The organism is Streptomyces pseudovenezuelae, assembly GCF_001513955.1.
GTDB classification, from domain to species: Bacteria; Actinomycetota; Actinomycetes; order Streptomycetales; family Streptomycetaceae; genus Streptomyces; species Streptomyces pseudovenezuelae.
In genome coordinates this window covers 288,358-343,744 of record NZ_KQ948150.1, presented here as the reverse complement: position 1 = coordinate 343,744, position 55,387 = coordinate 288,358, and the positions used below count along the sequence as shown (strand labels likewise).

At 71.0% G+C, this 55,387-nt stretch carries 56 protein-coding genes and 3 pseudogenes (2 of these 59 running past the window's edge); 31 read left to right on the top strand and 28 right to left on the bottom strand.

The features are described 5' to 3' along the window. Positions 1-695, top strand: the 3' portion of a protein-coding gene (locus AQI94_RS29610; RefSeq protein ID WP_158806321.1) for a hypothetical protein. It extends 13 nt beyond the left edge of the window; only the last 695 of its 708 coding nucleotides appear in the window; the start codon falls outside the window, past its left edge; its stop codon occupies positions 693-695. Here AQI94_RS29610 and AQI94_RS29605 read toward each other — a convergent pair. The 10 genes from AQI94_RS29605 to AQI94_RS29560 form a co-directional block, all read right to left on the bottom strand. Then, on the bottom strand, positions 688-1,503 hold the full coding sequence (locus AQI94_RS29605) for an aminotransferase class IV (protein WP_062230027.1): 816 nt from the start codon (positions 1,501-1,503) through the stop codon (positions 688-690). The genes AQI94_RS29610 and AQI94_RS29605 overlap by 8 nt on opposite strands. Next, positions 1,503-2,228, bottom strand: a complete 726-nt coding sequence (locus tag AQI94_RS29600; RefSeq protein ID WP_062230026.1) for a 2-hydroxychromene-2-carboxylate isomerase — start codon at positions 2,226-2,228, stop codon at positions 1,503-1,505. The genes AQI94_RS29605 and AQI94_RS29600 overlap by 1 nt, the downstream gene beginning before the upstream one ends. 17 nt (positions 2,229-2,245) lie before the next feature. After that, positions 2,246-2,992, bottom strand: coding sequence for a 3-oxoacyl-[acyl-carrier-protein] reductase (gene fabG, locus AQI94_RS29595; RefSeq protein ID WP_031051636.1), 747 nt, complete (start codon positions 2,990-2,992; stop codon positions 2,246-2,248). A gap of 41 nt (positions 2,993-3,033) precedes the next feature. Beyond that, positions 3,034-4,140 carry a beta-ketoacyl synthase N-terminal-like domain-containing protein gene (locus AQI94_RS29590; protein ID WP_031051634.1) on the bottom strand — a complete coding sequence of 369 codons (1,107 nt, stop codon included), beginning with the start codon at positions 4,138-4,140 and terminating at the stop codon, positions 3,034-3,036. 28 nt (positions 4,141-4,168) lie between these two features. Continuing rightward, positions 4,169-5,425, bottom strand: a complete 1,257-nt coding sequence (locus AQI94_RS29585; RefSeq protein WP_051832508.1) for a beta-ketoacyl-[acyl-carrier-protein] synthase family protein — start codon at positions 5,423-5,425, stop codon at positions 4,169-4,171. Between the two features lie 20 nt (positions 5,426-5,445). Continuing rightward, positions 5,446-5,709 carry an acyl carrier protein gene (locus tag AQI94_RS29580; RefSeq protein WP_031051630.1) on the bottom strand — a complete coding sequence of 88 codons (264 nt, stop codon included), beginning with the start codon at positions 5,707-5,709 and terminating at the stop codon, positions 5,446-5,448. 84 nt (positions 5,710-5,793) lie between these two features. Next, positions 5,794-6,225 (bottom strand): MaoC/PaaZ C-terminal domain-containing protein, encoded by a 432-nt coding sequence (locus AQI94_RS29575; protein ID WP_031051628.1) that lies wholly within the window; start codon positions 6,223-6,225, stop codon positions 5,794-5,796. A gap of 1 nt (position 6,226) precedes the next feature. Continuing rightward, positions 6,227-6,739 carry an FAS1-like dehydratase domain-containing protein gene (locus AQI94_RS29570; RefSeq protein ID WP_063760177.1) on the bottom strand — a complete coding sequence of 171 codons (513 nt, stop codon included), beginning with the start codon at positions 6,737-6,739 and terminating at the stop codon, positions 6,227-6,229. 31 nt (positions 6,740-6,770) lie between these two features. Continuing rightward, positions 6,771-8,198 (bottom strand): aldehyde dehydrogenase family protein, encoded by a 1,428-nt coding sequence (locus tag AQI94_RS29565; RefSeq protein ID WP_062230025.1) that lies wholly within the window; start codon positions 8,196-8,198, stop codon positions 6,771-6,773. Continuing rightward, entirely contained in the window at positions 8,198-9,301 is a 1,104-nt protein-coding gene (locus AQI94_RS29560) for an AMP-binding protein (protein WP_031041491.1), read from the bottom strand. The genes AQI94_RS29565 and AQI94_RS29560 overlap by 1 nt, the downstream gene beginning before the upstream one ends. A 175-nt stretch (positions 9,302-9,476) precedes the next feature. On the opposite strand from AQI94_RS29560, the gene AQI94_RS29555 reads away from it, so the two are divergent. From AQI94_RS29555 to AQI94_RS29515, 9 genes are all read left to right on the top strand, one after another. Continuing rightward, on the top strand, positions 9,477-11,033 hold the full coding sequence (locus AQI94_RS29555) for an acyl-CoA carboxylase subunit beta (protein ID WP_031041494.1): 1,557 nt from the start codon (positions 9,477-9,479) through the stop codon (positions 11,031-11,033). A gap of 165 nt (positions 11,034-11,198) precedes the next feature. Beyond that, a complete protein-coding gene (locus AQI94_RS29550; RefSeq protein ID WP_031041497.1) occupies positions 11,199-11,963 on the top strand; it encodes an MBL fold metallo-hydrolase in 765 nt (254 codons plus the stop codon). Between the two features lie 190 nt (positions 11,964-12,153). After that, a complete protein-coding gene (locus AQI94_RS29545) occupies positions 12,154-13,383 on the top strand; it encodes a GNAT family N-acetyltransferase (protein WP_031041500.1) in 1,230 nt (409 codons plus the stop codon). 64 nt (positions 13,384-13,447) lie between these two features. Beyond that, on the top strand, positions 13,448-14,359 hold the full coding sequence (locus tag AQI94_RS29540; RefSeq protein ID WP_031041503.1) for a LysR family transcriptional regulator: 912 nt from the start codon (positions 13,448-13,450) through the stop codon (positions 14,357-14,359). 151 nt (positions 14,360-14,510) lie between these two features. Beyond that, positions 14,511-15,680 carry a CaiB/BaiF CoA transferase family protein gene (locus AQI94_RS29535; protein ID WP_031041505.1) on the top strand — a complete coding sequence of 390 codons (1,170 nt, stop codon included), beginning with the start codon at positions 14,511-14,513 and terminating at the stop codon, positions 15,678-15,680. 22 nt (positions 15,681-15,702) lie between these two features. Further along, a complete protein-coding gene (locus AQI94_RS29530) occupies positions 15,703-16,479 on the top strand; it encodes a crotonase/enoyl-CoA hydratase family protein (protein ID WP_031041509.1) in 777 nt (258 codons plus the stop codon). 5 nt (positions 16,480-16,484) lie between these two features. Next, positions 16,485-17,234 (top strand): acetoacetate decarboxylase, encoded by a 750-nt coding sequence (locus AQI94_RS29525; RefSeq protein WP_031041512.1) that lies wholly within the window; start codon positions 16,485-16,487, stop codon positions 17,232-17,234. After that, positions 17,231-18,181, top strand: coding sequence for a 3-hydroxyacyl-CoA dehydrogenase NAD-binding domain-containing protein (locus tag AQI94_RS29520; RefSeq protein ID WP_031041515.1), 951 nt, complete (start codon positions 17,231-17,233; stop codon positions 18,179-18,181). Before AQI94_RS29525 ends, AQI94_RS29520 begins: the two co-directional genes overlap by 4 nt. A 1-nt stretch (position 18,182) precedes the next feature. Next, entirely contained in the window at positions 18,183-19,385 is a 1,203-nt protein-coding gene (locus AQI94_RS29515; protein WP_031041518.1) for an acyl-CoA dehydrogenase family protein, read from the top strand. A gap of 121 nt (positions 19,386-19,506) precedes the next feature. On the opposite strand, the gene AQI94_RS29510 is transcribed toward AQI94_RS29515, so the two are convergent. Continuing rightward, the gene (locus AQI94_RS29510; protein WP_031041521.1) at positions 19,507-20,409 is read right to left on the bottom strand and encodes an SDR family oxidoreductase; all 903 of its coding nucleotides are present in this window, start codon (positions 20,407-20,409) and stop codon (positions 19,507-19,509) included. Between the two features lie 78 nt (positions 20,410-20,487). On the opposite strand from AQI94_RS29510, the gene AQI94_RS29505 reads away from it, so the two are divergent. Further along, the gene (locus AQI94_RS29505; RefSeq protein WP_031041524.1) at positions 20,488-21,084 is read left to right on the top strand and encodes a TetR/AcrR family transcriptional regulator; all 597 of its coding nucleotides are present in this window, start codon (positions 20,488-20,490) and stop codon (positions 21,082-21,084) included. A gap of 44 nt (positions 21,085-21,128) precedes the next feature. On the opposite strand, the gene AQI94_RS29500 is transcribed toward AQI94_RS29505, so the two are convergent. The 4 genes and pseudogenes from AQI94_RS29500 to AQI94_RS29490 form a co-directional block, all read right to left on the bottom strand. Beyond that, positions 21,129-21,539, bottom strand: coding sequence for a hypothetical protein (locus AQI94_RS29500; protein WP_031041527.1), 411 nt, complete (start codon positions 21,537-21,539; stop codon positions 21,129-21,131). Between the two features lie 29 nt (positions 21,540-21,568). Beyond that, positions 21,569-21,934, bottom strand: a complete 366-nt coding sequence (locus AQI94_RS29495) for a hypothetical protein (protein WP_031041530.1) — start codon at positions 21,932-21,934, stop codon at positions 21,569-21,571. A gap of 77 nt (positions 21,935-22,011) precedes the next feature. After that, positions 22,012-22,116 (bottom strand): annotated as a pseudogene (locus AQI94_RS43225) (M15 family metallopeptidase); the annotation flags it as partial. A 1-nt stretch (position 22,117) separates the two neighbouring features. Further along, positions 22,118-22,462, bottom strand: a pseudogene (locus AQI94_RS29490) (peptidoglycan bridge formation glycyltransferase FemA/FemB family protein); the annotation flags it as partial. A gap of 292 nt (positions 22,463-22,754) precedes the next feature. Here AQI94_RS29490 and AQI94_RS29485 point away from each other — a divergent pair. Further along, positions 22,755-23,582: an SCO6745 family protein gene (locus AQI94_RS29485; RefSeq protein ID WP_031041536.1), complete on the top strand. Its 828-nt coding sequence runs from the start codon at positions 22,755-22,757 to the stop codon at positions 23,580-23,582. 63 nt (positions 23,583-23,645) lie between these two features. Here AQI94_RS29485 and AQI94_RS29480 read toward each other — a convergent pair whose 3' ends face one another. From AQI94_RS29480 to AQI94_RS29470, 3 genes are all read right to left on the bottom strand, one after another. Beyond that, complete coding sequence (locus AQI94_RS29480; RefSeq protein WP_031041538.1) at positions 23,646-24,575, bottom strand: anti-sigma factor RsbA family regulatory protein; 930 nt, start codon at positions 24,573-24,575, stop codon at positions 23,646-23,648. Beyond that, on the bottom strand, positions 24,572-24,868 hold the full coding sequence (locus AQI94_RS29475; RefSeq protein WP_078902670.1) for an STAS domain-containing protein: 297 nt from the start codon (positions 24,866-24,868) through the stop codon (positions 24,572-24,574). The genes AQI94_RS29480 and AQI94_RS29475 overlap by 4 nt, the downstream gene beginning before the upstream one ends. A gap of 217 nt (positions 24,869-25,085) precedes the next feature. After that, on the bottom strand, positions 25,086-25,544 hold the full coding sequence (locus tag AQI94_RS29470) for an Lrp/AsnC family transcriptional regulator (protein ID WP_031041544.1): 459 nt from the start codon (positions 25,542-25,544) through the stop codon (positions 25,086-25,088). Between the two features lie 77 nt (positions 25,545-25,621). Between AQI94_RS29470 and AQI94_RS29465 the strand changes: the two genes are divergently transcribed. From AQI94_RS29465 to AQI94_RS29455, 3 genes are all read left to right on the top strand, one after another. Next, positions 25,622-26,794, top strand: coding sequence for a Glu/Leu/Phe/Val dehydrogenase family protein (locus tag AQI94_RS29465; protein WP_031041547.1), 1,173 nt, complete (start codon positions 25,622-25,624; stop codon positions 26,792-26,794). A gap of 5 nt (positions 26,795-26,799) precedes the next feature. Continuing rightward, positions 26,800-27,153, top strand: coding sequence for a VOC family protein (locus AQI94_RS29460; protein WP_031041551.1), 354 nt, complete (start codon positions 26,800-26,802; stop codon positions 27,151-27,153). A gap of 420 nt (positions 27,154-27,573) precedes the next feature. Further along, positions 27,574-27,777: a cold-shock protein gene (locus AQI94_RS29455; RefSeq protein ID WP_020120296.1), complete on the top strand. Its 204-nt coding sequence runs from the start codon at positions 27,574-27,576 to the stop codon at positions 27,775-27,777. 261 nt (positions 27,778-28,038) lie between these two features. On the opposite strand, the gene AQI94_RS29450 is transcribed toward AQI94_RS29455, so the two are convergent. Both AQI94_RS29450 and AQI94_RS29445 read right to left on the bottom strand, forming a co-directional pair. Then, positions 28,039-28,830: a CPBP family intramembrane glutamic endopeptidase gene (locus tag AQI94_RS29450; RefSeq protein WP_031041555.1), complete on the bottom strand. Its 792-nt coding sequence runs from the start codon at positions 28,828-28,830 to the stop codon at positions 28,039-28,041. A 149-nt stretch (positions 28,831-28,979) separates the two neighbouring features. Next, positions 28,980-29,939, bottom strand: coding sequence for a LysR family transcriptional regulator (locus AQI94_RS29445; RefSeq protein ID WP_037941761.1), 960 nt, complete (start codon positions 29,937-29,939; stop codon positions 28,980-28,982). Between the two features lie 370 nt (positions 29,940-30,309). Here AQI94_RS29445 and AQI94_RS29440 point away from each other — a divergent pair, with 370 nt between their 5' ends. Continuing rightward, positions 30,310-31,320, top strand: a complete 1,011-nt coding sequence (locus AQI94_RS29440; protein WP_031041560.1) for an ArsR/SmtB family transcription factor — start codon at positions 30,310-30,312, stop codon at positions 31,318-31,320. Positions 31,321-31,965: 645 nt separating this feature from the next. Here the strand turns inward: AQI94_RS29440 and AQI94_RS45155 are convergent. Beyond that, a complete protein-coding gene (locus AQI94_RS45155; protein ID WP_020120291.1) occupies positions 31,966-32,121 on the bottom strand; it encodes a DUF6131 family protein in 156 nt (51 codons plus the stop codon). A gap of 474 nt (positions 32,122-32,595) precedes the next feature. On the opposite strand from AQI94_RS45155, the gene AQI94_RS29435 reads away from it, so the two are divergent. From AQI94_RS29435 to AQI94_RS29370, 14 genes are all read left to right on the top strand, one after another. Next, complete coding sequence (locus AQI94_RS29435; RefSeq protein WP_031041565.1) at positions 32,596-33,525, top strand: ABC transporter ATP-binding protein; 930 nt, start codon at positions 32,596-32,598, stop codon at positions 33,523-33,525. Next, positions 33,525-34,346 carry an ABC transporter permease gene (locus tag AQI94_RS29430; protein ID WP_031041569.1) on the top strand — a complete coding sequence of 274 codons (822 nt, stop codon included), beginning with the start codon at positions 33,525-33,527 and terminating at the stop codon, positions 34,344-34,346. The genes AQI94_RS29435 and AQI94_RS29430 overlap by 1 nt, the downstream gene beginning before the upstream one ends. Positions 34,347-34,372: 26 nt before the next feature. Next, positions 34,373-35,692: a sensor histidine kinase gene (locus AQI94_RS29425; RefSeq protein ID WP_051832019.1), complete on the top strand. Its 1,320-nt coding sequence runs from the start codon at positions 34,373-34,375 to the stop codon at positions 35,690-35,692. Continuing rightward, on the top strand, positions 35,689-36,357 hold the full coding sequence (locus AQI94_RS29420) for a response regulator (RefSeq protein WP_031051670.1): 669 nt from the start codon (positions 35,689-35,691) through the stop codon (positions 36,355-36,357). The genes AQI94_RS29425 and AQI94_RS29420 overlap by 4 nt, the downstream gene beginning before the upstream one ends. 314 nt (positions 36,358-36,671) lie before the next feature. Then, a complete protein-coding gene (locus AQI94_RS29415) occupies positions 36,672-37,943 on the top strand; it encodes an MFS transporter (RefSeq protein ID WP_031051672.1) in 1,272 nt (423 codons plus the stop codon). 363 nt (positions 37,944-38,306) lie between these two features. Continuing rightward, positions 38,307-39,293, top strand: coding sequence for a fumarylacetoacetate hydrolase family protein (locus tag AQI94_RS29410; RefSeq protein WP_031051674.1), 987 nt, complete (start codon positions 38,307-38,309; stop codon positions 39,291-39,293). Then, positions 39,290-40,249: a cyclase family protein gene (locus AQI94_RS29405; protein WP_031051676.1), complete on the top strand. Its 960-nt coding sequence runs from the start codon at positions 39,290-39,292 to the stop codon at positions 40,247-40,249. The genes AQI94_RS29410 and AQI94_RS29405 overlap by 4 nt, the downstream gene beginning before the upstream one ends. A 129-nt stretch (positions 40,250-40,378) precedes the next feature. Beyond that, entirely contained in the window at positions 40,379-41,542 is a 1,164-nt protein-coding gene (locus AQI94_RS29400) for an FAD-dependent oxidoreductase (RefSeq protein WP_031051677.1), read from the top strand. After that, on the top strand, positions 41,533-42,564 hold the full coding sequence (locus AQI94_RS29395; RefSeq protein WP_062230024.1) for an amidohydrolase family protein: 1,032 nt from the start codon (positions 41,533-41,535) through the stop codon (positions 42,562-42,564). Before AQI94_RS29400 ends, AQI94_RS29395 begins: the two co-directional genes overlap by 10 nt. Positions 42,565-42,577: 13 nt before the next feature. Further along, positions 42,578-43,513, top strand: a complete 936-nt coding sequence (locus AQI94_RS29390; protein ID WP_031037528.1) for a VOC family protein — start codon at positions 42,578-42,580, stop codon at positions 43,511-43,513. Between the two features lie 103 nt (positions 43,514-43,616). Continuing rightward, on the top strand, positions 43,617-44,588 hold the full coding sequence (locus AQI94_RS29385; RefSeq protein WP_031037525.1) for a fumarylacetoacetate hydrolase family protein: 972 nt from the start codon (positions 43,617-43,619) through the stop codon (positions 44,586-44,588). Continuing rightward, positions 44,585-45,334 (top strand): SDR family NAD(P)-dependent oxidoreductase, encoded by a 750-nt coding sequence (locus AQI94_RS29380; RefSeq protein ID WP_031037522.1) that lies wholly within the window; start codon positions 44,585-44,587, stop codon positions 45,332-45,334. The genes AQI94_RS29385 and AQI94_RS29380 overlap by 4 nt, the downstream gene beginning before the upstream one ends. 36 nt (positions 45,335-45,370) lie before the next feature. Next, positions 45,371-46,153, top strand: a complete 783-nt coding sequence (locus tag AQI94_RS29375) for a CoA transferase subunit A (RefSeq protein WP_031037520.1) — start codon at positions 45,371-45,373, stop codon at positions 46,151-46,153. Continuing rightward, on the top strand, positions 46,150-46,857 hold the full coding sequence (locus AQI94_RS29370; RefSeq protein ID WP_051831892.1) for a CoA transferase subunit B: 708 nt from the start codon (positions 46,150-46,152) through the stop codon (positions 46,855-46,857). Before AQI94_RS29375 ends, AQI94_RS29370 begins: the two co-directional genes overlap by 4 nt. On the opposite strand, the gene AQI94_RS29365 is transcribed toward AQI94_RS29370, so the two are convergent. The 6 genes and pseudogenes from AQI94_RS29365 to AQI94_RS29340 form a co-directional block, all read right to left on the bottom strand. Then, the gene (locus AQI94_RS29365; RefSeq protein WP_031037513.1) at positions 46,833-47,711 is read right to left on the bottom strand and encodes an amidohydrolase family protein; all 879 of its coding nucleotides are present in this window, start codon (positions 47,709-47,711) and stop codon (positions 46,833-46,835) included. The genes AQI94_RS29370 and AQI94_RS29365 overlap by 25 nt on opposite strands. 125 nt (positions 47,712-47,836) lie before the next feature. After that, a pseudogene (locus tag AQI94_RS29360) lies at positions 47,837-48,093 on the bottom strand (L-rhamnose mutarotase); the annotation flags it as partial. Then, the gene (locus AQI94_RS29355; protein WP_031037510.1) at positions 48,090-50,099 is read right to left on the bottom strand and encodes a hypothetical protein; all 2,010 of its coding nucleotides are present in this window, start codon (positions 50,097-50,099) and stop codon (positions 48,090-48,092) included. The pseudogene AQI94_RS29360 and the gene AQI94_RS29355, both read right to left, overlap by 4 nt. Positions 50,100-50,206: 107 nt before the next feature. After that, positions 50,207-51,109: a carbohydrate ABC transporter permease gene (locus tag AQI94_RS29350; protein WP_051831891.1), complete on the bottom strand. Its 903-nt coding sequence runs from the start codon at positions 51,107-51,109 to the stop codon at positions 50,207-50,209. Positions 51,110-51,164: 55 nt separating this feature from the next. After that, positions 51,165-52,079, bottom strand: coding sequence for a carbohydrate ABC transporter permease (locus AQI94_RS29345; RefSeq protein ID WP_031037505.1), 915 nt, complete (start codon positions 52,077-52,079; stop codon positions 51,165-51,167). Next, positions 52,076-53,440 (bottom strand): ABC transporter substrate-binding protein, encoded by a 1,365-nt coding sequence (locus AQI94_RS29340; protein WP_031037503.1) that lies wholly within the window; start codon positions 53,438-53,440, stop codon positions 52,076-52,078. The genes AQI94_RS29345 and AQI94_RS29340 overlap by 4 nt, the downstream gene beginning before the upstream one ends. Positions 53,441-53,816: 376 nt before the next feature. Between AQI94_RS29340 and AQI94_RS29335 the strand changes: the two genes are divergently transcribed. Next, the gene (locus tag AQI94_RS29335) at positions 53,817-54,614 is read left to right on the top strand and encodes a FadR/GntR family transcriptional regulator (RefSeq protein WP_031037500.1); all 798 of its coding nucleotides are present in this window, start codon (positions 53,817-53,819) and stop codon (positions 54,612-54,614) included. A gap of 474 nt (positions 54,615-55,088) precedes the next feature. On the opposite strand, the gene AQI94_RS29330 is transcribed toward AQI94_RS29335, so the two are convergent. Beyond that, positions 55,089-55,387, bottom strand: partial view of an NAD(P)-dependent oxidoreductase gene (locus AQI94_RS29330; RefSeq protein ID WP_031037497.1) — the end only. It continues 346 nt past the right edge of the window; only the last 299 of its 645 coding nucleotides appear in the window; its start codon lies beyond the right edge, outside the window; it ends in the stop codon at positions 55,089-55,091.

Here is a 55,387-nt window from a genome sequence, read left to right as displayed (position 1 = left end):
CCCAGATCACGTTGTTGGCCGCATCGGGATGGAACACCTGCGACTCCGTACGGGAGGGGGTGCGCCGGGCCGGGCTGCCGCTGCCCACGGCCACCTATCTGAAGCGGGCCTTCGACGCCGCGCACTGGCAGCGGGCGGAGCGTGCCGTGGCAGCGCTGCGGGAGCATTTCCGGGGTGCCCGCTTCGCCGACGAGGCCGTCTTCGGCCTGCTGCTGGTGCCCGACCCGGACAAGCTCGACACCCGCGGCGCGGTCGATCCGGCGATCCGCGCCGACCAGCTCGCCAAGGGCGCGGCCGACGTCGTCGACCGCGCCCTGCCGCCGGGCCGGCTGGTGGTGGATCCGGGGGCCGACTGGACTCTGGTGGCCACGGTGACCGGTCCGGTGGGACTGCACTTCGGCAGCTACGACGACATCCGGGCGGCCGACGCCTCGGCGTTCACGGTCGACGGCGTCGACACCCGAGATCTGATGACCCGCCAGATCTGGGGGGCGCGCGTGCTGCAGTCCGGGTCGGAACTGCCGGACTGCGAGGTCGGCGGCGGCTGGACGTTCACCCTGTTCCCCGGAGAGGAGCAGGTCGGCGGGAAGGCCGCCTCGGGCACGGTCCTGCACGACAAGGTGCGTTTCCGGCTGGGCCGCAGTGACCGCGGCATCGCGGTGGTCCGGGTGTGTCCCGCGCTGGTGGTCAGCTGATCAGCGGCCCGGCAAGGCGTTGCAGACGGGCGTGCCACCGCGCCGCCCGTGCCGCCGGGCCGGCCGTGACGCCGGTTCCGGTCCAGGCGGTGACGGGCCGGATGCCGTGCAGCGCGTTGACGGCCCACACCTCCAGCCCGTCGAGGTCATGGGGTGTGGGCGACTCGAACGCGACCTGGACTCCCGACTCCTCTGCCATGCACAGCAGTTGACCGCGCGTCACCCCGGGCAGCACGTCGGGGCCGTCGGGCGGGGCGTGCAGGGTGCCGTCGCGCCACCACAGGATGCTGGTGGTGCCGCCCTCGCGCACGCGCCCGTCGGCAGAGAGCAGCACGGCCTCGTCGGCTCCCGCGTCCGCGGCCGCCTGCCGCAGCCGGGCGAGGTAGGCGAGATCGGGGCCCTTGACCGCGGGCCGGGTGCGCCGGTCGGGTTCCGGCGGCACCCAGAGGCGAACGGTCTCACCGCGGGATGGCGCGGGCCTGACCCACAGCCGGAAGCAAGGGCCGCTCTTGCCGTCGACGAGTTCCAGGCGGGGGAACCAACGCCCCGTCAGCGGGAGTTGGGGCAGCGCCTGCCCCACGAACGCGGTGGTGTGCGAACCCGGCACGGACCGCACCGACGCGCAGGCCGCGCGGAACCTCTCGATGTGCGCCCCGAGGGCCCTGGTGCGTCCGTCCTCCACCAGCCAGGAATCCGCGACGAGGACCGGCGCCCGCTCCCCCGCTGCCGAATCCCCGGCAACCGGACCGAAACCCCGGCCCGGACCGGCCCACCGCAGATGCCGGGCGGCCGACGGGGCGGCGGGCATCAGCCGCAGCCGCCCGCGTGCCCGTGGTCGCTGGAGTGCGCGCCGAACGCCGCCGCGGCGACCGGCGGCGCGCTCTCGGCCGGCGCCCCCGGCCGCGGTTGCCCGGTCGGCTCCCCCAGTGCGGTGAGGAAGTCCGTGAGCCGGTCCACGCCCCAGAACTTCTGACGGCGGTGGATGAAGAAGGGCACCCCGAAGACGTCGTCGCGGTGGATGTCGAGCAGTGCCCGGGTCCCCTCCGCGCGGATCCCGTCGTCGTCCGCGGCGTGCTCGGCGGCATCGGCGGACACGCCGACGTCGGCGGCAAGGCGACCGATGGTCGCGCGGTCGGAGATGTCCAGGCCCTCCTGCCAGCGGGCGCGGTACACGCGCTCGGCGAACGCGAGTCCCCGTCCCTCGGCGGCGGCCACCAGATAGGCCAGGTGGGAGGCTTCCCACCAGGGGTCCACGTCCTGGGGCCAGGTGACCGTCAGTCCGCGCCGGGCGGCCAGCCGCCGCACGTCCCCGAGCATGTACAGGTGCTTCTCACGTGACATCGGGGTGTAGGGGAAGCGGCCGCCGGCCTCGGCGAGCAGGTGCTCGCTGGGCGCGTCGGGCTCCCAGAACGGCCGCCACTCCAGGCTCTCCACCACCTGCGGATGATGAGTGGTGAGGTCGTGGAAGGCCAGCCAGGAGTAGGGACTGCGGAAGGAGAAGTAGATACGGGGGCGGCGCGGTGTCGGCGCCATGACGCACTCCTCGTACGCTAGATGGTGATCCCGCCGTCGACCTGTACGACGGCTCCGGTGATGTAGGAGGCCCGGTCCGAGGCGAGGAACGCGACCAGTCCTGCGACCTCCTCCACCGTCCCGAACCGGCCCAACGGCACGCTGTCGACGGCCCGTTGGTGTTCGCGCTCGCGCAGCACGGCCGTCATGTCGGTGTCGATGTACCCGGGGGCCACGACGTTCGCCCGGATACCGAAGCCGCCCACCTCCTTGGCCAGGGCCCGGGTGAATCCGATGATTCCGGCCTTGGAGGCGGAGTAGTTGGTCTGGCGCGCGTTGCCGTACACGCCCGAGACGGAGGACAGGGTGAGGACGACGCCGCGCCGGCGCTTCATCATCCCCATGATCACCGCGTGACAGACGGTGAAGGTGCCGTCCAGGTTGATCCGCAGCACCTGCCTCCAGTCCTCCTCGCTCATGGTCACCAGGGGGTTGTCGCGGGTGACGCCGGCGGAGGTGACGAGCACGTCGACGGGCCCGAGCTGCTCCTCGACGTCGTGGACCAGGGCCCGTACGTCGTCCGCGTCCGTCACGTCCGTGGGGCGGGCCAGGACCCGGGCGCCGAGTTCCTCGGCCTCCTTCGCGGCCTCCTGGGCCGCGTCACCGCGGGCGCGATAGCAGAAGGCCACGTCGTGTCCGTCGCGGGCCAGTTCGCGGACTACGGCACGGCCGATGCCGCGGGAGCCGCCGGTCACCAGGGCGACGGGCCGCCGGTCGTGGTCCATGGAGGGTTCCTCTCGTGAGCGGTGTATCGGTCCGCGGTCGTTCAGGCCAGGCGCAGCACGGCGCAGCCGACCACGCCGTCGGGGTCGGCGGTGGTGACCAGTGCGGCGCGCCCGGCCGCCGCCGGGTCGCCCTCGGCGCTCGCCAGGAGGGTGGCGATCTGGAAGGCCGCGGACGCGGCGTTGGTGTCGCCGAGCAGGTCGGTGCAGGACAGCCGGATCGGGTCGTGGGCGCCAAGCACCTCGGCGAGCGCGGTGCTTTCCTGGGCGCCGTACGGTCCGGGGGTGCCGGCCGGGGCGAGGGCCCACACGTCCTCGGCGCTGAGTCCGGCCCGGTGCAGGGCGCGGCGCAGACAGTCGGCGAGTACCGGGCCGGTGTTCTTCTCGTCGGCGGGCAGGGCGATCTCCACGGCGGCCACCTCGGCGAGGACGGGCCGGCCGGCCGCCGGGTCGGTGCCCGTCTCCAGCAGGAGGACCGCGCACCCCTCGCCGGTCAGTGCCGCCCGGGAGGCGTCCCCGGGGTCCTGTTCGGGGCGGGCGTGCCACTCCAGCCAGGCGCGTTCCGCGGAGAACTCCTCGACCGCGCCGCACACGACGGAACGGGCGTGGCCGCAGCGCTGGAGCCGCTGGGCGTGGTTGAGGGCGAGCAGGGCGGAGGCGCGGCCTCCCGCGATGGTCACGTTGGGCCCGCGGAGGCCGTGCCGGATCGCCGATTGCCCGGCGGCGCAGTTCATGACGGTGTTGGGGAAGCGGGCGGGGTCGACCAGATAGGGGCGGTCCTGGGTCAGCGAGTCGCGGGTGAAGGCCATGATGCTGCTCACGCTGCCGTTCGAGGTGCCGAGCACGAGGCCGGTGTCCTCGTCGAGCCCGGGGATGCGTCCGCCTTCTCCGTCGTCGAGCAGCCGGCCCACCGCGGCGACGGCGAGGCCGGTGACCCGGTCCATCGACCGGGTGCCCTTGCGGCCGAGCAACTCGCGCGGGTCCGCGCCGGGCACCAGGCACGCCCGGTCGACGGGTGCGGGCCAGCGCTCGGGATCCAGGGCGGTGACGACGGGCTGCCGCGACCGGACGCCGGCGCTGAACGTCTCCCGTCCGATGCCGAACGCGGACACCGCCGACCAGGCCGTGATGACCGGTCCCGAGGTGTTCATCGCCCACCCCCGAGCGTCGTGACGGCGTTCATGCCGCTCCCCTCTCGGCCGCCTGCGCGCCGCCGACGCCGTCGGGCTCGTGACGGCCCAGGATCAGCACGGCGTTGTTGCCGCCGAAGGCCAGCGCGTTGTTCTGCACCACGCGCAGATCGGCGTCGACGGCCTGGTTGGGCACGCAGTCGATGTCGCACTCCGGGTCGGTCCGGACATGGTTGATGGTGGGCGGGATGAAGCCCTCGCGCAGGGCCAGCGTGCAGGCGATCGCGGCCAGGGCGCTGGCCGCGCCCATGGTGTGGCCGATCATCGACTTGATGGAGACCATGCGGGGCGGCCGGCCGCCGAAGACCTGACGGATCGCGCGGGCCTCGCTGACGTCGTTGGCCTTGGTGCCGGTGCCGTGCGCCGAGATCAGGTCGACGTCGTCGGCGCTGACGCCCGCGTTCTCGTGGGCCAGCCGTACACAGCGGGCGAAGCTGTCCTCGTTGGGTGCGACCGGGTGGTCGGCATCGCAGTTCAGTCCGTAGCCCAGCACCTCGGCGTGGATGCGGGCGCCGCGGGCGAGCGCCGACTCCAGGCTCTCCAGGAGCATCATTCCGGCGCCCTCGCCGGTGAGGATGCCCTTGCGGTCGAGGTCGAAAGGCTGGCAGCGCTCAGGGGCGATGGTGCCCAGCCGGTAGAAGCCGGCGAAGGTCTTCAGGCACACGGCGTCCGCGCCACCGGACAGCGCGAAGTCGAACTCCCCGCTGCGGACGGCGTCGTAGCCGTAGCCGATGGCGTAGTTCCCGGCCGCGCACGCGGTCGGCAGGGTCACGGCCTCGACGTTGACCAGCCCCAGTTCCCGGGCCGCCGCCACCGACAGCCGGCCGGCCGGGACCCGGCGGGCCACCACGGGGTCCATGCGTGCGGCCCCGAGTTCCACCTCCTGCTGCACCAGCCGGTCGAGGTCGCGGGACTCGCCGTCGGTGGTGCCGACGGAGACCAGGGAGCGGGCCGCGCGCAGGTCCTCGACGGGCAGGGCCGCGTCCTCCACCGCCATGCGCGCCGCCGCGGCGGCGAAGTGGCTGGCGCGGCCGTACTCGGCGGACGGCAGCCGGGTGACGAAGCGCTCCGCGTCGAAGTCGGTGATCTCGCACCCCTGGGAGTGCTCGAACCCGCTCGCGTCGAAGGAGGTGATGGGGGCGGCGCCGCTGCGCCCGGCGCGCAGCCCGGCGAGGAACTCTCCGGCGCCGATCCCGATGCTGGTCACCGCGCCGAGACCGGTGACGACGACCCTTCGCGGTGTCATGGACGACAGCACCGGGGCGCCTACTGCCGGACCGCTATGGCTTCGGCCACCACTTCGTACACGCTCTCCAGGTTCACCATGCGGGCGAGTTCCTGCTGGGCGATGGTGATCTTGTAGGTCTTCTCCAGGGAGGCGAGGATCTCGATGGCGAGCAGGGAGTCGGCCTCGTGGTCCTCCTTGAACCGGCTGGTGCGCGTCATGTCCTCGGGTTCGAGTTCGAGGATGTCGGCCACGAGCTCCTTGATCTCGTTCTCCCGCTCCGCGGTGATCTCCGTGCTGGTCATGTGCGTGTGCTCCTCCTGTCGGATCCGCCGCCGCGTCGGCGGCCGTGCGGGTGCGGCTGCCGGCCGGTGCCCGGCGGTCCGCGGTCAGGCAAGCCGTACGACGGCTCGCGCCCCGGACATCACCTCCAGTCCCTCGAAGCGTGCGCGCAGTCGGATCTGGGCCCGGTTCCCGTCCAGCAGCCGCTCGACGGCTCCGCTGATCCGGACGGTCGCCCCGATGTCGTCGTCGGGCACGACGACCGGCCGGGTGAAGCGGCGCACGCTGTACTCGACCAGGGCCGAGGGGTCGCCGACCCAGTCGGTGAGGACGCGTACGGCGGCGGCGATGGTGTAGGTGCCGTGCGCGATGACGTCGGGCAGGCCCACGGACTTGGCGACCCGCTCGTTCCAGTGCGTCATGGTGTAGTCCGAGCAGGCCCCGCAGTAGCGGAGCAGGTCGATCCGCTGCACGGTGATGTCGCGGGCGGGCATCTCGGTGCCGACCTCGACGTCGGCGTAGGCGATCCGGGCGGCCACGTCACACCTCCTGGGTCTGGAGCTCGGGAGCGGGTGCGGGCGCGGTGGGGGTCTGCCGGGGCAGGGCGGCCGTGCCGCGGGAGAGGATCGTGTTGACCACGGTGCACACGTGTTCGCCGTCCACGGTGCTGATCCGATGGGTCATCACCCACTGCTCGTGCTCGCCCATGACGCTCATGTCGTCGACGGTGGTGCTCTGGACGAGCCGGTCGCCCGGCCTGATCGGCCGCTGGTGCTCGACCCGTTGGGCCCGGTGCACGCACACCGGTTCCTTGCGCTTGCCGAACTCCGGGTCGTACAGCGGCCAGCCGCCGAAGCGGAAGAAGAGCATGACGGCGAAGGAGGGCGGCGCGATCACGTCCGGGTGACCGAGCGCCCGCGCGGCCTCGGGGTCGAGGTAGACGGGATGGGTGTCGCCGGTGGCGACCGCGTAGTCGCGGATCTTCTCCCGGCTGACTTCGTACACCTCGTCCGGCGCGTGCGTACGCCCGACGAAGTCGTGGTTCAGTGCCATGGTCGCCCCTTGCTGTGCGCTGTCGTCGGGGTCAGTCCCGCAGGACGGTCTTGGTCCGCATGAGGAATTCGGCGAGGTAGCGGTCGTGCGGCAGGCCGGGGCGCATCCAGTACGTCGGGTGGTCGCCGACGTACACGTTGCTGATGGTCGGCTCGTCGACGAGTCGCTCGACGAGCTGTTCGTCGTCGGTGATCGCGGTCAGCACGAGGCTCTCGCGCAGGGGTGCGATGCCGTCGGCCCGGGTCCAGGGCGCCACCCACACGCAGGGGAAGCCCAGTTCGACGCCGGTCTGCGGGGCGTCGGCGCGGTCCAGGCGGAAGACCGCCGGGCGCAGTACGGCGCTGCCGTCGCCCAGGTCGTCGACGATGCCGTCGCCGCCCAGGTGCGCGGTGGCGCCGCGGGCGCTGCGCAGCAGATACGCCTCGACGGCACGGGCCGCGGCCAGCGGCTGGACGGGCAGCACGGCGTCGGGGTCCTGCGGAGGCAGGCTGGGGATGGCCGCCAGCCTGCCGGCGAGGGCGTCGGCCACGGCGGCCGCCTCGGCGGCTCCGCCCTCCACGAGGACGGCGGTGGCGTTGATGCAGGCGGTGCCGCCCTCGTCGGCCACCGAGTCGACGATCACGTCCAGGTGGGTGCGCCAGTCCGCGCCGGTGAGCAGTATCTTCGCCCTGCCGGGCCCCTGCGGCAGCACGGTGTTGTGACCGCCGTACTTGCGCACGACGTCGTCACCGCCGTAGACGAGCGAGAGGTCCGCGCCGGCGATGACGGTGTCGGCCACGGTGTGGTCCGTGGCGGTCAGCGCCACGTGGTCGTCGGCGAAGCCCGCCTCGCGGAGCGCGGCGACCAGCCGGTGCGGAGTGAACGGCTCGCGCCGCGAGGGCCGTACGATCACGCGGTACCCGAGGGCGAGTGCCTCCAGCCACAGGGCGTGCACGCCGGGATGGTTGCCGGCCGCGTGCACGGCGAAGACGTTCCCGCGCCGGGTCCACACCGCGGCGCCGGCGCGGGTCGACGGGTCCCGCCACTGGCCGGCCGCGGCCTGTGGCCGGGCCTGGAGGACGGTGGCCGAGGCCTGTTGCGCCGCCTCCGCGACGATCCCGGTCGCGGCGCGGACCACGGAGATCGGCAGCCCGGAGCAGCGGCTGACCAGGTGCCGGTAGGAGTCGGGGTCCAGCCCGCCGACGGTGGCGGTGGCGAACAGCCGGCCGGCGCGTTCGAGTGCCTCGGCCCGCTGCTCGGGCGGCAGCGGGTCGGCCGACCGCAGCGCGGCGATGCCGCGCTGCACGAACAGGGGCGGCACGATGCTCAGTTCGGCGAGCGGTGCTCCCGTCACGTCGGGCACCGTCATGCGGTTGCGGGCGCGGTAGGGGCCGTTGGGACCGAACGCGTCGAGGTGGACGGGGGGCGCGGCGGCGACCTCGGACACCGGCTCCGTGACCACGCCGGCCGGTCGGGGCATCAGTAGACCCCTTCGATGACGGCCTGGTCGTCGAAGGTGGCCACCGGGCTGACGTCGGCGACCGAGTCGCCCATCTGCCCCTCGGGCGGCCGCATGCGCACGGCGGTGTCGCGTTCGAGGTTGTTGGGCAGCAGCATGGCCTTGCTGACGTGGTTCATCACGACCTGGCCGCGCTCGCCGTAGGGGACCGTCTCGCCGGTGGCGGGGTCGATGACGGAGAAGGAGATGTACGGCGCGAAGGGGTCGAAGACGCACACGTCCTCGGCGGGCGGATCGATGCGCTCCAGGGAGCCGCCGAGGATCATGGTGCTGCCGTAGGCGCCCTGCAGCTGGACGCCCGGGAAGACCTCGGTGCCGAACAGGTGCCGGGTGTCGGCGTCCATGTGCGCGCCGCCCCACTGGATGTAGCGCACCTTCTCGTTGATCAGCTCCACCATGCGGTCGTCCTGCGCGAGCCGCTGCAGCAGGGGCGGAGTCGTGATCATGACGCCGATGTCCTGGGTCTCCAGCAGGAAACCGGCCTGGGTGGCCAGATGGTCGGCGTAGCGGGCGGCGTCCTCACCGCGGCCCTCGGCGATGCACTTCTTCACCCAGCGCGGGTCCATGTCGACGGTGAAGAGGATGCCGCCGCTGCGCTTGGCGCCCTCCCGCAGGGCGGCTCCGAAGATGTGCGGGCCGTCGGGCATCAGGGCCAGCCAGTTGACGCCCCGGGGGCAGCCGCGGGCGTCCAGGTGGCGCTGGCTGAAGGCGAGCCAGCGGTCCATCCAGTCGGTCGTGCAGATGACCCGCTTGGGCGCACCGGTGGTGCCGCCGCTCTCGTAGACGCCGTAGAGGTCGTCCGGCGCGAGACCGCGCGGGATCAGTTCCTCGACGCGCACGTCCCGCAGCTCGTTGACGATGTTGGGAAAGAGCCTCAGGTCGTCGAAGCTCTTCACGTCCGTCAGCGGGTCGAAGTCGAGTGTCGCGGCGCGCTCCAGCCAGAACGGTGAGCCCGTCCGCGGGCTGAAGTGCCATCGCATCGCCGCGGTGATGAGTTCCTGACCGTCCGGCGTCTCCTCGGCCGGGCAGTCGAGAACCGGGTCCGTGCGGCCGTCGTCCGACATGTGCGTCCTTCCGCAATGGCATGGCGATCTGCTGTCCCCTCACGCTTGCACAGCGTTACATTCTCAGTCAAGCGATGTGCATACTTTGACGATGGGATAATCTCGGGGAGTGGATGGGCAGGGGCGGACCGGAACACATCCGGGCGCCCGGAGACATCGGCATACGGGGGAACACGTGCACGAGGACGCTCACGCCAGGACCGTGGAACTACGCACGCTGCGGGAGCAGGTGCGGCGCGGGCCGAGCGAGAAAGCGACCGCGGCCCAGCGGGCCAAGGGCAAGCTGACGGCGCGTGAGCGCATCGAACTCCTGCTGGACGACGGGACGTTCCACGAGACGCAGCCGCTACGGCGGCACCGGGCGTCCGGATTCGGCCTGGAGCACAAGCGCCCGCACACCGACGGCGTCCTCACCGGCTGGGGCACCGTGCACGGCCGGACCGTCTTCGTCTACGCGCACGACTTCCGCGTCTTCGGTGGCGCCCTGGGCGAGGCGCACGCGGGGAAGATCCACCAGATCATGGACATGGCCCTGGCCGCCGGAGCGCCGCTGGTGTCACTCAACGACGGCGCCGGCGCCCGCATCCAGGAAGGCGTCACCGCGCTCGCCGGCTACGGCGGCATCTTCCGCCGGAACACCCGGGCCTCTGGTGTCATCCCGCAGATCAGCGTGATGCTCGGCCCCTGCGCGGGCGGCGCGGCCTACTCCCCCGCCCTGACGGACTTCGTCTTCATGGTCCGCTCGACCTCGCAGGTCTTCGTCACGGGCCCGGACGTGGTCAAGGCGGTCACCGGCGAGGACGTCACCCACGAAGGGCTCGGCGGCGCGGACGTCCACGCCGAGACGAGCGGCGTGTGCCACTTCGCCTACGACGACGAGCGGACCTGTCTGGAGGAGGTGCGCTATCTGCTGTCCCTGCTCCCGGCCAACAACCGGGAGCAGCCGCCGGTGTTCCGGCCCACCGACCGCCCCGACCGGGACGGCACGGCCCTGCTGGACCTGGTCCCCGCCGACGGCAACCGCGCCTACGACATGCGAGCGGTGATCGGGGAACTCGTCGACGACGGCGAGTTCATGGAGGTGCACGAGCACTGGGCCACCAACGTCGTCGTGGGCCTGGCCCGTCTGGACGGCCACGCCGTCGGCGTCGTCGCCAACCAACCCGCGCGTCTGGCCGGGGCGTTGGACAGCCTCGCGAGCGAGAAGGCGGCCCGCTTCGTCCAGACCTGCGACGCGTTCAACATCCCGCTCGTGACCCTGGTGGACGTCCCCGGGTTCCTGCCGGGCGTCGCCCAGGAGCACGGCGGCATCGTCCGGCACGGCGCGAAACTGCTGTACGCCTACTGCAACGCCACCGTGCCGCGCGTCAGCGTCGTGCTGCGCAAGGCGTACGGCGGCGCCTACATCGTGATGGACTCCCGGTCCATCGGCTCCGACGTGACCTATGCCTGGCCGACCAACGAGATCGCCGTGATGGGCGCGGAGGCCGCGGCCGACGTCGTCTTCCGTCGGCAGATCGCCGAGGCCGACGATCCGGACGCCGTGCGGGCGGCGCTCGTCAAGGAGTACGCCGCCGAGCTGATGCATCCCTACCACGCCGCCGAGCGCGGCCTCGTCGACGACGTCATCGACCCCGCCGAGACCCGCGGCACTCTCATCCGCACCCTGGCGATGCTCCGTACGAAGCACGCCGACCTGCCCTATCGCAAGCACGGCAACCCGCCGCAGTGACGGCCGGTCGCGGCCAGGTCCTGCGCCTCGTCATCCGGTACAGGGGCCGGATTCCTGCTCGATCCCGACGGCGGCCCTCCCTTTCCCCCGGCTCACCGGTCCGCAAGCGATGAGTTCGGCCACCGATCGCGGTCTCAGTACTGTGACCGACCAACGGGAGTGGACATGAGCAAGCTGCGTCAGGTGGCCGACGGCGTCTGGGTCCGGCAGAGCGAGTGGGTCTGGAGCAATTCCGTCGTGGTGCGCGGGGACGAGGGACTGATCATCGTCGATCCCGGCATCAACGGCTCCGAGTTGGACCAACTCTCCGACGCGGTAGACCAGTTGGACATCCCGGTGGTCGCCGGGTTCTGCACCCATCCGCACTGGGACCACCTGCTCTGGCACAGCCGGTTCGGCGATGTGCCGCGCTACGCCACCCCGGCCGCGACCCGCGTCGCCACGGAAGCGCGGGAGCGGGCGCAGGCCATGGCGGCGCAGAGCGCGTCAGGTGTCCCGCTCGAACTGGTCGGGCTCCTCACCCCGCTGCCCGCGGACGGCGGACCCGTGCCGGGCGAGATCATCGAGCACCAGGCGCACGCCGTCGGCCATGCCTCGATCCTCCTCGCGGACCGTGGCGTCCTGCTCGTCGGCGACATGCTCTCCGACGTACTGATCCCGCTCCTCGACGTGCGCCAGGACGATCAGCCGGCCGCGTACGCGAAGGCGCTGGACCTGCTCGACGAGGCCGCCGCACGCGTCGACGTCGTGGTTCCCGGGCACGGCGCGGTCGCCGAGGGCCCCGAGGTGGCGGCTCGCCTCGCCGCCGACCGCGCCTACATCGACGCGCTCCGGCGAGGGGAGGAACCGGTCGACGCGCGTCTGGGGCCGCATGCGGACTGGCTCGACCGACCCCACCGATCGAACCAGGAGCAGGCGCGAGGGCGGTAGCTCCTCCCGGAGCCGTGCCCCGCTCGGACCACGTGCACCGAGGCGCGCTGCGGGCCGCTGCGGCAGTTTCCCTGCCCCAAATCCCACCACCGCCACCGTAATTCGTTTGACCGGGCCACCCACTCGACACTGCACTGTGGCCAGGCGCCGCTCGTCGTGGCGCCGTTCTTTCGAGGAGGCAGCGGCACCGATGGAGATACGTTCCACGACCGACGAGGATTTCGATGTCTTCGTCGACACCGTCCATGCCGCGTTCGGGCGTTTCCCGGAGACCCCGGTCGAGGGCGGCGGGCTGTGGTGGTCGGCGCTCGAGGCGGACCGCTGTCTGCTCGCCCTGACAGCGGACGGGCGGCCCGTCGGCACCGCCGCCACGCACGCCTTCGAGCTCACGCTGCCCGGAGAGACCCTGGTCCCGGCCCCCGGGGTGACCGCTGTCGGCGTCCTGCCCTCGCACCGGCGCCAGGGCGTGCTCAGCGCGATGATGCGGCACCAGCTCGCCGACCTGCGGGCACACGGCGAGGTCCTCTCCGTGCTGCTGGCCTCCGAGGCCACGATCTACGGCAGGTTCGGTTACGGACCGGCGACGTACACGCAGCGGCTGACGGTGCAGCGCCACCGGGCCGCCCTCCGCGGGGAAGGCGGAACAGCCGGCGCGCCCGCCACCGGCGCGGACCGCGGCTCGGTCGAGGTGCTGCGTCGTGCCGAGTGCGGCGAGATCCTGGAGGACGTGTACGACCGGTACCGCCGCGCCCAGCCGGGTGCGCTGTCCCGGCCGCACCGCTGGTGGTCCTCGCGCGCGGGACAGCCCCCGATCTCGCCGGCGCCGCGTTACGTCGCCGTCCACCGGGACGCCGACGGTGTCCCCGACGGGTACGCCAGCTACTCGCTCGGCGAACCCGACAACACCCTGACCGTCGACGAGACCATCACATGCGACGACGCCGTCTTCACAGCCCTCGCCCGGTTCGTGCTCGGCCACGACCTGACCTCTCGGGTCGTGTTCCGGCACATGCCGCCCCAGCACCCGTTGCGCTGGCAGCTCGCGGACTTCCGTGCCGGTGAGGCGGGCGACGACATGGACTGGCTCTGGGTGCGTCTGCTGGACGTCCCGCGCGCCCTGACCGCGCGCGGCTGGTTCACCGACGGCGAGCTCGTCCTGGACGTCGAGGACCCCTTCCTCGACGAGCACGACCGCTATCTGCTGACCGTCCGGGACGGCAAGGCCGACTGCGTCCCGACGGACCGGGAGCCCGACCTGTCCCTGGACGTGTGCGACCTGGGGTCGGTCTACCTCGGGGGCACCGCCCCGAGCACGCTCGTGCGGGCCGGACACATCAGGGCCCACCGCCCGGACGCGGCCGCCCTCGCCGACGCCCTCTTCCGCGGCGACCGTTCCCCGCACTGTCTGCACTGGTTCTGACCCTGCGTGCGGGTCCGCCTGGGCCTTGATCACGCCCGCCGGACGGCCCTTTACGGTGGGCACCGTGGAACTCCTGCATCTGCGTTACTTCGTCGCTGTCGCCCAGGAACTGAACTTCTCCATGGCGGCCCGCAAGCTGCACATGGCGGCCTCTCCACTGAGCAGACGGATCAAGGATCTCGAGAACGAGCTCGGACACCGGCTGTTCGACCGCGACACCCACCGCGTGACGCTCACCCAGGCGGGCAGTGCCCTGCTGCCCATCGCACGGGGCGTACTGGAGCAGGTCGACTCCATCCGGTGGCGCCTTGACGAGACGGCCCGGCCCCACCGGGCCACGCTGCTGCTGGGGGTGCCCAGTGGCGTCCATCCGGATCTGCGGGAGCGGATGGACGCCCTGGCCGAGCGGGTCAGCGACCGGTTCGAGATCAAGCGCTGGCCGGGCGGCACCGACCGTCTCGTCGACGCCGTCCGCGACGGCAGACTCGCGCTGACCCTGGCCCGCCTCCCGGCGGGTGGGGACCCCGCGCTGGAACTGCTGCCGGTGATGTCGGAACGGCTCGGCGCGGTCGTGCCCAGGGACCGGTTCGCCGGGCGCGAGTCCGTCGCCCTGACGGAACTGACCGAACTCGCCTATGTCGTCTCCCCGACGGCCGTGACCAACGCCTACTTCCGCGGACTCGACCAGCAGCTCTCCGAACTCGGCATCAGAAAACGCATCGAAATCAACAGTGCCGCTTTCGAGGGAATTTCCGAGATAGTGTCCAGCGGACTGGCCTTCTCCGTTTCCATGCTGGACCCCGGAAGCCCCGTCCACAATTACCGTCTGGACAATGTCATCGTTCTCCCCTTCTCCGATTTCCATCCCCGCCTCGAGACCGGCCTGATCTGGCGCAAGGATCGAGGACAGGGCGGCGACCTGGAGGAAGTCGTGGCAGCCGCCCGCGAGGTGTTCACCGAACCGCTCCACTCATAAGCACCGAAAAAGCTTCACCAAAGGCGGTACGACCACTGCGGTCATACCGCCTTTCTTCATTCGGTCATTCCCCGAGCTTTCCCTCCGACATCTCTCGCTGTAACTTAGTTTCCAGATACACGGAAAGCGCGAAAAGGAGTGAAGGAAAGCCATGACGGACCTCGCAGAAACCGTCACCGGCCCCCTGGAGGGCGTCCGCGTGATCGACCTGTCGACCGTGGTGATGGGCCCGTACGCCGCCCAGATCCTCGGGGACCTCGGCGCCGACGTCATCAAGATCGAGTCGCCCGCCGACACCGTCCGCGTCGGCCACTACCGCACCACCCCGGGCATGACCCCGCTGAACCTCAACGTCAACCGCAACAAGCGCAGCGTCTCCCTCAACCTCAAGGACGACACCGACCGCGAGCGGGCGCTGCAGCTGATCGGCACCGCGGACGTGCTCATCACCAACATGCGTCCGGGCGCTCTGCACCGGCTCGGCCTGTCCTACGACGACATCGCCGCCCGCAACCCCGGCCTCGTCTACGCACACGCCCAGGGCTTCCGCAGCGACTCCGACCGGGCCGGCAACGCCGCCTACGACGAGACCGTGCAAGCCGCCTCCGGTCTGGTCGACATCGCCGACCGCGCGCTGGGGGAGCCCGTCTACCTGCCGACCATCATCGGCGACAAGGTCTCCTCGCTGACCATCGCCTACAGCGTGCTCGCCGCCCTGCTGCACCGGGGCCGCACCGGCGAGGGCCAGCTAGTCGAGATCCCGATGACGGACACGCTGATCGCGTTCAACCTGGTCGAGCATCTCGCGGGCCACACCCACGTCCCCGAGACCGGCCCGACCGGCTTCGCCCTGTCGATGCTCAAGGGCCACAAGGCGGTGCGCACCAAGGACGGCCTGGCCTGCGTCATGCCGTACAACCCGCGGAACTACCGCGACTTCCTCACCGCCGCCGGACGCCCGGACCTCGCCGAGGACCCGCGCGTCAATGGGGACGCCGTCGACAGCGCCGACCACGAGGACCTGGCCGCGCTCCTGGAGCGCTGTGCCCCGGCGCTGACCACCGAGGAGTGGGCGGAGGTGTGCGCCAAGCACAGCATCCCGATGGCTCCGGTGCTTGAACTGGACCGCGCCCACGAGGACCCGTACGTCCGCGACGGCCATCTGCTGGACAGCGTCGAGCACCCGACCGAGGGCACGGTCCGCACCATCGGTATCCCGGTGCGGTTCTCCGCCACCCCCGGCTCGATCCGCCGCCTGGCGCCGGTCGCGGGCCAGGACACCGAGGACGTCCTCGCCGAACTCGACACCGCCGCCCGCTGACCGTCACAGGAGGACAGCCACGATGAGCACCCCCACAACTCCCGCAGTACGGACCGAGCGCATCGGCTCCACCCTGCTGATCACCCTGAACCGCCCCGAGGCCCGCAACGCCGTGAACGCCGCGGTCGCCGGCGAACTGTCCGCCGCACTCGACGCACTGGAGGCCGACCCCGCACTGCGGGCCGGCGTCCTGACCGGCGAGGGCGGCACGTTCAGCGCCGGCATGGACCTCAAGGCCGCGCTGCGCGGCGAGTCGCCCGAGATCGAGGGCCGCGGATTCGGCGGCCTCACCGAGGCCGCGCCGGACAAGCCCCTCATCGCCGCCGTGGAGGGCTTCGCCATGGGCGGGGGCTTCGAACTGGCCCTGGCCTGCGACCTGATCGTCGCCGCCGAGGACGCCCGGTTCGGTCTGCCGGAGGTCAGGCGGGGCCTGATCGCCGCGGGCGGCGGCGCGATCCGGCTGCCCAAGCGCGTCCCGCACCACCTGGCCATGGAGCTGCTGCTGACCGGCGAGCCCGTCGACGGCCGCCGCGCGGGCGACCTGGGCCTGGCGAACCGGGTCACCGCCCAGGGCCAGGCCGTCCCCGAGGCACTGCGGCTGGCCGAACGGCTCGCGGAGAACGCCCCGCTCGCACTCGCGGCCGTCAAGCGTGTCGTCCGCGCCGCCGACGGCACCCCCGACACCGAGGCCTTCGCCTTCCAGCGCGGCGAGATGAGGACCCTGATGGCCTCGGACGACGTACGCGAGGGCATGACCGCCTTCGCCGAACGCCGGTCGCCGCGCTGGACGGGACGGTGAGAGCCATGAAGGCACAGGATGTACGACGGCACCCGACCACTCCGCTCACCAGCCCCGCCTTCGCGCGGACGATCCCCCGGTTCACCGACCGCGAGTACCTCAACGTCGTCTACCGCACCGACGCCGACGCACTGCGGGCCGTCGTCCCCGAACCGCTGCTCGTCGACGAGCCGTTGGTCCGGTTCGAGGTGATGAAGATGGGCGACGTCAGCGGTTACGGCCCCTACACCGAGGCCGGCCAGGCGATCCCCGTCACCTTCGAGGGCGAGCGGGGCGAGTACCTGCACGCCATGTACCTCGACAACTTCCCGGCGACCGCCTCGGGCCGCGAGGTCTCGGCCTACCCGAAGGTCATCGGCTCCCCGTCGCTCTCCGTCGACTGCGGCGCGCTCGTCGGCACGCTGGATCACGGCGCACTGCGGGTCGCCACCGCGACCATGGGCTACAAGCACCACGAGCTGGACCGGCGCGAGGCGGCGGCGCAGATCGCCGTGCCGACGTTCATGCTCAAGACCATCCCCGGCTACGACGGCACGCCCCGCGTGCAGGAACTCGTCCGCACCCGCATCACCGACCTCACCGTCAAGGGTGCCTGGACCGGCCCCGCCCGGCTCCAGCTCTTCGCGCACGTGCTCGCCCCACTGGCCGACCTGCCGGTGCTGGAGGTCGTCTCGGCCAGCCACATCCTCACCGACCTGACGCTCGACGGCGTCGAGCCGGTCCACGACTACCTGAAGGGAGGCGCTTCCTCGTGACCCGCCCCTTCCGCACGGCCGCCGTCCTCGGCGCCGGAACCATCGGACTGTCCTGGACGGCCCTGTTCGCCGCGTACGGCCTGACCGTCCGGGTGAGCGACCCGCGCGAGGACCTCGCCGAGGCCGTCGCCGACGCGTTGAAGCAGTACACCCCGCACCTGGCCGCCCGCGGCCTGGAGGTGACCGGCCTCGCCGACCGGGTGCACCTCGCGGCGGACGTGTCCGAGGCGGTCCGGGACGCGGACGTCGTGCAGGAGAACGGCCCGGAGCGCGTCGAGTTCAAGAAGGACCTGTTCGCCACGCTGGCCCGTCAGGCGCCTGTCCACGCGCTGCTGCTCAGCTCCTCGTCCGCGATCCCGTCGACGGCGTTCACGAGCGACCTGGCGGCCGGGGACGCCGCCCGTGTCCTGATCGGCCACCCCTTCAATCCGCCGCACCTGGTGCCGCTGGTCGAGGTCGTCCCCGGCGAACGCACCGGTGAGGACGCCGTGCGGGCCGCGGTGGACTTCTACACCTCGGTCGGCCGCACCCCGGTCGTCGAGCGCGAGGAGATCCCCGGCTTCGTCGGCAACCGTCTCCAGAACGCGCTGAGCCGCGAGGCGGCGTACCTCGTCGAGCGGGGCGTGGTGACCCCCGAGGACCTCGACAAGGTCATGACCAACTCGTTGGGGCTGCGCTGGGCCACGGTCGGGCCGTTCCTCGGCGCGCACCTGGGCGGCGGTCCCGGCGGCTACCGGCACCTGGTCGAGCACATCGGCAGGTCGATGCGGCAGACGGTGCCGGGACCCGGCACCCCGTCGCAGACCGAGGACCAGCAGGAACGGCTCATCGAAGCCGTGGAGAAGGCCTACGGCTCCGCCACGTACTCGGAACTCACCGAGACGCGCGACCGCAGGCAACTCGCTGTCCTGGCAGCCCTGGACAGCGCGGACAAGGAGGAGAACTGAGATGACCACCACCAGGGAACCGGTCGAGAACCAGCTGACCGCCGACTTCTACGGCTACGAGTCGTTGCTGCCGGACGACGAGCGCAAGCTCCTCCTCAAGGCCCGTGACCTCATGCGCGACCAGGTCAAGCCGCTGGTCAACGAGAACTGGGCCAGGGGTGAGTTCCCGACGGAGCTCATCGGCCTGTTCCGCGACAGCGGCCTCGCCGGCCTCCCCTACGAGGGCTACGGCGCACACCGTCCCGCCGTCAGCAACCTGCTCAGCGGCACGATGGCCATGGAGATGGCCCGCACCGACGCCTCGGTGTCCACCTTCTTCGGCGTCCACAACGGCCTGGCCATGTACTCCATTTACTCCGGCGGCGACCAGGAGCAGCGCGACCGCTGGCTGCCGGCGATGGCCGCGATGGACAAGATCGGCGCGTTCGCGATGACCGAGCCCCTCGGCGGCTCCGACGTCGCGGGCGGCATGCGCACCACCGCCCGGCGCGAGGGCGACACCTGGATCCTGAACGGCGCCAAGAAGTGGATCGGCAACGCCACCTTCGCCGACCACGTCGTGGTCTGGGCGCGGGACGAGGACGACAACCACGTCAAGGGCTTCGTCGTCGAGAAGGGCACGCCCGGCTTCGACCCGGTGAAGATCGAGAACAAGCTGGCCTTCCGCATCGTCGAGAACGCCGAGATCACCCTGGCCGACGTCCGCGTCCCGGAAGCCGACCGCCTCCGGAACATCAACTCCTTCCGGGACGTCGCCGAGATCCTTCGCGCGACCCGCGCCGGGGTGGCCTGGCAGGCGCTCGGCGTCATGACCGGCGCCTACGAACTGGCCCTGGACTACGCGCGCGAGCGCGAGCAGTTCGGCCGCCCGATCGGCGGTTTCCAGCTCGTGCAGGACCTGCTGGTCAAGAGCCTCGGCAACATCACCGCCTGCTGGGGCATGCTCGTGCAGCTCGCCCGCCTCCAGGACGCCGGCGTCTTCCGCGACGAACACTCCTCCCTGGCCAAGGCGTTCGTCACCTCGCGGATGAGGGAGGTCGTCGGCTGGAGCCGGGAGATCTTCGGCGGCAACGGGATTCTCCTGGACCACGACATCCCCCGGTTCTTCGCCGACGCGGAGGCGATCTACTCCTTCGAGGGCACCCGTGAGATGAACACCCTCATCGTGGGCAAGTCCATCACGGGCCGGAGCGCCTTCGTGTGACAGGCGACGCCAGTCCCTGCCGCTGAACGAGCCGTAGCCGAAACAAGGCAGTCCAGGGGCAGTTCCCGCCAGATCGGTGCCCCGGGTCCGAAGGGTCCCGGGGCCCTTTCGCGCGGCCGGGTCAGTCGGATCGGGGGTCGGGGCTGAAGTAGTGCCCCTTGTCCAGGTCCTCCAGGAGGCTGGGACCGACCGGCTGCCAGCCGAGCAGTTCACGGGTCAGCGCACCGGAGGCCGGCTGGTCGACGGAGAGGATCCGGCCCAGGAAGCCGAAGTCCTCGGCCGGGTGGGAGGCCGTCGGCAGGCCGAGGTGACGACCGATGACCTCGGCGATGTCGCGGATCGGCACCCCCTCGTCGCCGACCGCGTGCAGCATCGAGCCCGCCGGGGCCTGCTCCACGGCGAGCCGGAACAGCCGGCCCGCGTCCGCCACATGCACTGCGGGCCAGCGGTTCGAGCCGTCGCCGACGTAGCCCACCGCCCCCTTCTCGCGGGCGTGGGCGATCAGCCAGGCGACGAAGCCCTGGTCTCCTTCGCCATGGACGGTCCGAGGCAGTCCCACGACGGACGAGCGGATGCCCCGCGACGCCATGTCGAGTGTCGCCTGGGCGTTCACGGCCCGACCGGTCGTGGGAGCGCCGGGCCGGAGCTCGGGACGGTCGCGCTCGGTCGCCACCTCGCCCGGGACGGCGGGCGTACCAGCGGCGATGACGAGCGGCTTGCCGGAGCCTTCCAGCGCCGCGCCGAAGGCCTCTATGGCGCGTGCGTCGGCCTGCACCGAGGCGTCGAACCGGGAGAAGTCGTGGCCGAATGCCAGGTGGACGACCCCGTCGCACTGGGCTGCGCCGGTGCGCAGGCTGCCGAGGTCGTCGAGTCCGCCGCGGAGCACCTCCGCTCCCCTGGCGGCGACGACCTCGGCCGCGGAGTCCGACCTGGCCAGGCCGAGGACCTGGTGTCCGGCGCCTATGAGTTCAGGAACGACGGCCGAGCCGACCCAGCCGGACGCGCCCGTGACGAATACCCGCATGGAAACCTCCGTGATGTCAGGAACTGTCATCACCGTAGCAGAGTGATGTCAGGAGCTGTCATCACGTAGGATCTGGCCATGGGTAGATGGGAGCCGAACGCACGGGGACGGCTGGCAGAGGCGGCTCTGGCGCTCTATGCGGAGCAGGGTTTCGAGAGGACGACGGTCATCGAGATCGCCGAGGCGGCCGGGCTGACCGAGCGGACCTTCTTCCGGCACTTCACCGACAAACGCGAGGTGCTGTTCTACGGAACCGAGACGGCGATGGACATGCTCACCCGCGCCATTGCGGAGGCACCGGCCTCGGCGTCACCGATGGACGCCGTGGGGGCAGCGCTGGAGTCCTTCGGAGCCTTCTTCCAGGAAGACCCGGAGCGCGTCAGGCGACGGGACGCGGTCGTCTCCTCCAGTACCGAACTGCGCGAACGCGAGCTGGTGAAGCTGGATGCCCTCACCTCGGCGATGGTCGGCGCGCTGCGGGAACGCGGCACGCCGGCGCCGACGGCCGGCCTGGCGGCCGAGGCGGGTATCGCAGCCTTCAAGGTCGCCTACGCCCACTGGATCGCCGCCGAGCCTGACACGACGGACAGCGCGGCTGAGCGGAAGCTGCCAGGGCTCGTACGCACAGCACTCACAGACATGCAGAAACTCCTCGCGGACCGCGCAGCGGGGTAGCGGATGCTTGATGCCGTCACCCTGGAGCCGGAATCCGCGCTGCGTCACCTGTAATAGGCGGCGTACTGGCCCGACCACGCACCCACGGAGAAGTCCTCGAAGTCCCCGGCGGCTTCGCAGCGGTGCAGCCGTTCGAGCGCTGCCGCGGCTTCGGGCAGATGATGCTTCGACAGATGCGTCTTGGTCCGGGCCAGGCCGCTTCCGCACAGCAACTGGATGTCGATCGAGCAGCCCGCGTCCATGCTGGCCGCTTTGGCGCGCCAGATCAGGAGCACGTCCTCAAGGCTCCCGGCGTTGAACAGCTGTACGCAGCACAGCTTCATCAGTTCCGTGTCGCCCTCGCCTTGAGCACGTCGCTCAAGTCGGGTGTGCTCGGAGAGCAGGCGCCGGACTTCATCCAGGTCCGCGCCCGAGGGATGCAGCCCGTACCGACGCAGGCTCTCCTCTTCGTCCATCACCCTGCTCCTTCGCGCAACGCCTGCTGTCAGCCCGTGTACCGGCCTCGGGAGAGCAGCCACCGCCACCGGTGACGTTCCGTCAGGAGGGTGACGGACACCAGGAGGGACACAAGAACCGCCGCGTAGACGGGCCACACCACCCACGCGGAGACCGTGGCAGCGGCGAGTTGGAGCAGTACGAGCAGAATCGTGACCGTGCCCGAGACAGGAATGATGACCTGCCTCTTGTCCCCCGGAGTCGAGAAGACGGTCGGCAAACCGATCAGCACCACCACGGACAGGACGGCGAGCAGCCACGAGTACGTGGACAGGGCCCACGGGGTGGCCACCCAGGCGACGAGTTCCGCGGCGAAGCGCAGGACGGATGCGATGCGGTCGTCCGGCTTTTCCATGTGTACGCCCCCCGACAGGCCAATCCCCGACGGGAGATCCTACGACGCCTCCTCCGGTCCCGCTGCCTCTGCGAGTTCTACGTGACGGGAAAATCGAAGTAGGTGTCCGGGTACGGTTCGCCTTTCAGTGTGTAATGCCACCATTCGCAGGCGTACGAGCCGAACCCGCAGTCCTCCATGACGTGGCGGACCGAGCCGGACGGCGAAGGCTCCCTGTGCCCTGAGACGGGCCGCCAGCGGGTCCAGCCACACGTCGATCTCGCCGGTCCAGTCGATGACCGGGCCCTCTGGCAGATAGGCCAGCGTGAAGCGCTCCAGCCTCGGCACCGGGCGGTGCAGGACGAGCCCGGCACCGACCAACTGCCCGCCGTCGTACCAGCCGAGGGACTCGCCGCGCCATTCGGTCTTGACGCGGGCCCACGCCGGGGTATGCAGGAAACTGACGGACCGCTGTCTCCGCACGAACGCCAAGTGCTCGGCGGCGCTGATCGGCTCGACGGTCAGGCCCCCGCCCGTCGGCCCCCGCACCTCGGTGGGACGTGGTGCGACTCACCGGCCCGCCGCCCTCGTATCGGCTTGCCCGGACGGCGCGTTGACGCACCGGGGACGGCACCGGGGTTGGCCGGCTGGTCGCGCTGATTCGCTGTAGGACATGCCGTCATTCAAGGAACCGTGGTGTTGCCCGCCCGTATGCGGTTTTCGATACGGCGACGATAGGTGGCGTGCGGCCGGCCCCTCGGGTCGGCGGGGTGCCGGTGCCCCCGACGGGGCTCGGAGTTGTGCCACTCCACGGAGCGTGACCGCGGGCATGATGGAGGCCATGACTCACACCGCTCGCCGCATGTTCGAGCTCCTGGAGCCGATCTGCCTGGTCACGTACTTCGCCGACGAGTGCAACGAGGAGTTGGCCGCGCTCGGCCACCGCACGTACTGGGACGGATACTTCGCCAGCCGCGCCGCGCCCCTGGGGCGGGTGCCGGCGCAGGTCGTGCACGCGGCGTTCTACAACTTCGCGGACGGGGAGGCGGCGCGGCACATTCCGAGCGCGTGGGAGACGATCCCGCCCGAGGCGTCCGTAGCGGCTCGGGAGCGGGGCAGCGCGGCCTCGTTGCGGCGGATCCTCGGCGAGGAGCTGGCCGGCTCCCCGGGTCTGGTGCGCGCCGCCGACCTGACCACCAAGGCCGCGACGAACGCACCCACGGAAGGCCGGGTGATGTACGCCGGGATGCGCACGCTTGCGGTGCCGGGCGACCCGGTCGCCCGGCTGTGGCATTCCGCGACCATGCTGCGCGAGCACCGCGGGGACGGGCACATCGCCGCTCTCGTCGGCGCGCGCATCGGTGGCGCGGAGGCCCATGTGCTCTCCGCGCTGGAGCAGGGCATCCACCCGCCGGAGTCGTTCGGGCGCATCCATCACCTGCCGAAGAAGCGGCTGGCCGCGGTCATGGACGGCCTGCGCGAGCGCGGGCTCGTCGACGCCGAAGGCCGCTTCACCGACGCCGGCCGCGCCACCAAGCAGCGCATCGAAGCCCTTACCGACGAACTCGCCGCCGCGCCGTACGACGCCCTGTCCCCCGCCGAGCTCGACGAGCTGGTCGCCGAGCTCGGACCGATCACGGCGACGGTGGTGGCGGCGGGGTCACAGTGACGAACGAGGACCGAGTGGCCTCTCGCGACGGCTTGCGTCGCCTCGCCGTCGGGACGCCACGGATCAGTGAGGGCTGACGTAGCAGCGCACGGTCGTGCCGGCGGGGCCGGTGTGGACGCGTACGAGGTCGGCCAGCGTGTGGACGAGCAACAGGCCCCGGCCGCCCGGCCTGTCGCGTGCGGGTGGGCAACGTCCGGCGAGCGGATCGGCCAGGTGCCCGTGGTCGCGCACCTCGCACACCACTTGGTCGCCATCGGCCCACACGCGCAGGGTGCCGGAACCCCCGCCGTGCACCACGCTGTTGGTGGTCAGCTCGGCCACGATCAGGGCCACGTCGTCCAGACGGACACCGGAAAGGCCGTACCGCGCGGCCTGTTCGACCGCGAAGTTCCGGGCTCTGGGCAGTTGGCCGGCCTGGAAGGCGAGTTCCTCGGCGGCTGCCGGCGGCTCAAGGGGCTGGTTGTAGCGTTCGACCACGTGCTCGGGGGCGTAGGCGGTGCTGGGCCGCTCCCTGCCGCCGGAGATGATCACGGGGTGGGTCGCGTGCGCGTCGGTGAGTGCCTGCTCATCGAGGCGGTCGGCGTCGTAGGGGCACAGGATGGTGACGTCCCTGCCTTGGAACGCCGGGTTTATCAGTGCCTCGTGCTGGGCGCATGCCGGGTACTCCAGCGTGCTGCGGCCGGCCCAGATCGGCTCACCGATGATCCGCACCCGCGCCTGGCGGTGGGTGTCCGCGAAGGCGCGCAGCACCCGCGGGATGATCCGTCCGGGGTTGCGCCCCGCCTCGGTCATGTCGAGGAACCTCACCTTGGCGGCGTCCTCGCCCAGGGCCGTCTTGAGGAGGGCGAGGTTCGGCCCGGGCACGGCCACCGCCACCGGCTCCCCGGCCTTCAGGCCCTCGCGGACGAAGGACACCGTGCCGTGCAGGTACTCCTTCTCGCCCCGGTAGAACAGGGCGGGATGCACGAACGGTTCGGTGCCGGCCTCCGTCATCGCCCCATCACCTCGACAGTCAGCAGGTCAGGCCAGAACAGGTCCAGGACGCGCCGCAGGGTGGCAGGCGGCTCCTCGATCACGATGCGTCGCCCGTGCGGAAGGCCCTGGGCGGTCATCGCCAGAGCGGAGACGCCGGCGACGTCGACGAAGGTGACCGCTGACAGTTCCAAGTGACACGTCTCTTCGTCGCTCCGGGCAAGGTGGCACAGGGCCTGTTCCCAGGCCGAGCGGGTGAGCAGGCCGACCTCTCCGGCCGCTTGCCAGCCCGGCCGGTCCGCCAGCGGCAGCACACGCAGAGAGCTTGCGGACGGCTCCGGCGATGCCGGCAACGCGTCTGCCTCCCCTGAACCGCCCACCCCGCCACCCCTGGTCGCCCGCATCCCGCTGCCCAGTATCTCCTACCGGTGGAGTGCGGGTGGCGACAGCATGGAGAAGGCGATGTCGAGGCGCGATCCGGTGGGGCCCCGGTCCACCTCCCGTCGCACCGAGCCGCCCGCGCCCCGCGGTTCACGGAGCGAGGGGTTCGAGCACCTGGTTGTGGGTGTGCTGGTAGATCACAGAGGTGCGGAATCCGACGACTTCGCGGCGTGCCGTGAACTTGTCCATCAGGAAGCCGTGGAGGTGGTCGACGCTGGGCGCCGAGACATGCACGATCATGTCGTCCCCGCCGGTGACGACGTAGACGGTGCTGACCTCGGGCAGACCGGCCGCATAGGTCTTGAAGGCCTCGATGACCGCCCGGCTGAGGGGGCGGATCTGGAAGTGGATGAGCGCCTGGACATGGCGGTTGAGGGCGGCCGGATCGACGGCGGCGTGATAGCCGGTGATGACTCCGCGGGCGCGCAGTGCCCGAATGCGTTCCAGGCAGGTCGACGGGGCGATACCGAGGGCGCGGGCGAGGTCACGGTTGGTCTGCCGCGCATCGCGCTGCAGATGCCGGACGATCGCCGAATCAAGTTCGTCCATGCCGCGATTATGACGCCGCTGCCGAATTACATTCGGTCGATCACCGCGACTCTTGTCGGAACAGCTAGCTTCGGCCCATGACAGCCGCACTTATGGATGCACTGGCTCCCTACGTCCCGGACCCCTCGCACGAGCTGGTGCAGGTCGCGCGCGGTCGCCGCAGCGGCCTCGCGATCACCATCGCGGTCCACTCGACCGCGCTCGGCCCGGCCGCCGGCGGGTGCCGGATCGCGCACTACCCCGACCCCGCCGCCGCGCTCACGGACGCGCTGCGACTGGCCGCGGCGATGACCGAGAAGAACGCGCTGGCCGGGCTGGACCACGGCGGCGCGAAGGCGGTCGTCGCCCTGCCCGGCACGACTCGGCCCTCCGGCGCGGAGCGTACGGCACTGCTCCACGACCTCGGCGACGCGATCGATTCGCTCGGCGGCCGCTACATCGCGGGGCCGGACGTGGGCAGTGGCCCGGCGGACATGTCCGTGATCGGCGAACGCACCTCGCATGTCTGCTGCCGGCCCGCGGAAGCCGGCGGCAGCGGCGATTCCTCCGTCCACACCGCACGCGGGACCCTGGCGGCGCTGGGCGCGGTGGTCGACGAGGTCTTCGGCTCTCCGGGGCTCGCCGGCCGGACCTTCGGGGTGATCGGCCTCGGTGCGGTCGGCGCCCGAGTGGCCCGGCTCCTGGCCCGGGCCGGCGCACGGCTCGTCGTGACGGACGTCGACCCCGCCGCTCGCAGTCTGGCCGAGGAGGTGGGCGCCACCTGGGTGGATCCGGACCACGCTCTCGTGACGGAGGTCGACGTCCTGGTGCCGGCCGCGCTCGGTGGCCTGCTGACCGCGCGCACGGTGCCCCTGCTGCGGTGCGCCGCGGTCGCCGGCCCGGCCAACAACCAACTCGACGAACCGGCCACCGCCCGGCTCCTGGCCGCACGCGGCATCCTCTGGGCACCCGACGTGGTCGTCAGTGCGGGAGGAGTCATCCACGCCACCGGTGTCGAGCTGCGTGGGGAGTCCGAGGAGCAGCTGACCGAGCGGCTCTCCGGCATCGCCGCGACGCTCCGGCAGGTCTTCCGCACGGCCCGTGCACAGGGCATCACGCCCTCCGACGCGGCCACGGACCTCGCCCGGCAACGCGTTCGGCAGGGAGCCCTGCACCCGGCTCACGGTGCGCTGCTGCCCGCGGCCTCGCCGGCTGCCGGGACGAGGAAGCCCGGGCCTCCCGCATCCCGCCCGACGACACAGGAGAACTGACGATCATGACGAATCGCTGGGTCGGAGTGACCATCGACTGCCTCGACGTGGAACGCACGGCCGCTTTCTGGAGCGCGCTCCTGGATCGCCCGGCCATGCCGTCCCGCCCCGGCTGGGTCTATCTCGGTCACCCCGACGACCCACAGCCCCGCCTCACCTTCCAGCCGGTGACCGAACCGAAGCGTGCGAAGGTACGCCTGCACCTCGATGTCGCGGTCGACGACATCGACCAGGGCATCGCCCGGGTTCTGGCGCTCGGCGGCCTGTTCACCGGCGAACGGCACGAGTACGACGAGGGCGTGGTCGTCGTGATGACGGATCCCGAGGCGCACGAGTTCTGCCTGGTCCAGTACTACTGACCTGCCGTACGGGCTGCGACGCCCCCGGGACAGGGTCCACGGCCGAAACCGGGCGGTCGTCCTTCCGGCCCAATCCGCTTCGTCCGGAACGCGTGCGTCCGCGACGCGGCCGGCCCCAGGAACATCAGCGGCAGGGCCCGGATCGGCCCGGAAACATGGGTCTGACTCGGGCCGTCGCGGAGCAGCAGCACGTCCACGCGGGGGAGTTCGGCGACACGCCGGGTACCGAGTCGGCCGCGTTCTCGGTAGCGGCGGCCACTTCCCGGGTGTAGCGTCGTGATCCAGCAGTCGTGGTTCCGAAGTCCTGTTCGCCCGTGATCGCCGTCACGGGCGTTCTTGCGTGTCAGCGCCTCTCCGGACCAGGGCGATCACCTCCGGGCGCGCAGAGTGCGGGCCCGGTTTCCCTCGAAGGAGACGGTTATGGCCAAGGGCACCGTGAAGTGGTTCAACAGCGAGAAGGGCTTCGGATTCATCGAGCAGGAGGGTGGCGGCCCCGACGTCTTCGCCCACTACTCGAACATCGCCGCCCAGGGCTTCCGCGAGCTGCAGGAAGGCCAGAAGGTCGAGTTCGACGTCACGCAGGGCCAGAAGGGCCCGCAGGCGGAGAACATCCGCCCCGTCTGATTCCGCTGCTGCGGCAATCGTCAACTGGTCGGTGGCACGTCGGCGTCCTCGCACGCACGATGAGCCGATGAACCGACCGGGCACGGAGTGGTGTTGAGGAAGTGGGGTACGGATTCGGTCCGGCCCGAGGGTTGTTCCGTCTCCTCACCTCACTTTCTCGCCCCCGGCGAGAGCCGGGACGCCGCACCTGTTCTCGTGTCCTGTTCGAGCCGTGTGCCGGACAGGGCACGAGAACCAGCCAGACCATCGAGCACCTGCGTGTCAGTCCAGCGCACCCGCCTGCTCGGGGCGCTCGTCGGGGTCCGCACGGACACCGTCCCGCGCCAGAAGAGCATCGCCGGTGCCGTAGCGACGTAGCAGCCACACCCCGTACGCGACATGGAAGACGTACACCCCCACCTGCCACCAGTCGGGTGCCGCTCCCGGTGAACGGATCTGGAAGAAGTCGTCCAGTCCGTGGACGGCGACCATCGGCCAGACCGAGCCGATCGCGTACCGCAGCCCCCCACAGGTGAAGCCGAACAGGCCGGCCGACAGCATCTGCCACAGCGTGTCGTCCAACGGGGCGCCGAAGAACAGATAGTTCTGCAAGTGGCCGACGCCGAACAGGAATCCGACGCCGATCGCCGCCCGCATCGCACCGAGCGGGGTCAGGATCTGTTGCACCAGGCCGCGGCTGTAGATCTCCTCGTTGGCGCTGACCCACAGCAGCGAGATCAGACTGCCGGCCACCAGGGTCGTACATCCCTCCACGCCCGCCACGGCGTACGAGCAGGCCACGAGGAGCATCGGCAGAGCCGGCCACCAGCGGCGCGGTCCGCCCAGCACGGCGACACCACTCACGCGCAGCCATCCCCACCGCCACAGGACGACCCAGGCACCCGCGAAGCAGACCGCGTTGACCACGGTGGCGCCCAGGTCGGGAAACCAGGACGGGGCCAGGGGAGGCAGGACCACCTTGGCGAACAGCAGCAACACCGCATGCCAGGCGAAGGTGAACTCGACGGCGCCCCACAGAGGGTGGCGGCTTACGTGGCCTTTCCACCGGTGCATCACGCGGCGAGCGTAACTGCGGGCTTCCGCTCCGCGCCCTGCGCTTTCGGAAAGGCGGCGCCGGGGGCCTGCCGATGGCAGCAACTCCCGTGGCCGGAAAGAGAGTTCCTAGGTGGCCGATGCGGTGTGGGATCGGACCCCCACCCGCGTCATGCGTCGGGTGCGGAGTCGGCAGGCGTGCTTCCGGGCTGCCGGACCGTCTGGTGGGCTGCCTCGCGCAGGGCGGATACCGCCGGCTCGTCCCGGTGGTCGGGAAGCCAGGCGAGTTCGGCCGTCGAGAGGCCGAGCTCCGGGCAGTCCACGTAGGTGATGCCGGCGCGCGGGTACAGGCGGCGGGCCGCGGCGGGCAGGAAGGTGATCGCACCCCCTTGGGTGACGGCGAGGACCATGGCCTCGGTGTCTCTGACGACAGGGCCGAAGCGGACCCTGGTGCCGTCCGGGCGGGGGTTGACCGTCAGGTGGTTCCACCACGAGCGGGGCACTTCCGGCGGCATGTCGACGACCGTGCGTTCGGCCAACTGGTCGAGCGTGAGTACGTCCCGGTCGGCGAGCGGGTCGTCGTCGGACAGACAGACCACCCGTGCCTCGGACGCCAGGTGCAGGGACTGGATCCCGCCGGGCAGGGGTCCGCGAAGGAAGGCGGCGTCGACCTCCCCGCTGAGCAGGGTGCTGAACATGTCGAGGAAGGTCAGGTTCCGGACCTCGATCTCCAGGTCGGGGTGGCGACCGCGGAGGTGGGCGAGAATGGCCTGGGCGTAGGGCATGGCTGCCTCGGCCCCGAGGCTGCCGATCCGCAACAGCCCACGCGCCGCACCGACATGACGACCGGCTGCCTGTCGCAGTCGCGCCATGGCGTCGACCACTGCCCTGGCCTCCTCGGCGACGGACCGGCCGGCCGGGGTGAGCCGCACACTCCGGCCGCCGCGCTCGACGAGTACGACACCGAGCCGCTGTTCCAGCGACCGGATCTGCTGACTGAAGGCAGGCTGGGTGACGTAGACCCGCGCTGCCGCACGACCGAAGTGAAGCTCCTGGGCGAGGACGAGAAAGAGCCGGAGTTGGTGGAGACTCGGCTCTCGCCTGCCTCCGGATCCGCCACCAGCGCCCATAAAGGAAAGTTTATCGACAGGGAGGTCATCCTCTTCGTCCGTTCGGCTTCCCCCTCCGGGCCGACTCCATCAGGATCTATGGGGCCGACTCGGCCGGCGGAGCAGGATGAGCGGAACTACTGCCGCAGAGCTGCTTCCCGGCCTGCGACCTTCGGCCCCTCCTACGTCCGCATCGACCCCTGCGGTGATCCCTGCCCTCGGTTGGCCATCTCGGTCCGGGCGGCGAACAGGCCGCATCCGTAACGGCGTTCGGCCCGACGCGCTCGCCATGGCCGACGCAACGCCGGGGCCGTTCAGGCGCGATGGGCCCGGCCCGGCGTTCGGCCCCTCACCTTCTCTCGTCCGTCCACCACCCTCCTCAAGGAGCCACTTGCTACGTATCCACTTCAGCTGGCGCGATCTCGAGAACATCCGGATCGCTCAACAACCTGATCCTCTGTGGGAGTTGATGTGCGCGGTCTGCCGCCTGCAGACACGTCATGGGCTCGTGGAGTTCGGGCACTGGCGCCGCGAGACAGGTCAACGGCTGTCGCGGGACCTCCGGGCCTCACACGCCCTGGGCACTCTGCGCACCGTCATCCCGGCCTCCGGCTACATCCCCGACTTCCTGACGCCTCCCGTCACAGGCGAGTGTCTGGAGGCGGGACTCGAATCGTTACGGGCGACACCCCGCGACCGATTGACCGCGGAACTGACGCGGTTCTCCGACGCACGGCCGGTGCCGGGCTGGATGTGCGGCCCCCACGAGGCACCCGCAGCATCGCTCAAACTGGCCTCCGACGCGCTGCGGGCCTCGTACCGGACCCTCCTGGAACCCTATTGGCGGCATGTCCGTTCAGCCGTGGGCAACGATGTCTCGGTCCGCACCCGCGCCGTCCTCGACGGAGGCTCCGCCGCCCTCCTGGACGGTCTGCGCCCCTTCGCCCGCTGGAACCCGCCGTATCTGGACGTCGACTACCCCGTCGACCGGGAACTGCGGCTGGATGGGCGGGGGCTGATGCTCGTACCGTCGTATTTCTGCTGGGGCAGACCCACGGCCCTCGCTGATCCCCACCTGGATCCGGTCCTCGTCTACCCCGTGATGAAGCAGCCGCTCGAGATCGCCCGAGCGGGCGAGGAACGGCTCGACCGGCTGCTCGGCCGGACCAGGAGCGCGGTGCTCGCCGATGTGGCGGGCCATTCCACCCGCACCACCACCGAGGTGGCCCACGCCCTCGAACTCGCACCGGCCAGTGCGAGCTATCAGATAGGAGTCCTGCGCGGGGCAGGACTCATCGTCAGCAGACGGGACGGCAAGCACGTCGAGCACACGGCGACGTCCCTTGCCCTCAACCTGTTGGCAGGCTCCGGGACGACACTTCGAAGAGGACCGAAAACATAGCGGCCCGCGCACGTGCGTGACACCGTCTTTGCCATCGTTGAACGACCAGGGGGAATCACATGAGGCGTGCCGTCAAGGCCGCGCTGATCGCGCTGTTGGTGCTCGGCTGCTGCTCCGTCCTGGCTGCCGCCGGCTCGGCGCCCGTGCAGCACGTGACGATCAGAGCGCGCTGACGGGAGAACAAGGGCAGTGGCTCCCCGTGCCGAGTGAAACGCCGTCTGCCTGACGGGCGACTCCACGGGCGACCTGCCCCTCACAGACGGCCCTTGCCGGGGCGGCCGACCCGCCTGCCGGCGAGCACCGACCGAAGACCGATGGGGGAACTAATGAACCTGCACAAGCGGACGATCACCGTCGTGTTCCTGGCAGCGACCGTGCTGGGCGCCCTCGGTGCGCCTGCCATGGCGGCGCCGATGCCGTGGGAGACCAGCAAAGTCCCAGCCCCCCCAGCTGTCACGTCAGTCCCACTCACCTCACACGGACACAACGGCACCTTCGGCGTCCGGTGCGGGAACCCCTGCTACCAGTAGGCGCCACGCCCCGGGCGATGCCCTTACCGCTCGCGCAGGAGGAGGGCCCGCTCACTGAGCGGGCCCTCCTCGCGAAGGCAGGCATTCAGCCGGACGTGGTTCGAGGACAGCCCGGTCACCAATAGTGACGTCGGCCGGCGACGGCGTGCCCCATGGATCCCATGACCCAGAACACTGCACCGACCACGGCCAGGATGATGCCCAGGGTCCACAGGATCGATATACCGGTCAGGAAACCGATGACGAGCAGGATGATGCCGAGCGCGATCATGACGTACCTCCTGGTGCGAGCTGACGTGTTACCTCCCGGATGCCCCGAAGCGGCAACATCACCCCACCCCCGCCCATCATCTCGATGCCGTGTTCGTTGATCACTGAGGGTGTCGGTGCCTGTGCGGCTTCCCTCAGGTCCACTGCCGCCGTGGTCGCGGGAGCGAGACGGTCCGGGGTCGGCGGCGGTGAGCCACCGGCCCGGCCGGGGTGTTCGGTGCCTGCTGCCATCGCCCCCGGGTGTTCACCACCGTGGCCGCAGCCGTACGACGGCGCAGGCGGCGCCACCGGCTGAGGCGTGCGGTGCCGTCATACCTGCGGCGTACGGGTGATCGGCGCCGAATGGCACTGCGGTACCAGTCGGAACGGTGAAGTGTCCCCCGTGGTCCCAGGGTCTTGGCCCGCTGCGCTCCTATGGTCGATTGCGAAGGTCGCGGCGCTCGCCCGGCCGAGTACGACGTGAAGGGCCCACCCCATGATCGAGGTACGCGAGCTGACGAAGCGGTACGGCGACAAGACGGTCGTCGACCATCTGAGCTTCACCGTCAAGCCCGGAGAGGTCACCGGCTTCCTCGGCCCCAACGGCGCCGGCAAGTCCACCACCATGCGCATGATCGTCGGCCTGGACTCCCCCACCAAGGGCTCGGTCACCGTGGGCGGCACCTCCTACGCCAAGCACACGGCACCCCTGCACGAGATCGGCACCCTGCTGGAGGCCAAGTCCGTCCATCCCGGACGCAGCGCCTTCAACCACCTCATGGCACTCGCCTACACCCACGGCATCCCGCGCAGCCGAGTGGACGAGGTCATCGAACTGGCCGGCCTGACCAGCGTGGCCGGCAAACGCGTGGGCGCCTTCTCCCTCGGCATGGGCCAGCGGCTCGGCATCGCCGCCGCCCTGCTCGGCGACCCCGCGATCGTGATGCTCGACGAACCCGTCAACGGCCTCGACCCCGAAGGCGTGCTCTGGGTACGCAACCTCCTGCGCTCCCTGGCCGACGAAGGCCGGGCCGTGATGCTCTCCTCGCACCTGATGAGCGAGACCGCACTGATCGCCGACCACCTGGTCATCATCGGACGCGGCCGGCTCCTCGCCGACACCACCGTCGACGACTTCACCCGGGAGGCGAGCGGCGGCGGCGTGAAGGTCGCCACCGCCGAATCCGGCCGACTGCGCTCGCTGCTCGCCGGCCCCGACGTCACCATCACCTCCTCGTCCGCCGAGGAACTCCTGGTCCTGGGGCGCGACGCCCGCCAGATCGGCCGGATCGCGGCCGAGCACGGCGTGGCACTGTACGAACTCACCCCGCAGTCCGCCTCGTTGGAGGCCGCGTTCATGGACCTGACCAGGGACGTCGTCGAGTACCAGAGCCATCCCGTCGAGACCGGGCGAAAGGCAGCCTGATGACCGTCACCGAACTCACCCCCACCGCGGCCTACAAGGTCACCGGCCCGCGGGTGCTGCGCTCGGAGTGGGCCAAGTTCTGGTCCCTGCGCTCCAGCTGGATCACCCTCGGCGTCGCCGTGGTCCTGCTGATCGTCTTCGGCGCGATCGCCTCCGCCACCTACAGCCCCGGCGCCACCGCCCAGGGCGGGCCGCCCGGAGCCGACTCGGGCGACCAGGACGCGGTGAGCCTCGCCCTGCTCGGGGTGACCTTCGCGTCGCTGGCCGTCGGTGTGCTCGGCGTCCTGCTGTCGGCCGGCGAGTACACCACCGGCATGATCCGCTCCACCCTCACCGCCGTACCGCGCCGCCTGCCCGTCCTGTGGTCCAAGGCCGCCGTGATCGGCCCCGTCATCCTGGTCCTGACCACCCTCGGCGCGCTGGCCGCGTTCCAGCTGGGCACGCTGGGTCTGGACGGCGAGAAGATCGCCCTGTCCCTGGGCGACGACGGTGTGCTGCGCAGCCTGGCCGGGGCCGGCCTCTACCTCGCCCTGGTCGCCGTGGCGGGCGTGGCCCTGGGCGTGCTGCTGCGCTCCAGCGCCGGAGCCATCGCGGTCCTGGTGGGCGTCCTGCTCATCCTCCCGGGCCTGGCCTCCCTGCTGCCCGACTCGCTCTACGACACCATCAACCCCTACTTCCCCAGCAACGCGGGCTCGGCGATGTACGCCCTGCACCAGTCCTCCGACGCCCTCTCTCCCGGGGCCGGACTCGCCGTCTTCGCCGGGTGGGTGGCCCTCATCCTCGCCGGGGCAGCCTGGCGGCTGACGAAGAGCGACGCCTGAGCGGCGGTGCGAGATCATTGGGGATCATGAGACGGGCCCCCGCGACCACGCCCCGGGGGACGGCCGACGCGCCGTCCCCCGGGCTCGCCGACGCCTGGGCACACCCGCTGCTGGGCCGGATGCTGCGTGGTCGCACCGCCCGGCGCCGGCTGGACCAGCGGCACCCGTGGCTGCTCGACACCGCGGTCGTCCTCGGGGTCTTCCTGCTGAGTCTCCCCGACGTGTTCTCCCCCGACCGCCACGGCCCCTTCGGCGACACCATGAACCACACCCATGCGCCGACCGCGGTGCGCGTCGCCTTCGCCGTCGCACTCGCCGTGCCGCTGTGGTGGCGCCGCAGGACCCCGGCCGTCACCTACTGGGTGATCTCCGCGGCGTTGGTGGCCCAGTGGTCGCTGGGGGTGTGGCAGCAGACCGGCATGGCCACGCTCATCGCCCTCTACAGCCTGGCCCTGCACGGGTCCCTGCGCGGGCTCGGCTGGGCCGCCGCCGGCACCGCGGCCGAAATGACGTTGGCGGTCTGGCTCCTGGCCCCCGTCGAGCACCCCTTCCTCGGTCTCTTCTTCCTGCTGGGCACGGCGACCGCGGCCGTCGCCATCGGCCTGACGCTGCGGATCCGCCGCCTCTACCTCGCTGCTCTGGAGGACCGGGCCACCCGCCTGGAGGTCGAGCACGACCAGCGCGTGCGGCTCACCACCGCCGCAGAACGCGCCCGCATCGCCCGCGAGATGCACGACATCGTCGGCCACAACCTCTCCGTCATGGTCAGCCTCGCCGACGGCGCCGCCACCCTCGCCACCAACCGCGGTGAGACCTCCGCCGACGCCCTGCGTATCCTCGCCGACACCGGCCGACAGGCCATGAGCGAACTCCGACGGGTCCTCGACGTGCTGCGCGAGGAGCGGGGGCAGGAGGAGGACGTGCGGCCGCTCGGCCCGCAGCCCGGCATCCACGACCTGGAGCCCTTGCTGGCCCGCGTACGTGCGGCGGGCCTGCCCGTGACCTACCGGACCACGGGTGACCTGGACGCCCTCGGCAGCGGTATCCAGCTCACCGTGTACCGCATCGTCCAGGAAGCCCTCACCAACACCCTCAAACACGCCGGCCCGGACGCCACGGCCGACGTCACGGTCACCAGGGACACCGGTACCGTGCGCGTCGAGGTCGCCGACACCGGCCGGCCCGCGGCCGGAGCGCCGTCCGGCGACACCGGACACGGTCTCGTCGGCATTCACCAGCGGGCCGCCCTCTACGGCGGCACCGTCACGCTCGGCCCGCGTGCCGCCGGCCACGGCTGGCTCGTCGACGTCGTGCTCGTCGTACCCCCGGGAGTTCACCAGCCATGACCACCGTCCTCATCGCCGACGACCAGCCCCTGCAGCGCATGGGCGTGCGCATGCTCCTGGAGGGCACCCCCGGTGTGACCCCGGTCGGTGAGGCCGCACACGGCGCCGAGGCGGTCCGCATGGCCGCCGAACTCCGCCCCGACGTCGTCCTCATGGACATCCGCATGCCCGGCATGGACGGCATCGAGGCGACCCGCCGCATCGTCGCCGCCGGCGGCCGCACCCGCATCCTCATCGTCACCACCTTCGACCTCGACGAATACGCCTACGAAGGCCTGCACGCCGGAGCCAGCGGCTTCCTCCTCAAGGACGCCCGTCCCGAGGAACTCGTCGCCGGCATCCACGCCGTCGCCACCGGCGACGCCGTCGTCTCCCCCCGCCTCACCCGCCGTCTTCTGGACGCCTACACCCACCGGGTCCTGGCCCCGACCGGCACCCCGCCCGCCGACGACCCCCGCCTGCGGACCCTCACCGAGCGGGAACGCGAAGTCCTCGTCGCCATCGGCAAGGGCTGGACCAACACCGAGATCGCCGAGCGCCTGGTCCTGACCGAGTCCACCGTCAAGAAGCACGTGGGGCGCGTCCTCGCCAAGATCGGCGCCCGTGACCGCATCCAAGCCGTGATCACGGCGTACGACACCGGGCTGGTCAGAGCCAAGCCGTAGCCGGTCCCCGCACCGGCGTCAGGGGTCGTCGCACCGTGCCGACCACGAGCCGGGACGGACTCCTTTCCGAAGTCTCCGTGCCCGTGCCGCAGCCGTCGCATCCACTCTGTGGATGCCGCGCTATACGGGATTCGGATCGCTCGGAGGATGGCCAACCGGGCCCGGTCCGCCCATAGTCGACCTCACCCCGCACGCCGCTGTCCGGACCAGCCGCCGACGTGCGGTCGTCCGCAGCATGCCGTGCCCACCGGCGCCCGCAACGAGGTCGTCCGCGCGAGGCATGCCGCTCCCGTCCATCGTCTCCTGGAGTCGCCATGCCCGGTTCCGTTCCGCCGACGTGTCCCCCCGCGGAAGACACCGCCCCCTTGTCGCCCGTGGCCGCTTCCGGTCCGGCCCATCTGCTGCGGGTGACTCTGTTGATGGCGGGCAGCTGTCTGCCGATCCTGGGCGCGGTGCTGATCGCCCCGGTCCTGCCGAAGATGCAGGACGACTTCGCGTCGGTGCCCGGCGCCAAGGCCCTGGTGCCCCTGGCACTCACCGTGCCGGCGCTGGCCCTGGCACTGCTGGCCCCGTTCGCCGGCGTGCTCGTGGACCGGCTGGGCCGCAAACGGCTGCTGATCGTCGCGGCCGTGCTGTACTCGGTGTTCGGCACCGCCCCGCTGTGGCTCGACTCCCTGGGCGCGATCATCGCCAGCCGTGCCCTGGTCGGGGTGACCGAGGCCGCGATCATGACCTGCTGCACCACCCTGATCGGCGACTACTACTCCGGCCGGCAGCGGGTGAAGTACCTCGCTCTGCAGACCATGTGCGCCTCCGCGTCGGCCACCGCCTTCTTCGTCGTCGGCGGCGCGGCCGGATCGGCGGGCTGGCGGGTGCCGTTCTGGGTGTACGCCGTGAGCCTGGTGCTCGCGCCCCTGATGGCGGCGGTGCTGCCCAGCCCGGCCGGCCGCACGACCGCGGACGAGGCCCCGGTGCCGGGGACGGCTCCTCGTCGTTCGTTCCCCTGGCGGCAGTTGGCGGGCATCTGCGCCCTCACCTTCTTCGGCGCGGTCGTCTTCTACACCGTGCCGGTCGAGATGTCGTATCTCCTCGACGACCTCGGGGTGACGAGCACCGGCGTGATCGGCCTGGCCACCGCGATCGCCAGTGCGGCCACCGTGGGCGGCGCGATCCTCTTCGCCCGCCTCAGGCGCTCTCCGGAACCGCTGATCCCCGCCGTTCTCGCGGTCTGCGCGGTCGGCTTCGGGGTGATGTTCCTCGCGGGCAGCACTCCGCTCCTGGTGATCGGGGCGGTGATCAACTGTGTCGGCACGGGCATGCTGCTGCCCGCCCTGCTGACGAGCGCCATGTCCCGTCTGGCCTTCGAGGACCGCGGTCGCGGTACGGGGTTGTGGACGGCTGCCTTCTTCGGCGGTGAGTTCGTGTGTCCGCTGATCCTGCTCGCCGGGGAGTCGGTGGTGGGGAGTCTCGCGGGTGCGGTCGGCGTGCTCGGGGTCGCCACGGCTCTGGTCGCGGGCGGACTGCCGGCTGTCCGGCGGCGGGCGGGGGCCGTCGGCACGCGGTCACTGCCGGAGCCTTCGGCCTGACGGCTGCCTGAGGGCCGCACCCCTTGTCGTTGTCGTTGTCGTTGCCGTGGCTCGTCAGCGTCGCGCCGGCCTCGGTCGCCTCCGGCGCAGCAGGATGTGGGGAGGACCGCGGGCCAGGTGCTTCTGCCTCATGGTGACCTCGCGGCTTTCAGCGGCCGGATCGAACTCGCCGCCCGACGGGAGAAGACCCGTTCCGGCAGGTCGCCGACGGACGCGCGGCGCGAGGCCGAGTCCGACCGATCACCGGGCACCACCTGGAGTGCGAGGACCATCCACTGCATGGATGCAGTGCATCCACAGGATCTATTTCCGTGATCGGCCGTTCCGGGCCACAGTAGACCCGACCCCGCAGGAGGACATCAGATGGCAACGCTCGCGCAACCTGTCGGCCCGTTCGCGCTGGGAACATTCTCGGTTCCGGACGCAGAGCCGTTCCCCGGGCTTCTCTCGAAGGGCCGGGTGCTCGACCTGAGCGCCGCGCTGGCCTGGGCGCCGTCCGGGATGCGTGCCGTGCTGGAGCGCTGGGAGGAAGCCCTCCCGGTGCTGCATGTCCTGGCCGCCGAGGACGCCCTCGACTGGCGGCCGCTGGAGGGCCTGCGCGTGCACGCACCGGTCGAGCCCCGGCAGATCTTCCAGTCCGGCGCGAACTACCGGCAGCACGTGATCGATCTTGAGGTCGCCCACCGCTCCCCCGACGACCCTCGCACCATCGAGGAGGCCCGGGCGGAGGTCGCCGCGGTGATGGACCGGCGGGCGGCCGAGGACCTGCCGTACGTGTTCATCGGCCTGCCCAGCACTATCGCGGGCCCGCACGACGACGTCGTCCTGCCCTCCTGGGCCGAGCAGCCCGACTGGGAGCTGGAACTTGCGGCGGTCGTCTCCAGGCCCGTGTACCGGGTGCCGGTCGAGGAGGCCCTGGAGTACGTCGCCGGGTACACGATCGCCAACGACCTCACCGACCGGGCCACCGTCTTCCGCCGGGACATGAAGGCCATCGGCACCGACTGGCTGCGCTGCAAGAACGCTCCCGGTTTCACACCGCTCGGGCCGTGGATCGTCCCCGCGGAGTCGATCGCGGACCCGGGCGACCTGCGGGTCACGCTGAAGCTGAACGGCGAGACCATGCAGGACGAGTCCACCAAGGACATGCTCTTCGGGATCGCCCGCCTGGTGTCGTACATCTCCCAGACCTCCCGGCTGCTGCCCGGCGACCTCGTCCTGACGGGCAGCCCGGCCGGGAACGGCATCCACTGGGGCCGGCTGCTGCGCGACGGGGACGTCATGGAGGGTTCCATCACCGGGCTGGGCATGCAGCGCACCCGCTGCCTCGCGGAAGGTGCGATCGCATGATCGACCGTACGGACCCCGAGGGCGCGATCGCCGAGGCCGCCAAGGCGTACTCCAACTGGGGGCGTTGGGACGAGGACGACGTGCTCGGCACCCTGAACCTCCTCGACGAGGCGAAGCGGCGTGAGGGCGCCGCGCTCGTCCGGCGCGGCGTCAGCTTCTCCCTGTCGCAGCGGTTCGACATGGACGGCCCGCAGAAGGGCTGGCGTCGGCGGACCAACCCGGTGCACACCATGCTGGACACGGGCACCGACGCGGCGCTGGGCAACCAGGGCTTCCCGCACGGCATCGGCGGCGCGGACGACGTGATCGCGATGCCGTTGCAGTGCTCCACCCAGTGGGACGGCCTCGGGCACATCTTCGACCACGGCAAGGCGTGGAACGGCCGGGACGCCGAGAAGGTCGTCACCTCGGACGGCGACCTCGTCACCGGCATCGAGCACATGGCACCGCATGTGGCCGGCCGCGGGGTGCTCCTCGACGTGGGCCAAGTGATCGGTACCGACGGCGAGTTGCCCGACGGCTTCGCCATCACCGAGGAGCACGTGACCGCGACCGCCGAGGCCCACGGTGTGCGCGTCGGACGCGGTGACATCGTGCTCGTCCGCACCGGGCAGCTGGCCCGCGCCCGGCGCGAGGGCTGGGGCGACTACGCGGGCGGGCCCGCCCCCGGCCTGTCCTTCACCACCGCCGGCTGGCTGCACCGCACCGAGATCGCCGCGATCGCCACCGACACCTGGGGCTTCGAGGTGCGCCCCAACGAGTTCGACAACGCCTTCCAGCCCCTGCACCAGGTCGTCATCCCCAACATGGGCCTGCTGATCGGCGAGATGTGGGACCTCGACGCTCTCGCCGCGGACTGCGCGGCCGACCGCGTGTACGAGTTCTGGCTCACCGCCGCTCCCCTGCCCATCACCGGCGCCGTGGGCTCCCCCGTGAACCCCCTCGCCGTCAAATAGCCCACCCAGTCGCCGGGTGCGCTCTCCACGGACAGCAGCCGCGCACCCGGTATCGGCCCGCACTCCCCGCGGGCGAGCCGCCCCCAACCGCCCGAAGCCGTGCGGACCGACCGTGAGGTGACCCCGACCATGACCCACCACCACCCGCTCACCCAGCCTCCGGGCGAAGGCACCCGTACCGTCCTCGTCGTCGGCGGGGGCGCCTCCGGCAGCGCCGTCACCATCCTGCTGCGCCGCGCCGGCATCGCCGTCGACCTGATCGAGGCCAAGCCCGACTGGAACGCCACCACCGGCTCCGGCATCACCCTCCACGGCAACGCCCTGCGCGTCCTGCGTGAGCTGGGCGTCTGGGAGCAGGTGAACGCCTCGGGGTTCGCCTTCGGCTCACTGGGCGTGACCACCCCCGACGGCACCGTCCTGTTCGTCGCCGACGACATCCAGACCGGCGGCCCCGACCTGCCCGCCACCCTCGGCATGCCGCGCCCCCGGTTGCAGCAGATCCTCATCGACGCGGTCCGCGCGTCCGGCGCCACCGTCCGCCTCGGCACCACCGCCGAAACCCTGGAACAGGACGCCGACGGCGTCTCGGTGCGCCTCAGCGACGGCACCGAGGGCCGGTACGACCTGGTGATCGCCGCCGACGGTCTCCATTCCGCGACGCGCGCCGCGATCGGCATCGCCGACCGGCCGGAGCCCACCGGGATGGCCATCTGGCGCATCGCCGCACCCCGGCCCGAGGGTCTGACCCGCACGGACCTGGCGCACGGCGGCCCCGCCTACATCGCGGGCTACTGCCCCACCAGCGAGGACACCATCTACGCCTACGTCGTCGAGGCCAACCGCGATCGCGCCTCGATCCCACCGGAAACGTACGCCGACGAGATGCGCGCACTCGCGCAGCACTACGGCGGTTTCTGGCCCGAGATCGTGAAGCACATCGAGGACCCCGCCAAGGTCAACTACACCTGGTTCCACCGCCTCCTGGTGGAGGGCCCCTGGCACCGGGGCCGGGTCGTGCTCGTCGGGGACGCCGCGCACTGCTGCCCGCCCACGTTCGCCCAGGGCGCTGCGATGTCCCTGGAGGACGCCCTGGTCCTGGCCGAGCTGCTGACCACCCGCGACACCTGGGACGACCAGCTCTTCACCGACTACCACGCCCGGCGGCTGCCCCGCGTGCGCAGGGTCGTCGACGCCTCCGTCCAGCTCGGCCGGTGGACGCTGGACGGAGTGCGCGACGCGGACATACCAGGGCTGACCCACCGCACCCTGAGCGCCCTGAAGGAATGCCCGTGACCGAGCCGGAGTCCACACCGACGATCGACGTCCACGCCCATCTGCTGCTGCCGGAGGTCGAGGAGGCCGTGGCGGGTGCACCCGGCCTCGCCGAGGCCCGCCGCCTCGACACCCGCCGCAACGGCTCGGCGGCGCCGGCCGTGAGCGGGCCCATGGTCGGCGCGCGCATACCGAGACTGACGGACGTGGCCGTGCGGCTGGCGGCCATGGACGCACAAGGCGTGGACATCCAGCTGGTCAGCCCCTCCCCCTCGCACTACCACTACTGGGCCGGCCCCGAACTCGCCCGCCATGTCTGCCGGTTGGCCAACGAAAGCACCGCCGCGCACTGCGCGAAGGCCCCCGACCGGCTGCTCGGTCTGGGCCTGGTCCCGCTCCAACACCCGGCCCTCGCCGTGGAGTTGCTCGATCACGCGCTGGAGCAGGGGCTGAAGGGCGTGGAGATCTCCTCGCACGCCCCCGGCCCTGGCGGGACACGGGAGGTGGAACTCTCCGACCCGCGCCTTGGGGACTTCTGGACCCGGGCCGAGGAGACCGGTGCCCTGGTCTTCCTGCATCCCTTCGGCTGCACGCTCGACGAACGCCTGGACCAGTGGTACCTGTCCAACACCGTCGGCCAGCCCACCGAGAACGCCGTCGCGCTCTCCCACCTGATCTTCTCCGGTGTCCTGGACCGCCGTCCGGGCCTGAAGCTGGTCGCGGCGCACGGCGGCGGCTATCTGCCCACCCACATCGGCCGCTCCGACCATGCCTGGCGTGTACGGCCCGACGCCCGGGGCTGCGCCCGGGAACCCAGCAGCTACCTGAAGCAGCTGTACGTCGACTCCCTCGTCCACGATCCGCACGTCCTGCGGACCCTGATCGCCGCCTGCGGAGCCGACCGCGTCCTGCTCGGCTCCGACTTCCCCTTCGACATGGGCACCGAGGACCCGCTCGCCGCCCTGCGCGCCGCGGACCTGCCCGACCCCGACTTCCACGCCGTACGCGGAGCCAACGCCTCCGCCCTGCTCGACCTCGCCTGAGGAGGAACCCCCCATGAACCGCCTGCTCACCCATCTGCGACACGTCGACCTCGCCGTACCCGACTACGACAAACAGCTCGACTTCTACGCCGGTGTCTGGGGCCTGACCAAGGTCGCCGAGGACTCCGGGATCTCCTTCCTCGCCGCCGAGGGCTCCCCCGAGCAGTACGTCGTACGCCTGCGCAAGGCCGAGGAGAAGCGCCTCGACCTCGTCTCCTACGGCGCCGCGAGCGCTGAGGACGTCGACACGTTCGCTGATCAACTCCTCGCCGGTGGCGTGCAGTTGATCTCGCAGCCCGGCAAGGTCGACACCCCCGGCGGCGGCTACGGCTTCCGCTTCTTCGACATCGACGGCCGGACCATCGAGGTCTCCGCCGATGTCGAGGCCCGTCAGCACCGCAGGATCGAGGAGAAGGAGTCGATCCCGGTCAAGCTGTCGCACGTCGTCCTCAACTCCCCCGACCTGGAACGGACTCGTGAGTGGTACGAGACCCACCTCGGCTTCCGCCTCTCCGACACCCTGCACTCGCCGCACATGGGCGAGGTCATGCACTTCATGCGGATCAGCAACCAGCACCACTCCATGGCCATCGCCAAGGGCCCGCACACCTCGCTGCACCATGTCTCCTTCGAGATGCGCGGCCTCGACGAGTACATGCGCGGCTCGGGGCGCGTGATGCGGGCCGGCATCCAGAAGATCTGGGGTCCGGGCCGGCACATGGCGGGCGACAACACCTTCACGTACTTCCTCGACCCGCACGGCAACACCGTCGAGTACACGACGGAGCTGGAGGTCCTCGACGAGGACACCTGGCACCCACACGTCTACGACTTCTCCCAGCCCGAGGTCACCGACCAGTGGGGCACGGCCAACCCCATGAACGAGCTGATCGCCAAGGAGTCCTTCAACGACGTCGACCGCGGCGTGTTCGTCGCCCCGCCGGTCTGAGCACGACCCCGAGGCCACCCCGGCCCCCGGGGGCGCGGCGTCCCCTGTCGCCCTGACTGCCCGCCGCGCCCCCGGGCCCTTCCGCACGCCCCTAGGACCCGCCATGCGTTTCGCCACGTACGAACACCGTGCCCGCCGGCACGTGGCCGTCGTCGCCGAGGACGGCACCCTCCGTCCACTTCCCGGCGTCCACTCCCTGGCCGGCCTCCTCGCCGAGGGGGGCGGCCTGCCCGGTCTGCTCGACGCGGGCTCCGCCCTGCTCGACGTCCCGGCCGGTCCCCACCTCTCCGAGGTGCGTCTGCTGGCCCCGCTCCAGCCGTCCACCGTGCGGGACTTCGTCACCTTCGAGGAACACGTCGAGGGTGTACGGCGGTCCGTGGACGGAGCCGCCGGTGTACCCGAACAGTGGTACGCGGCGCCCACCTTCTACTTCGCGAACCCCTACGCGGTGTACGGCCCGCACGACGACATCCCCGTGCCGCCCGGGTCGAGCGTGCTCGACTTCGAGCTCGAAGTCGCCGCCGTCATCGGCAAGGAGGGCCGCGACCTCACCCCCGAACAGGCCCGCGACCACATCGTCGGCTACACCGTCTTCAACGACTGGTCCGCCCGCGACCTCCAGTCCGCCGAGATGAGGATCGGCCTCGGACCCTGCAAGGGCAAGGACACCGCCACCGCCCTCGGCCCCTACCTGGTCACCGCCGACGAACTGGAGCCCTACCGGGACACCGACGGCTTCCTGCGACTGGCCCTGACCGCAGAGGTCAACGGACAGGTGGTCGGCAAGGACCTGCTGTCCAACATGAGCTGGACGTTCGAGGAGATGACCGCCTACGCCTCCCGCGGCACGGTCGTCCGCCCCGGCGACGTCCTCGGTTCCGGGACCTGCGGCAACGGCGGCTGCCTCGCCGAGCTGTGGGGCGTGCGGGGCGAACAAACCCCGCCGCCGCTGAAGCCCGGCGACACGGTCACGCTCACCGTGGAGGGCATCGGCACGGTCTCCAACACCGTCGTCCCCGGTGCCGCTCCCGTACCCCTGCCGACAGGCCGGCGCCGCAGCCGGGAGCGGCCGTGACCGACCTGCGGCCCAAGAGGCTGCTCGGCAAGGTCGTCGTGGTGACCGGCGCGGCCCGCGGCCAGGGCGCCGCGGAGGCCGAGGCACTGACCCGCGAGGGCGCCCGGGTGATCGCCACCGACGTGACGGAGGAAGCCGGCTGCCGCCGCCTCGACGTCACCAGCGCGCGGGAGTGGGCGGACCTCGCCGCCCACCTGGGCGAGGCGTACGGGCAGGTGCACGGGCTGGTCAACAACGCGGGCGTCACCTGGCGCGCCAGGATCGACGACGTACGCCCCGAGGACATGGCCCGGGTCCACGCCGTCAACGTCACCGGTCCGCTCCTGGGCATCCAGCATCTGACGCCGTTGATGCGCGCGGGGGCGTCGATCGTGAACGTCGGCTCGTCGGCGGCGCTGACCGCCCACTACCCCGTCGCGTACACCACCAGCAAGTGGGCGCTGCGCGGCCTGTCGGCCACCGCGGCCATGGAACTGGGGCCGCGCGGCATCCGTGTGAACACGATCCACCCCGGCTTCATCGAGACCGAGATGACCGCCTCCGCCGCGCCCGCGTTCCGCGCGGCGAACCTCGTCGGGACACCTCTCGGTCGCACCGGCACCGTCGACGACATCACTCCGCTCGTCACCTTCCTCCTTTCCGAGGACTCCGCGTTCATCACCGGAGCCGAGATCCCGGTCGACGGCGGCCTCACCGCGCACGGCGGCGCGAAGCCGATCTCCGACGCCCTGCGCACCGGCGTCTGAGCCGGCGACGACGAACGACAGAAAGGCCCTCACTCCATGGACAAGGCCCGCGCGAGCGCCGCGGAGGCGGTCGCCGATATCTGCGACGGGGCGTCACTGGCCGTCGGCGGCTTCGGCCTCAGCGGCATTCCCGACGTGCTCATCCATGCCCTCCACGCCCAGGGCGCCACCGACCTGAAGGTCGTGTCCAACAACTGCGGCGTGGACGGGCGCGGACTGGGAGTCCTGCTGACCGACGGCCGGATCGCCCGGGTCACGGGCAGTTACGTCGGCGAGAACAAGGAGTTCGCCCGCCAGTACCTCTCGGGCGAACTGGAGGTGGAACTCGTCCCGCAGGGCACCCTGGCCGAGCGGCTGCGTGCCGGAGGAGCGGGCATCCCCGCCTTCTACACCCCCGCAGGCGTCGGCACCCAGGTCGCCCGCGGCGGGCTGCCCTGGCGCTACGCGGCCGACGGCACGGTCGCCGTGGCCTCCCCGCCGAAGGAGACCCGCGAGTTCGCCGACCGCCGGTATGTCCTGGAGCACGCCATCACCACCGACTTCGCCCTCGTACGGGCCTGGCGCGGCGACCACGACGGCAACCTGGTCTTCCGCAGGGCGGCGGCCAACTTCAACCCGCTCGCCGCCATGGCGGGCCGCGTCACGATCGCGGAGGTCGAGGAGCTCGTGGAACCGGGAGACCTGGATCCGGACGAGGTGCACCTGCCGGGCATCTTCGTCCAGCGCGTCGTACCTCTCACCCCGGCCCAGGCCGCCGCCAAACAGATCGAACACCTTCGGACCTCCGTGTCCTCGACCCGAGGGGCCGTACCCGCATGAGCACCACCGTCCGTACGCAGGCGGGCTGGACCCGCGACCAGATGGCCGCCCGCGCCGCCGCCGAACTCACCGACGGTTCCTACGTCAACCTCGGCATCGGCCTGCCCACCCTCGTGCCCGGCCACCTCCGGCCGGGCGTCCGCGTGGTGCTGCACTCGGAGAACGGCATCCTGGGCACCGGGCCGTACCCGGAAGCGCACGAGGTCGACCCCGACCTCATCAACGCGGGCAAGGAGACCGTCACCGTGCTGCCCGGCGCCTCCTTCTTCGACTCCGCTCTCTCCTTCGGCATGATCCGGGGCGGTCACATCGACACCGCCGTCCTCGGCGCGATGCAGGTGTCCGCCGTCGGCGACCTGGCCAACTGGATGATCCCCGGCAAGATGGTCAAGGGCATGGGCGGTGCGATGGACCTCGTCCACGGAGCGCGCCGTGTGATCGTCCTGATGGAGCACACCGCCAAGGACGGCAGCCCCAAGATCGTCCGGGAGTGCTCCCTTCCGCTCACCGGCGAACGGTGTGTGCACCGGATCGTCACCGACCTCGGCGTCCTCGACGTGACGCCGGACGGCCTCGCCCTCGTGGAGTGCGGTCCGGGTGTGACCCCGGAGGACATCGCCGACCGCACGGGTGCGCCTGTGATCCGCAGGCCCGGACAGGCCTTCGCGGGGGCAGACCGTCAGTCGCGGGAGGCCAGGCGGTAGAAGGCGGTCGCGGTGCCGGCGAGGAGTGCGTGGATCTCGTTCTCGGCACAGTCGGTGAGCAGTTCGTCCACGGTGTCGGCCCAGCGGTTCCAGCCGCCGGCGAGGTTGGCGACCGGCCAGTCGGAGCCGAACATCAGCCGGTCCGGACCGAAGGCGTCGAGCAGGGTGTCCCAGACCGGGCGGATGTCGGCGGTGGTCCAGTTGTCGTGGTCGGCCTCGGTGATCAGTCCGGACAGCTTGCAGGCCACCTGCTCGTGTGCGGCCAGCCGTCGCACCTGACGCCGCCAGTCCTCCAGTGCGCGCCCGGCGATGTTCGGCTTGCCCGCGTGGTCGAGCACCTGGGGCAGGTCGGGGAAGCGGTCGGCGAGGTCGATCGCCTGGTCGAGCTGGTGGCTGTGGACCAGGACGTCGTAGGAGAGCCCACGGTCCCCGGCTACCGCCAACCCGCGCTCGACGTCCGGGCGTTGCAGCCAGCTCGGGTCCGTCTCGCCCTGGACGAGGTGGCGCAGGGAGCGCAGATACCCGCCGCCCGGTCCGGCGAGCAGTCGGTCCAGTACCTCGCCGATCGCCGGCGAGGTCAGGTCCGCCCAGCCGACCACCGCTTCGATCAGCGGCTCCTGTTCCGCGAGGGCGAGCAGGTCCTGCGTCTCGGGCAGGTCGGGCATGCACTGCACGACCACCGTGCCGTGCAGGTGGCGGCCCGCGATGGGGGTGGTCGCCGTGGAGCGCAGGTCGCCGGGGGTGAAGGTCCGACTGATGGATGCGAGGCCGGGATCGTCGAGCCAGGGCTGGGGGCGCCGGTCGAGTTCCCACAGGTGGTGGTGGGCGTCGATGAGGAGGGGGGCGGGGGTCATGGCGGGTTCCAAGTCGGTCGGTCCGGTGTGGGGCCTCAGGTGGTCGCGCCGTGGCCGGGCGGGGCGAGGTGCCAGATCTCGGTCAGCTCCGTCCACTGGCGGGAGTCGCCCCGGTCGGGCCACGCCTCCTGGCAGGGGTCGGTGAGTTTCCACCATTCCTGGGTTCGGGGTCGGCTTCGAGGACGGCCATGTCGGCCCCGAAGTCGTCGCCGTGGTACTCGAAGTAGGCGAACAGCGCATCGCCGTGGAGGAAGATGCTGTAGTTGCGGATGTTCGCCCGGTGCAGGGCGGCCTCGACGCCGGGCCAGACCGCCGAGTGGAGGCGGAGGTACTCCTCGCGGTGCCCGGGCCGGAGCCTGATGGTCTGCGCGACGCGCTTCATGCGGTCTCTCCCTCCGCGGCCGGGGACAGGTCGGCCGGGGTGTCGAACGGGGTGCGGTAGCTGGGTGTGCCGGTGCGCAGACGGAGCCGGAGCACCAGCCGGATGCGGGTGGACGCGGGCAGCCGAACCGTCAGGAAGGAGGTGTCGCACGACGTCTCCGCCTCGCTGACCACCGGCTCGGTGTGGCCGTAGTCGTACATGTCCCCGATCCAGCTGTCGTCCTGGCAGGTGGTGTAGCGGACGGCGGCGATGGTGTGCTCGGCGAAGGCGCCCGCCTGCACGATCACCGTGCGCTCGGTCTCGGGGCTGAGGTTGACCAGTTCGACGGTGGTCGCCTCGGGGTCGATGGAGGTGACCAGGGCGGCCACGTCCGGCGGCAGGCCGGCGCGGCGGGCCTCGGCGTCGTGGTAGCGCAGCCTCGCCTGCTGCAGGCCGCCCTGGTAGAGCACCTGCGGGCCGCCCCAGGTCAGCTGGACGAGAGCCTCGGTGGCCACGGGATTGCACTGCTGCCACACATGGATGTCGGCCTCGGGCACGTCCAGGTCGCGGTACCGGTCGATGCGCCGCAGCCGGTGGCGGATCTGGGCCTGGGCGGTGGCGAGGATCCGTTCGGGGTAGCCGGGGTCGTCCCCGGCGAGGAAGGCGAACCATGCCTTCTCGTGTCCGGACTCCTCCTTGGCGCGGAACGGGCGGACGGTGCGCCAGTCGATACCGTCGGCCTCCCGCAGTGCCTCCAGCCGGGCGCGGTCGGAGGCGGAGGCGGTGTGATGCCACAGGGCGACCGGCACGGGCGGGGTGGCCGGGTTGTAGTCGAACCAGCCCGCGTCGTTGTGCCTAAACGGCAGATGCGGGGTGGGCGTGCGGGTGTCCGGGCCGAGTTCGGCCGCCCACTTGGAGGGCAGACTGGAGTCCGCCTCGGTGTGGGGCATGACCTTGCCGCGTTCGATCAGAAAGTCGAGCGAACTCGCGACCATGGTGAGGTGGTCGTCGTCCCCGGTGACCGTGGCCGCCGCCAGCACCGCCACACAGGCCGCGTGGCCGACGCTGTGCCAGCCGTGCGGCCAGGACCAGCCGTAGTGGCCGCCGTACCAGCGGCCCTCCAGCAGGCTGCCGACGACGCCGTCCGGGCCGACGTTGTCCGGGACGAGACCGCCGTTCGCCTCGGTGCGCTCGCGCCACGCGCCGACGTACTCGACGATCCAGTCGCGGTAGCGGTCCTCGCCGGACAGGATCCAGGCGTTGAGGACCAGTCCGGCCGCGGCGAGGTTGACCGCGGTGTCGCCGACGCCCGTCCGGTCCCGCATCTGCGCGCCGAGACGGGGGTCGGCGGAGAGGGGGTAGGGGCCGCCGTCCGCCTCGGGAATCCACTCCAGCGGGAAGCCGTACGTGTCGGCCTCCTTCTGCAGCCAGGGATAGACGTCACCGTCGAACAGGCCTGTGCGGTCGGGGTCGCTGCCGTTGTGGGGACGGGTGATGACACGGTGGTCGGGGTCGTAGTTGCCGTGGGCCGGGTCGACGAACAACTCGGCGAAGCGCAGCGCGCGTTCGGCCCAGCGGTCCGGGGCGGCCATGCACAGGAAGTAGAGCAGGAGCAGGCTCTCGCCCTGGTGGAACCAGTCGTAGCCGCGTTCGTACTCGTCGCGCAGCATGCCCAGTTCGGTGAGCTGGCGGGTCACGCCCTCCCAGTGCTTCTCGCTCGCGGGCAGCAGGTCGTCGGCGCCGCCGAGGAGGTACAGCTGGGGCCAGTTGAAGAACACCTCGTAGAAGTCGTCCGCACCGTCGCGGCTCGTGAGTGAGCCGGTGTAGTTCAGCCGGCCGTCGGGGCCGGTGAAGTCGCGGGCGAAGCGGCGCCAGGCGTGGTCGAGCAGGTCGAACAGGGACCGCTGCGCAAGGGCCCAGCCCGGTGGTTCGAGCACCGGCACCCGGGCCTGGACCTCGGGTGCGGTCGGTGGGACGACGTCCGCTGCGTCCTCACCCGATACACGGTCGGAGGAGCTGAAGGGCATGGGATGGATCTCCGTTCGGGGTGGCGGCATGGTGCGCACGCCGGGAAACGCGGCAGGGCACAAGGGCGCGGGCTCCGGGTGTCACGCCGGGAGCAGTGGGCCGGGATCTACTCCTTGGTGGCTCCGGCGAGCATCCCGCTGACCAGGAAGCGCTGGGCGAACAGGAAGACGATCAGCACCGGTGTGATGGCCAGCAGCGTGGCCAGCGCCAGTTGCGGGCGCTCTATCGCGAGGGGGCCGACGGCCGGGTTGAAGGACGGCACGTTGCTGAGGAGGCTTCCGACGCCCACCTGGATCGGCATCTGGTCGCTCTCGGGGAGCATCACGTACGGCAGGAAGTAGTTGGTCCAGTTGGCGACGAAGCTGAAGAAGCCCACGAGGGCGATGACCGGGGTCGCCAGCGGCAGCGCGATGTACCGGAAGACGCCGAACTCCGAGCAGCCGTCCATCCGGGCCGCCGCCAGCAGGTCCTTCGGTACGGCGGTGGTGAAGTAGATGTACGTCAGATACACGCCGAAGGGGTAGAACGAGTACGGCAGGATGATCGACCACATCGTGCCGATCAGGTGCGCCGCGTTGATCTCCAGGAACAACGGCACGACCAGGGTGGCGGTCGGCATGAGCATCACGACGAGAGTCGACACGAGCAGGGTGTGCCGGCCGCGGAACTCGGTCATGGCCAGGCCGTAGCCCGCCGGCACCGCCACGCAGAGGGTGATGACCAGGGAGATCACCGCGTACAGCGTGGAGTTGCCCAGCCACTGCAGGACGGCGTTGTCCTGGAACGCGGTGAGGCCGTCCCAGTTGTGCTTGAAGGCGTGCCAGGAGCCGAAGGACAACGGGCTGCCGTGCACGAGCTGTTGGTCGGTCTTGGTCGCCGCGAGGACGAGCCAGAGCACCGGCAGGACGAAGAACACCAGGAAGACGAGCAGTACGGAGCCGGTCAGCAGGCGGGGCACCAGGCGACGCGGGCGACGCCGCCCGGAGGCCTGGCGGGGCGCTGGGCTCATGGCACTCGCTCCTCGTTCCGTGCGCGGTGGGACGCCGGTCGGTCCCGCGGACGTCTTAGTCGGCATCGAAGAACCCCGACCGTGCGACGAAGACCGCGGCGGCCGACACGCTGACGACCAGAAGCTCCACCGAGACCGCGGCGGCACCGTTGACGTTGTTCATCTGGAAGGCGAAGTCGTACGTCAACTGGTTCAGCGCGTAGTCGCGTCCGGCCACGCCCACACTGGCGAGAGACAGCAGTTGCGGCTCCACGAAGAGCTGCGCGCCGCCCGCGAAGGCCAGGATCACCATGTACACGATCCACTTGCGGAGCATGGGTATCTGCACGTGCCAGGCGGTCTGCCAGGCCCCCGCGCCGTCGATGCGCGCGGCTTCCATGACGTCACTGGGGATGTTGTTCAGGGCGCCGTAGATGACGACGATCCAGCCGCCCGCTCCGGTCCAGAACGCGATGACCGTGAACAGCAGGGGCAGGTTGCCGGGCGCGATCACCTCGCCGAAGGTGTGGAAGCCCAGCAGGCCCAGCAGCGAACTGACCGGGCTCACCGTCGGGTCCAGCATGAACAGCCACACCAGCACACTCGCGGCGCCGGCGAGCGCGCCGGGGACGTAGAAGAAGAAGCGCAGCGATCTGCTGAGGGTGCCCGAGGCGAGACGGTGCAGCAGCAGCGCCAGGCTCACCACGAACACCACGAGGGAGACCAGCCAGAACAGAAGGTAGAGCGCGACATGGCCGACGGCGTCCATGAAGCGGAAGTCCTGCGCCGTGGTGATGAAGTTGCCGAAGCCGGTGAAGGTGCCGCCGGCGTCGGTGAAGGCGAAGTAGACGGCGTATCCGGTCGGCAGGATGCCGAACGCGATCAGGAGGATCACGTAGGCGGCGACGAAGGCGAGGCCGGCCCGGCTCTGCCGACGGGCGCCGCTGGGGCGCCCGTGGACAGAGCCGGTCGAGGAGTGGCTGAGGGTCACTGCGAGACCTTGTATCCGTTGGACTTGGCGTACTTGACGATGGAGTCCTGCCAGGCCGGCAGCATCGAGACGATGGACTTGCCCTGGGTCAGGCCGGGCTTGACGGTGGCCGCCCAGATCGCCTCCTGGCTGAACTGGCCGGAGCCCCACTCGGGCCAGACCTGGGAGGAGGCGGTCGTGAGTGCGCTCAGGTCACTGGCGAAGTACCCGGAAGCCGCCTGTCCCTTCAGCCAGGCCTCGGCCGCCGGCGCGTAGGCCGGGAAGCCGGGCGCCTTCTCCCCCTGGTAGGCGTTGTCGGTGGTGACCCACTTCAGGAAGTCGGTGGCCGCCTTGATGTGGGTGGAGTGCTGGGACAGCAGCCAGGTGCCGCCGCCGACGTTGCCGGTGGACGGGGCGCTGTCTCCCTGCCACTGCGGAATGGGAGCCGCCGCTATCTGCTTGGCGGGGACCTTCAGCGTGTCCCTGAAGACCGCGCCGCCGTACCACGCCGGGCCCGGCATGAGCAGGACCTTGTCGGCCTGGTTCTTGCCGAAGTCGGTGCTGAAGACGCCGCTGATGGACATGGACTTGTTCTTGATCAGCACGTCCAGGAGCTTGGCCATCTTGGTGCAGGCCTCGCTGGTGGTGTTCACCGAGACCGCCTTGGGCCCGGTGATGTGGTTGGCGCCGCACTTGCTCGCCCACAGGTAGATCTCGGGCGTGAACGAGTCACCCGCGTCACCCACGAGATAACCGGGGTGCTCCTTGGCCACCTTCTCGCCGAGCTGCTGGTACTCCTCCCAGGTGGCCGGCACCGAGTAGCCGAACCGCTTCAGCAGCGGGGCGTTGTACCAGAGCACCGCCTGGGAGAGGTCGTTGCGCAGACAGTAGACGGTGCCGTTCACCGTGCAGACGTCGTTGGCGCCCTTCGAGAACTGCCCCAGGGTCGACCCGGGGACCAGCCCCTTGTTGAGCGGGGCGGCGAAGCCCGCGTCGACCGCCCAGGAGGCTTCGTTGTTCTGGGAGCTGAAGACGACGTCCGGCCAGCCCTTGCCGGTGCGGTTGAAGAGCTGGACCTTGGTCTGGAGGTAGTTCGAGCCGTTGGCGTCGCCGTCGTAGCTGACGATGTCCAGCTTCGCCTCGGGGTGCAGCTGCTGGTACAGCTTGGCGGCGTCCATCCTGGTCGCGTCCACCCAGACGGTCAGGGCCCCGTCCTTCTGCGGCGCCTGGGCGAAGCCGTCCTTGGTGGTCGTACCGCCGGTCCCGCCGCCACCGCAGGCCGTCAGGGCCAGCGACACCGTGGCTGCGCACCCGGCGAGCAACGCCGCACGCTTCTTTCCGAGCGTTCTCTTCGGGCTGGGCGAAGGCTTGTTGACGGTCACGATTGACTCCACTGGGTTTGCGGTGCCCCGAGCAGATGGGCAGGTGGCGCGAGGAATAGGGCGACGCCGGGCCGTCCCGGGCAGGCATCGGTCACTCGGAGGGCGGCTGCAGCGCTGTCGGCCTGGATGAAATTAGCCGCCTCATCGAGGGGTTAGTCAAGGGTGTGTACGACGTTTTTTTGCCGGGTTCGGTACGTCCGGGCAAGGATTGCAACCCATTTCTCATCACAATCGGCATTTACGCACCCAAAGAGTGCAGGCTTGGGCCATAGATCTTGACCAGAATGAGTACGACTTATTCTTCTCTTGCGTTAGGATGCTGTCGGCTCCAAGGCGATCAGTCGCGTTCGCCGCAGTCACTCGGGAGGCAGTACAGATGGACGACACGCCGACGATCGAAGGGACCTCGCCGTCCCAGGTCCCTCCCGCTGCGCCCGCGGCGGCGACCGGCTCGGAGGAGCGGCGTGACTACCGTCCCGGGTACGAGATCGTCGCGGAACAGATCCTCGAGTACATCGCCGAGGAACGCCTGGTGGCGGGTGACCGGCTGCCCACGGAGATCGACCTGGCCCAGACGCTCCACACCAGCAGGGCCGTCGTGCGGGAAGCCGTGAAGATCCTTTCCGCGCTGGGCCGCGTCCGGGCCCACAAGGGAAGGGGCCTGTTCGTCGCGGACGACGAAGGCATGCTCGTGACCAGCCGCTGGGGAGGTTTCTTCCGCCCCGTCGACATCGACCACGTACTGATGCTGTTCGAGTTCCGCAGGGTCCAGGAGATGTCCGCCAGCAGCCTGGCGGCCACGCGCGCCACTCCCTCGGAACTGCGCACCATCGAGCTGGCCATGGAGAAGGGCCGGCAGGGGTTCGTCCAAGGGCGGGTCGAGGTGTTCAACCAGGCGGACGAGGAGTTCCACATGGCCGTGTCCGCGGCCTCGCACAACACCTTCCTCGTCAGCGCCGTCCGGGACGCACGACGACTGCAGCGCCAGTCCAGTGCCATCGGGATCCATGACAGGCTCGGCGAGAACACCGCGGCGGCCGTCGAGGAACACGAGGCGATCTACCGGGCCATCCGTGACGGCCGCCCCGATGAGGCGGCGCAGGCCACCGCGGCGCACCTCGACAGGACCCTTGAGGACTATCGGCGCGAGATCCAGCGGCGCCTGTTCGGGTAGCGCTGCGGAGGTGTGCGCCGGACGCGCTCGGGATCTGGCGGGGGGGCGAGGCGGGCGCGCCCTCGGCGCGGGTCTCCGTAAGCGCGGGGCTGCCTGGGCGGTATGTCAGGGCGGCGGTGCGGCCGCGGTGGCGGTGGCGCGTGGGACGGGTGCCGACGGGCCGGCCGGCGCGGCCCCAGGCGGGGGGTGACGTCGCGTCGCGTCGGCGTGGGCTGGTCTTTTGGACAGAGATGCCGCGGGGTCAGCGTTGCTCGGCCAGGAGGGCGTCCTGCTGCTACGGCCGACGGAGGCGGCGGTAGCGGGGTCGGGCGGCAGGGTCCGGACCCGGTCCGGTCCTGTCCGGACCGCAAGAGTGACCTACCTGGTGTTCGGGAAGTCCACGTCGAAGGCGGCCGCGTACTCCCACCGGTGGCGGCGGATGCTCAGCCTCTCGCCCCGGCCGGGGATGGTGCGGTGGGTCGGCCTCCTGACCGGTCAGTAGCCGACGGTGAAGCGCCGGTTGAGGTGGCGGGGGTTCTCGATCTCGTCGACGAGGGCGACGGCGTAGTCCTCGTAGGAGATGCGGGCCTGGCCGTCGTCGCCGAGGACGGGCCGGTCGAGACCGGTGCGGTAGTGGCCGGTGCGCTCGCCGGGGGCGAAGTGGACCGGCGGCGGGGACAGGTAGGTCCAGGTCACACCGTCGTCGAGCGCGAGGTAGGCGTCCAGCGCGCGGATCTGACCGATGGCGTAGGGCTTGAACTCCTCGGGGAAGCCCGGTGCGTCGAAGAAGCGCA

Bases quoted from the DNA above. Each gene is read 5' to 3' on its own strand.
- AQI94_RS29605 (WP_062230027.1), bottom strand. From the start codon at position 1,503: ATGCCCGCCGCCCCGTCGGCCGCCCGGCATCTGCGGTGGGCCGGTCCG.
- AQI94_RS29600 (WP_062230026.1), bottom strand. From the start codon at position 2,228: ATGGCGCCGACACCGCGCCGCCCCCGTATCTACTTCTCCTTCCGCAGT.
- fabG (WP_031051636.1), bottom strand. From the start codon at position 2,992: ATGGACCACGACCGGCGGCCCGTCGCCCTGGTGACCGGCGGCTCCCGC.
- AQI94_RS29590 (WP_031051634.1), bottom strand. From the start codon at position 4,140: ATGAACACCTCGGGACCGGTCATCACGGCCTGGTCGGCGGTGTCCGCG.
- AQI94_RS29585 (WP_051832508.1), bottom strand. From the start codon at position 5,425: ATGACACCGCGAAGGGTCGTCGTCACCGGTCTCGGCGCGGTGACCAGC.
- AQI94_RS29580 (WP_031051630.1), bottom strand. From the start codon at position 5,709: ATGACCAGCACGGAGATCACCGCGGAGCGGGAGAACGAGATCAAGGAG.
- AQI94_RS29570 (WP_063760177.1), bottom strand. From the start codon at position 6,739: ATGGCACTGAACCACGACTTCGTCGGGCGTACGCACGCGCCGGACGAG.
- AQI94_RS29565 (WP_062230025.1), bottom strand. From the start codon at position 8,198: ATGCCCCGACCGGCCGGCGTGGTCACGGAGCCGGTGTCCGAGGTCGCC.
- AQI94_RS29560 (WP_031041491.1), bottom strand. From the start codon at position 9,301: ATGTCGGACGACGGCCGCACGGACCCGGTTCTCGACTGCCCGGCCGAG.
- AQI94_RS29550 (WP_031041497.1), top strand. From the start codon at position 11,199: ATGAGCAAGCTGCGTCAGGTGGCCGACGGCGTCTGGGTCCGGCAGAGC.
- AQI94_RS29545 (WP_031041500.1), top strand. From the start codon at position 12,154: ATGGAGATACGTTCCACGACCGACGAGGATTTCGATGTCTTCGTCGAC.
- AQI94_RS29535 (WP_031041505.1), top strand. From the start codon at position 14,511: ATGACGGACCTCGCAGAAACCGTCACCGGCCCCCTGGAGGGCGTCCGC.
- AQI94_RS29530 (WP_031041509.1), top strand. From the start codon at position 15,703: ATGAGCACCCCCACAACTCCCGCAGTACGGACCGAGCGCATCGGCTCC.
- AQI94_RS29525 (WP_031041512.1), top strand. From the start codon at position 16,485: ATGAAGGCACAGGATGTACGACGGCACCCGACCACTCCGCTCACCAGC.
- AQI94_RS29515 (WP_031041518.1), top strand. From the start codon at position 18,183: ATGACCACCACCAGGGAACCGGTCGAGAACCAGCTGACCGCCGACTTC.
- AQI94_RS29510 (WP_031041521.1), bottom strand. From the start codon at position 20,409: ATGCGGGTATTCGTCACGGGCGCGTCCGGCTGGGTCGGCTCGGCCGTC.
- AQI94_RS29505 (WP_031041524.1), top strand. From the start codon at position 20,488: ATGGGTAGATGGGAGCCGAACGCACGGGGACGGCTGGCAGAGGCGGCT.
- AQI94_RS29500 (WP_031041527.1), bottom strand. From the start codon at position 21,539: ATGGACGAAGAGGAGAGCCTGCGTCGGTACGGGCTGCATCCCTCGGGC.
- AQI94_RS29495 (WP_031041530.1), bottom strand. From the start codon at position 21,934: ATGGAAAAGCCGGACGACCGCATCGCATCCGTCCTGCGCTTCGCCGCG.
- AQI94_RS29485 (WP_031041536.1), top strand. From the start codon at position 22,755: ATGACTCACACCGCTCGCCGCATGTTCGAGCTCCTGGAGCCGATCTGC.
- AQI94_RS29480 (WP_031041538.1), bottom strand. From the start codon at position 24,575: ATGACGGAGGCCGGCACCGAACCGTTCGTGCATCCCGCCCTGTTCTAC.
- AQI94_RS29470 (WP_031041544.1), bottom strand. From the start codon at position 25,544: ATGGACGAACTTGATTCGGCGATCGTCCGGCATCTGCAGCGCGATGCG.
- AQI94_RS29465 (WP_031041547.1), top strand. From the start codon at position 25,622: ATGACAGCCGCACTTATGGATGCACTGGCTCCCTACGTCCCGGACCCC.
- AQI94_RS29460 (WP_031041551.1), top strand. From the start codon at position 26,800: ATGACGAATCGCTGGGTCGGAGTGACCATCGACTGCCTCGACGTGGAA.
- AQI94_RS29455 (WP_020120296.1), top strand. From the start codon at position 27,574: ATGGCCAAGGGCACCGTGAAGTGGTTCAACAGCGAGAAGGGCTTCGGA.
- AQI94_RS29450 (WP_031041555.1), bottom strand. From the start codon at position 28,830: ATGCACCGGTGGAAAGGCCACGTAAGCCGCCACCCTCTGTGGGGCGCC.
- AQI94_RS29445 (WP_037941761.1), bottom strand. From the start codon at position 29,939: ATGGGCGCTGGTGGCGGATCCGGAGGCAGGCGAGAGCCGAGTCTCCAC.
- AQI94_RS45155 (WP_020120291.1), bottom strand. From the start codon at position 32,121: ATGATCGCGCTCGGCATCATCCTGCTCGTCATCGGTTTCCTGACCGGT.
- AQI94_RS29435 (WP_031041565.1), top strand. From the start codon at position 32,596: ATGATCGAGGTACGCGAGCTGACGAAGCGGTACGGCGACAAGACGGTC.
- AQI94_RS29430 (WP_031041569.1), top strand. From the start codon at position 33,525: ATGACCGTCACCGAACTCACCCCCACCGCGGCCTACAAGGTCACCGGC.
- AQI94_RS29425 (WP_051832019.1), top strand. From the start codon at position 34,373: ATGAGACGGGCCCCCGCGACCACGCCCCGGGGGACGGCCGACGCGCCG.
- AQI94_RS29420 (WP_031051670.1), top strand. From the start codon at position 35,689: ATGACCACCGTCCTCATCGCCGACGACCAGCCCCTGCAGCGCATGGGC.
- AQI94_RS29415 (WP_031051672.1), top strand. From the start codon at position 36,672: ATGCCCGGTTCCGTTCCGCCGACGTGTCCCCCCGCGGAAGACACCGCC.
- AQI94_RS29410 (WP_031051674.1), top strand. From the start codon at position 38,307: ATGGCAACGCTCGCGCAACCTGTCGGCCCGTTCGCGCTGGGAACATTC.
- AQI94_RS29405 (WP_031051676.1), top strand. From the start codon at position 39,290: ATGATCGACCGTACGGACCCCGAGGGCGCGATCGCCGAGGCCGCCAAG.
- AQI94_RS29400 (WP_031051677.1), top strand. From the start codon at position 40,379: ATGACCCACCACCACCCGCTCACCCAGCCTCCGGGCGAAGGCACCCGT.
- AQI94_RS29395 (WP_062230024.1), top strand. From the start codon at position 41,533: ATGCCCGTGACCGAGCCGGAGTCCACACCGACGATCGACGTCCACGCC.
- AQI94_RS29390 (WP_031037528.1), top strand. From the start codon at position 42,578: ATGAACCGCCTGCTCACCCATCTGCGACACGTCGACCTCGCCGTACCC.
- AQI94_RS29385 (WP_031037525.1), top strand. From the start codon at position 43,617: ATGCGTTTCGCCACGTACGAACACCGTGCCCGCCGGCACGTGGCCGTC.
- AQI94_RS29375 (WP_031037520.1), top strand. From the start codon at position 45,371: ATGGACAAGGCCCGCGCGAGCGCCGCGGAGGCGGTCGCCGATATCTGC.
- AQI94_RS29370 (WP_051831892.1), top strand. From the start codon at position 46,150: ATGAGCACCACCGTCCGTACGCAGGCGGGCTGGACCCGCGACCAGATG.
- AQI94_RS29365 (WP_031037513.1), bottom strand. From the start codon at position 47,711: ATGACCCCCGCCCCCCTCCTCATCGACGCCCACCACCACCTGTGGGAA.
- AQI94_RS29355 (WP_031037510.1), bottom strand. From the start codon at position 50,099: ATGCCCTTCAGCTCCTCCGACCGTGTATCGGGTGAGGACGCAGCGGAC.
- AQI94_RS29350 (WP_051831891.1), bottom strand. From the start codon at position 51,109: ATGAGCCCAGCGCCCCGCCAGGCCTCCGGGCGGCGTCGCCCGCGTCGC.
- AQI94_RS29335 (WP_031037500.1), top strand. From the start codon at position 53,817: ATGGACGACACGCCGACGATCGAAGGGACCTCGCCGTCCCAGGTCCCT.